Annotated in this window: 46 protein-coding genes, 1 tRNA gene and 1 pseudogene (1 of these 48 running past the window's edge); 33 read left to right on the top strand and 15 right to left on the bottom strand. The window is 47.6% G+C overall.

Annotated features, from left to right (window positions below; all coding sequences use genetic code 11):
- Window positions 1–8754, top strand: the 3' portion of a protein-coding gene (locus SP90_RS12580) for a VCBS domain-containing protein (RefSeq protein ID WP_066856811.1). Its footprint begins 1203 nt before the window's first position; the window shows 8754 of its 9957 coding nt (coding positions 1204–9957); the start codon falls outside the window, past its left edge; it ends in the stop codon at window positions 8752–8754.
- Between the two features lie 62 nt (window positions 8755–8816).
- On the opposite strand, the gene SP90_RS12575 is transcribed toward SP90_RS12580, so the two are convergent.
- On the bottom strand, window positions 8817–9803 hold the full coding sequence (locus SP90_RS12575) for an ABC transporter ATP-binding protein (RefSeq protein WP_066856808.1): 987 nt from the start codon (window positions 9801–9803) through the stop codon (window positions 8817–8819).
- A 434-nt stretch (window positions 9804–10237) separates the two neighbouring features.
- Between SP90_RS12575 and SP90_RS16530 the strand changes: the two genes are divergently transcribed.
- The 5 genes from SP90_RS16530 to SP90_RS12550 all read left to right on the top strand — a co-directional run bounded on the left by SP90_RS16530 (window position 10238) and on the right by SP90_RS12550 (window position 15728).
- On the top strand, window positions 10238–10510 hold the full coding sequence (locus SP90_RS16530; RefSeq protein WP_082936438.1) for a FeoA family protein: 273 nt from the start codon (window positions 10238–10240) through the stop codon (window positions 10508–10510).
- A 113-nt stretch (window positions 10511–10623) separates the two neighbouring features.
- Window positions 10624–10812, top strand: coding sequence for a FeoB-associated Cys-rich membrane protein (locus SP90_RS12565; protein WP_066856802.1), 189 nt, complete (start codon window positions 10624–10626; stop codon window positions 10810–10812).
- 90 nt (window positions 10813–10902) lie between these two features.
- Window positions 10903–11139: a FeoA family protein gene (locus SP90_RS12560; RefSeq protein ID WP_066856799.1), complete on the top strand. Its 237-nt coding sequence runs from the start codon at window positions 10903–10905 to the stop codon at window positions 11137–11139.
- Window positions 11140–11186: 47 nt separating this feature from the next.
- Window positions 11187–13373, top strand: a complete 2187-nt coding sequence (gene feoB / locus SP90_RS12555) for a ferrous iron transport protein B (RefSeq protein WP_066856796.1) — start codon at window positions 11187–11189, stop codon at window positions 13371–13373.
- 264 nt (window positions 13374–13637) lie between these two features.
- Window positions 13638–15728 carry a methyl-accepting chemotaxis protein gene (locus SP90_RS12550; protein WP_082936437.1) on the top strand — a complete coding sequence of 697 codons (2091 nt, stop codon included), beginning with the start codon at window positions 13638–13640 and terminating at the stop codon, window positions 15726–15728.
- Between the two features lie 117 nt (window positions 15729–15845).
- Here SP90_RS12550 and SP90_RS12545 read toward each other — a convergent pair whose 3' ends face one another.
- On the bottom strand, window positions 15846–16271 hold the full coding sequence (locus SP90_RS12545) for an FKBP-type peptidyl-prolyl cis-trans isomerase (RefSeq protein WP_066856789.1): 426 nt from the start codon (window positions 16269–16271) through the stop codon (window positions 15846–15848).
- A gap of 445 nt (window positions 16272–16716) precedes the next feature.
- Between SP90_RS12545 and SP90_RS12540 the strand changes: the two genes are divergently transcribed.
- Both SP90_RS12540 and lysA read left to right on the top strand, forming a co-directional pair.
- Complete coding sequence (locus SP90_RS12540) at window positions 16717–17406, top strand: TrmB family transcriptional regulator (RefSeq protein WP_066856786.1); 690 nt, start codon at window positions 16717–16719, stop codon at window positions 17404–17406.
- Between the two features lie 15 nt (window positions 17407–17421).
- A complete protein-coding gene (gene lysA, locus SP90_RS12535; RefSeq protein ID WP_066856783.1) occupies window positions 17422–18723 on the top strand; it encodes a diaminopimelate decarboxylase in 1302 nt (433 codons plus the stop codon).
- A 119-nt stretch (window positions 18724–18842) separates the two neighbouring features.
- On the opposite strand, the gene bioD is transcribed toward lysA, so the two are convergent.
- The 9 genes from bioD to bioB form a co-directional block, all read right to left on the bottom strand.
- Window positions 18843–19547, bottom strand: a complete 705-nt coding sequence (gene bioD, locus SP90_RS12530; protein ID WP_066856781.1) for a dethiobiotin synthase — start codon at window positions 19545–19547, stop codon at window positions 18843–18845.
- Window positions 19534–20676, bottom strand: a complete 1143-nt coding sequence (locus SP90_RS12525; RefSeq protein WP_066856779.1) for an aminotransferase class I/II-fold pyridoxal phosphate-dependent enzyme — start codon at window positions 20674–20676, stop codon at window positions 19534–19536. Before SP90_RS12525 ends, bioD begins: the two co-directional genes overlap by 14 nt.
- Window positions 20658–21047, bottom strand: coding sequence for a hypothetical protein (locus SP90_RS12520; RefSeq protein ID WP_157471292.1), 390 nt, complete (start codon window positions 21045–21047; stop codon window positions 20658–20660). The genes SP90_RS12525 and SP90_RS12520 overlap by 19 nt, the downstream gene beginning before the upstream one ends.
- A 48-nt stretch (window positions 21048–21095) precedes the next feature.
- Window positions 21096–22316, bottom strand: coding sequence for a beta-ketoacyl-[acyl-carrier-protein] synthase family protein (locus SP90_RS12515; RefSeq protein WP_066856775.1), 1221 nt, complete (start codon window positions 22314–22316; stop codon window positions 21096–21098).
- Between the two features lie 9 nt (window positions 22317–22325).
- Complete coding sequence (locus SP90_RS12510; protein WP_066856774.1) at window positions 22326–22694, bottom strand: hypothetical protein; 369 nt, start codon at window positions 22692–22694, stop codon at window positions 22326–22328.
- An 8-nt stretch (window positions 22695–22702) separates the two neighbouring features.
- Window positions 22703–23452 (bottom strand): SDR family NAD(P)-dependent oxidoreductase, encoded by a 750-nt coding sequence (locus tag SP90_RS12505; RefSeq protein WP_066856772.1) that lies wholly within the window; start codon window positions 23450–23452, stop codon window positions 22703–22705.
- Window positions 23445–23753: a hotdog family protein gene (locus SP90_RS12500; protein WP_066856770.1), complete on the bottom strand. Its 309-nt coding sequence runs from the start codon at window positions 23751–23753 to the stop codon at window positions 23445–23447. Before SP90_RS12500 ends, SP90_RS12505 begins: the two co-directional genes overlap by 8 nt.
- A 225-nt stretch (window positions 23754–23978) precedes the next feature.
- Window positions 23979–25334 (bottom strand): adenosylmethionine--8-amino-7-oxononanoate transaminase, encoded by a 1356-nt coding sequence (gene bioA / locus SP90_RS12495; RefSeq protein ID WP_066856768.1) that lies wholly within the window; start codon window positions 25332–25334, stop codon window positions 23979–23981.
- Window positions 25335–25343: 9 nt separating this feature from the next.
- Window positions 25344–26324 carry a biotin synthase BioB gene (bioB, locus tag SP90_RS12490; protein WP_082936436.1) on the bottom strand — a complete coding sequence of 327 codons (981 nt, stop codon included), beginning with the start codon at window positions 26322–26324 and terminating at the stop codon, window positions 25344–25346.
- A 206-nt stretch (window positions 26325–26530) separates the two neighbouring features.
- On the opposite strand from bioB, the gene SP90_RS12485 reads away from it, so the two are divergent.
- From SP90_RS12485 to SP90_RS12450, 8 genes are all read left to right on the top strand, one after another.
- Window positions 26531–27517 (top strand): biotin--[acetyl-CoA-carboxylase] ligase, encoded by a 987-nt coding sequence (locus SP90_RS12485; RefSeq protein ID WP_066856765.1) that lies wholly within the window; start codon window positions 26531–26533, stop codon window positions 27515–27517.
- Between the two features lie 154 nt (window positions 27518–27671).
- Complete coding sequence (locus SP90_RS12480; RefSeq protein WP_066856762.1) at window positions 27672–29063, top strand: MATE family efflux transporter; 1392 nt, start codon at window positions 27672–27674, stop codon at window positions 29061–29063.
- Between the two features lie 9 nt (window positions 29064–29072).
- Window positions 29073–29978 carry a DUF2156 domain-containing protein gene (locus SP90_RS12475; RefSeq protein ID WP_066856759.1) on the top strand — a complete coding sequence of 302 codons (906 nt, stop codon included), beginning with the start codon at window positions 29073–29075 and terminating at the stop codon, window positions 29976–29978.
- Between the two features lie 203 nt (window positions 29979–30181).
- Window positions 30182–30415 carry a NifU family protein gene (locus tag SP90_RS12470; protein WP_066856756.1) on the top strand — a complete coding sequence of 78 codons (234 nt, stop codon included), beginning with the start codon at window positions 30182–30184 and terminating at the stop codon, window positions 30413–30415.
- Between the two features lie 87 nt (window positions 30416–30502).
- A complete protein-coding gene (gene gltX / locus SP90_RS12465) occupies window positions 30503–31894 on the top strand; it encodes a glutamate--tRNA ligase (RefSeq protein WP_066856753.1) in 1392 nt (463 codons plus the stop codon).
- 465 nt (window positions 31895–32359) lie between these two features.
- Window positions 32360–33316 (top strand): agmatinase, encoded by a 957-nt coding sequence (gene speB / locus SP90_RS12460; protein WP_157471290.1) that lies wholly within the window; start codon window positions 32360–32362, stop codon window positions 33314–33316.
- A 3-nt stretch (window positions 33317–33319) separates the two neighbouring features.
- Entirely contained in the window at window positions 33320–34798 is a 1479-nt protein-coding gene (locus SP90_RS12455) for a sodium:solute symporter (RefSeq protein WP_066856750.1), read from the top strand.
- 217 nt (window positions 34799–35015) lie between these two features.
- The gene (locus tag SP90_RS12450; protein ID WP_082936435.1) at window positions 35016–36431 is read left to right on the top strand and encodes a sigma-54 interaction domain-containing protein; all 1416 of its coding nucleotides are present in this window, start codon (window positions 35016–35018) and stop codon (window positions 36429–36431) included.
- A gap of 212 nt (window positions 36432–36643) precedes the next feature.
- On the opposite strand, the gene SP90_RS12445 is transcribed toward SP90_RS12450, so the two are convergent.
- Window positions 36644–36898 (bottom strand): hypothetical protein, encoded by a 255-nt coding sequence (locus SP90_RS12445; RefSeq protein ID WP_066856747.1) that lies wholly within the window; start codon window positions 36896–36898, stop codon window positions 36644–36646.
- Between the two features lie 221 nt (window positions 36899–37119).
- On the opposite strand from SP90_RS12445, the gene SP90_RS12440 reads away from it, so the two are divergent.
- Both SP90_RS12440 and SP90_RS12435 read left to right on the top strand, forming a co-directional pair.
- Complete coding sequence (locus SP90_RS12440) at window positions 37120–37803, top strand: Crp/Fnr family transcriptional regulator (protein WP_066856744.1); 684 nt, start codon at window positions 37120–37122, stop codon at window positions 37801–37803.
- A gap of 417 nt (window positions 37804–38220) precedes the next feature.
- Complete coding sequence (locus SP90_RS12435) at window positions 38221–38580, top strand: hypothetical protein (protein ID WP_066856741.1); 360 nt, start codon at window positions 38221–38223, stop codon at window positions 38578–38580.
- Between the two features lie 145 nt (window positions 38581–38725).
- On the opposite strand, the gene SP90_RS12430 is transcribed toward SP90_RS12435, so the two are convergent.
- Window positions 38726–39469 carry an ATP-binding protein gene (locus tag SP90_RS12430; RefSeq protein ID WP_066856738.1) on the bottom strand — a complete coding sequence of 248 codons (744 nt, stop codon included), beginning with the start codon at window positions 39467–39469 and terminating at the stop codon, window positions 38726–38728.
- A gap of 269 nt (window positions 39470–39738) precedes the next feature.
- On the opposite strand from SP90_RS12430, the gene SP90_RS12425 reads away from it, so the two are divergent.
- The 5 genes from SP90_RS12425 (at window position 39739) to SP90_RS12405 (ending at window position 45258) form a co-directional block, all read left to right on the top strand.
- A complete protein-coding gene (locus SP90_RS12425; RefSeq protein ID WP_066856735.1) occupies window positions 39739–40407 on the top strand; it encodes a Crp/Fnr family transcriptional regulator in 669 nt (222 codons plus the stop codon).
- A gap of 113 nt (window positions 40408–40520) precedes the next feature.
- Window positions 40521–42410, top strand: coding sequence for an anaerobic carbon-monoxide dehydrogenase catalytic subunit (gene cooS, locus SP90_RS12420; RefSeq protein ID WP_066856732.1), 1890 nt, complete (start codon window positions 40521–40523; stop codon window positions 42408–42410).
- A gap of 90 nt (window positions 42411–42500) precedes the next feature.
- A complete protein-coding gene (locus tag SP90_RS12415) occupies window positions 42501–43289 on the top strand; it encodes an ATP-binding protein (protein WP_066856729.1) in 789 nt (262 codons plus the stop codon).
- Window positions 43290–43646: 357 nt separating this feature from the next.
- The gene (locus tag SP90_RS12410) at window positions 43647–44090 is read left to right on the top strand and encodes a hypothetical protein (protein ID WP_066856725.1); all 444 of its coding nucleotides are present in this window, start codon (window positions 43647–43649) and stop codon (window positions 44088–44090) included.
- Window positions 44091–44343: 253 nt separating this feature from the next.
- Window positions 44344–45258: a DMT family transporter gene (locus SP90_RS12405; RefSeq protein ID WP_197498798.1), complete on the top strand. Its 915-nt coding sequence runs from the start codon at window positions 44344–44346 to the stop codon at window positions 45256–45258.
- 126 nt (window positions 45259–45384) lie between these two features.
- On the opposite strand, the gene SP90_RS12400 is transcribed toward SP90_RS12405, so the two are convergent.
- Together SP90_RS12400 and hcp are read right to left on the bottom strand one after the other, a co-directional pair.
- A complete protein-coding gene (locus SP90_RS12400) occupies window positions 45385–46047 on the bottom strand; it encodes a class I SAM-dependent methyltransferase (RefSeq protein WP_066856721.1) in 663 nt (220 codons plus the stop codon).
- A 598-nt stretch (window positions 46048–46645) separates the two neighbouring features.
- On the bottom strand, window positions 46646–48241 hold the full coding sequence (gene hcp, locus SP90_RS12395; RefSeq protein WP_066856814.1) for a hydroxylamine reductase: 1596 nt from the start codon (window positions 48239–48241) through the stop codon (window positions 46646–46648).
- 455 nt (window positions 48242–48696) lie between these two features.
- On the opposite strand from hcp, the gene SP90_RS12390 reads away from it, so the two are divergent.
- From SP90_RS12390 to SP90_RS12345, 10 genes and pseudogenes are all read left to right on the top strand, one after another.
- Window positions 48697–48771 (top strand) — tRNA-Val (locus SP90_RS12390).
- A 74-nt stretch (window positions 48772–48845) separates the two neighbouring features.
- A complete protein-coding gene (gene thrS, locus SP90_RS12385; protein WP_066856718.1) occupies window positions 48846–50780 on the top strand; it encodes a threonine--tRNA ligase in 1935 nt (644 codons plus the stop codon).
- A gap of 25 nt (window positions 50781–50805) precedes the next feature.
- A complete protein-coding gene (infC, locus tag SP90_RS12380) occupies window positions 50806–51312 on the top strand; it encodes a translation initiation factor IF-3 (RefSeq protein ID WP_066856716.1) in 507 nt (168 codons plus the stop codon).
- A 186-nt stretch (window positions 51313–51498) separates the two neighbouring features.
- Window positions 51499–51696 carry a 50S ribosomal protein L35 gene (gene rpmI / locus SP90_RS12375; RefSeq protein WP_066856713.1) on the top strand — a complete coding sequence of 66 codons (198 nt, stop codon included), beginning with the start codon at window positions 51499–51501 and terminating at the stop codon, window positions 51694–51696.
- Window positions 51697–51784: 88 nt separating this feature from the next.
- A complete protein-coding gene (gene rplT / locus SP90_RS12370) occupies window positions 51785–52138 on the top strand; it encodes a 50S ribosomal protein L20 (RefSeq protein WP_066856710.1) in 354 nt (117 codons plus the stop codon).
- Between the two features lie 18 nt (window positions 52139–52156).
- Window positions 52157–53194, top strand: coding sequence for a phenylalanine--tRNA ligase subunit alpha (pheS, locus tag SP90_RS12365; RefSeq protein WP_066856707.1), 1038 nt, complete (start codon window positions 52157–52159; stop codon window positions 53192–53194).
- Between the two features lie 17 nt (window positions 53195–53211).
- Window positions 53212–55554 (top strand): annotated as a pseudogene (pheT, locus tag SP90_RS12360) (phenylalanine--tRNA ligase subunit beta); the annotation flags it as partial.
- A 92-nt stretch (window positions 55555–55646) separates the two neighbouring features.
- The gene (locus tag SP90_RS16525; protein WP_082936433.1) at window positions 55647–56054 is read left to right on the top strand and encodes a MerR family transcriptional regulator; all 408 of its coding nucleotides are present in this window, start codon (window positions 55647–55649) and stop codon (window positions 56052–56054) included.
- A gap of 88 nt (window positions 56055–56142) precedes the next feature.
- Window positions 56143–56799, top strand: coding sequence for a ribulose-phosphate 3-epimerase (rpe, locus tag SP90_RS12350; protein WP_066856702.1), 657 nt, complete (start codon window positions 56143–56145; stop codon window positions 56797–56799).
- A 113-nt stretch (window positions 56800–56912) separates the two neighbouring features.
- The coding region (locus SP90_RS12345; protein ID WP_269449359.1) for a thiamine pyrophosphate-dependent enzyme at window positions 56913–57671 on the top strand (759 nt) is incomplete at its 3' end.

Below are 57671 nucleotides of genomic sequence, written 5' to 3'. Positions count from 1 at the left end.
GGCGCTATAACCGCAGTTCCGTATAAAATTTCATCTGGTGATCTTGCAGATAACCCCGTCGTGTCCGGTACGTTGACGGATAACGTTACAGATGTGGATGCCTCCGATACGCTGACCTTCACTGAAGGCACGTACAAAGGTGACTACGGAATATTGACCGTCAAAGCTGACGGCACTTGGTCATATGAGTTGGATATGACTAACGTTGAAGTCAAAGCTCTTGGCGATGCCAGCGAGACTTTGAGTGAAAGCTTTACCTACACTGTTAACGACGGCACCGAGAGTGTTTCTTCCGACCTGACCATAAAAGTGCACGGCACTAATGATGCGCCAGAAGTGACGGTAGAGTCCGGCGATGTAACCGCAGTTCCGTATAAAATTTCATCTGGTGATCTTGCAGATAACCCCGTCGTATCCGGTACGTTGACGGATAACGTTACAGATGTTGATGCGTCTGACAAATTGACCTTCACTGAAGGTACGTACAAAGGTGATTACGGTATTTTGACCGTCAAAGCTGACGGGACTTGGTCATACAAGCTTGATATGTCCAAGGAAGCGGTTCGAGAGCTTGACGATACCAGTACTCCTTTGAACGAAACTTTCACGTACACCGTGACTGACGGCACCGAGAGTGTTTCTTCCGACCTGACCATTAAAGTGCACGGCACCAATGATGCCCCTGAAGTGACGGTCGAGTCCGGCGATATCACCGCAGTTCCGTATAAAACTTCATCTGGTGATCTTGCAGATAACCCCGTCGTGTCCGGTACGTTGACGGATAACGTTACAGATGTAGATGCGTCCGATACGCTGACCTTCACTGAAGGTACGTACAAAGGTGATTACGGCATTTTGACCGTCAAAGCTGACGGTACTTGGTCATACGAACTGAACATGTCTAACGCTGCAGTCAAAGCTCTTGGTGATGCCAGCGAGACTTTGAGTGAAAGCTTTACCTACACTGTTAACGACGGCACCGAGAGTGTTTCTTCCGACCTGACCATTAAAGTGCATGGCACTAATGATGCGCCAGAAGTGACGGTCGAGTCCGGCGCTATAACCGCAGTTCCGTATAAAACTTCATCTGGTGATCTTGCAGATAACCCCGTCGTGTCCGGTACGTTGACGGATAACGTTACAGATGTAGATGCGTCCGACAAATTGACCTTCACCGAAGGTACGTACAAAGGTGATTACGGTATTTTGACCGTTGCCGCTGATGGTACTTGGTCATACGAACTGAACATGTCTAACGTTGAAGTCAAAGCTCTTGGTGATGCCAGCGAGACTTTGAGTGAAAGCTTTACCTACACTGTTAACGATGGCACCGAGAGTGTTTCTTCCGACCTGACCATTAAAGTGCACGGTACCAACGATGCCCCAGAAGTGACGGTTGAGTCTGGTGATATCACTGCAGTTCCGTATAAGACTTCATCTGGTGTTCTTGCAGATAACCCCGTCGTGTCTGGTACGTTGACGGATAACGTCAAGGATGTTGATGCGTCCGATACGTTGACCTTCACTGAAGGTAGATACGAAGGCTCATTCGGTATTTTGACCGTTGCCGCTGATGGTACTTGGTCATACGAGCTGAACATGTCTAACGCTGAAGTCAAAGCTCTTGGTGATGCCAGCGAGACTTTGAGTGAAAGCTTTACCTACACTGTTAACGACGGCACCGAGAGTGTTTCCTCCGATCTGACCATTAAAGTGCATGGCACTAATGATGCGCCAGAAGTGACAGTAGAGTCCGGCGCTATAACCGCAGTTCCGTACAAGACTTCATCTGGTGCTCTTGCCGATAATCCCGTCGTATCCGGTACGCTGACGGATAACGTCAAGGATGTAGATGCGTCCGATACGCTGACCTTCACTGAAGGTAGATACGAAGGCTCATACGGCATTTTGACCGTCGCCGCTGATGGTACTTGGTCATACGAACTGAATATGTCTAACGCTAAAGTCAAAGCTCTTGGTGATGCCAGCGAGACTTTGAGTGATAGCTTTACCTACACTGTTAACGATGGCACCGAGAGTGTTTCTTCCGATCTGACCATTAAAGTGCACGGCACCAACGATGCGCCAGAAGTGACGGTCGAGTCCGGCGCTATAACCGCAGTTCCGTATAAAACTTCATCCGGTGATCTTGCAGATAACCCCGTCGTGTTCGGTACGCTGACGGATAACGTCAAGGATGTAGATGCGTCCGATACGCTGACCTTCACTGAAGGTAGATACGAAGGCTCATACGGCATTTTGACCGTCGCCGCTGATGGTACTTGGTCATATGAGTTGAACATGGGCAATGGCGAAGTTGTTGCGCTTGGTGAGGCAAGCAAAGCACTTGAAGATACATTTACATATACAGTGAGTGATGGAACGGAAACTGTTTCGTCAAAGCTTACCATCAATGTACATGGCACAAACGATGTGCCTGAGGTTGAAGTTGCGTCAGTAACAGCAGCAGATGCTGGTGTTGGTGACTATTCGAGCAGTGATGCCATTCAGGCAACGGTAGTTGAGCATGGATTTAAAGCTGATGCTTCGGGCACTGCTGAAGGGCAAAGCGGCACGAAGGCAAATCCGGCAGATCCTGATCTTGTTGATAACTCTCAGGAAGTTGGAACTGGTGCTACTGCTTCCGGCACGCTGACGTTTACAGACGCAGATAGTGCTGATCATGGTAATGCAGAGTCAGGTTCCGATGGTAACGCACTTACGTACTCAGTCTCCGTTGACTCTGTAGGTGCAGAAGATACCGGCAGTGCCAATGTTCTTACAAGTGAAGGTGGGGCAACCCAGCTTTCAGTCGAAGGCAAGTACGGTACGCTTACATACAACACAGAAAGCGGTGAATGGGCATACCAGCTTGATAACAACGACCCTGATACCCAAAATTTATATGCTCCAGTTCTGGGGGCGGACGGAAAGCTTACATATCCAGAAACCACCGGGCAGGAAACATTTACTGTTTCTGCCTCGGATGGACACGGCGGTGTTGTTGAAAAGGACATTGCAATTGATGTCGCGGGCAGTTTTGACCCTGTTGAATATACACTGACCTACGGTAGTGACTCTGGTGCTTCAAACCGTGCTGGCTGGCATAATGCTGTCGGGTACACTGTTACCTATGCAGATGGTACAACGTCATCCCATATTGCATGGAGTGATGTGCATAGAAGCCCGAATAATCCTGATGGGGTGGCCAAGTTTATTATTACCAAACCATTTGTGGATGTTGATTTCTTTGTTGTGCCGCAGGGTGCGAATTTCCTGAACTCTGATACAAAAATTTATGTCGATTCAGACAATGTACTCCATTACTTTGATGCTGCTTCTGGTACTTGGAAGGCATCCGGTGTCAGAGCCGGTAGCAGCACAAAAGGGCAGATCAGTGAGAATGCTGACTATGTAGCAGCAGATGATGCAGATATGCCGGGCGAAGGTGCATACGATTTTGAAGATTATGTAGCCGGAACCAGTAATGCCGCAACAAACTACCATGATGTGAACTTTTCCGTCAGCGCAGAAACTCTTGTTGAGAAAGAGTACACAGAAGGCGGTTTAGTGCGCTTCAAGATTACAGGTAGTGAGCAGCGTGATGAGTTGCATGGCACTGACTATGACGATGTGATTACCGGAAACGGCGGGCACGATGTTATTTCTGGAAACGGTGGTACAAATATTCTCTACGGTGGTGCCGGAAATGACACCTTTATGGGTGGTGAGGGCGCAGACCATTTCTTCGGCGGTTCAGAGAGCGCTGATTCAGGAAAGGATACTGTTTCCTACGAGAATTCCACAAGCGCTGTAACTGTCGATTTGAGCGGAGCTACCTCTAATGCAGGGGATGCTGCCAATGATACATTCAGCGGTATTGAAAATCTTCGTGGTTCCTCTTTTGCCGATACGCTTACAGGCGATGCAAACGCCAACCGGATTGAAGGTGGTGCCGGTGCAGACGTTATTGATGGCGGCGCTGGAAATGACGTTCTTTCCGGCGGAGCTGGTGCTGATAGCATTGACGGCGGAGCCGGAATAGATACCGTAACATACAGTGATAATAACCGTGGTGTTACTGTAACCATGCGCGACGGCAACAGTGAAGGCACTGTGCAAGGTGGACACGCTACGGGCGATACTCTGTCCAACGTAGAAAAGTTTGTCGGTTCCAGACACAATGACAGCATAGCTACGGATGACGGACTGACCTATGTAGACGCAGGCGGTGGATTTGACCGTCTGACCGTAACTGGCTCTGACTCCTACTCTGCGTCTATTCGTCAGAGTAGCGCCAATAAGCATGGTGCTGAATTTACAGCGAATATGGATTTTGACGGTGACGGGGCTGCTGACCTGTCTGCACGGAACGTAAATGACTTCTACTTTACCAATAAAGGCAGCGGTAACGGTCTTGAAGTAGATCTTACTGTCGAAAATGATTTTACCAAGTACGGCAACATTACGGTTCAAAGTGACGGACAGGCTACAACAACTGTAGATGCCGGATCACATGATATCTCAAATTTGGTCATTGGCGGAACACGCGCTGACGGCGGTAATATTATTACAGTTGATAATGCTGGCGGCAGTCTCGACCATATGCAGATTGACGGTAGCGATGCTGCTGATGAAATTATAATTACGACAGACCAAAGTGCGAACAGTACTATTGATGGAGAAGGCGGAGCGGATAGCATAGATCTTTCTGGAGTGGAGTCCGGTTCGATTACAGTTGCTGCCGGTTCCGGTAATGACACAATGTACGCCGGTGGCGCAGCCGAAACCTTCAATGGTGGTAGCGGCACAGATACAGTCAGTTACGAAAAGTCTACAGAGAAAGTGACAGTAGATCTCGTGGGCGGTGCGAGCAACGGTGACGCTGCTGGCGACACGTATACTTCTGTTGAACGACTTGAAGGGTCAGTACATGACGACACTTTCATTGTTAATGCTGGCGATACCCGCACCCTTGATGCTGGTGCCGGAATAGATACCGCGGACTTCAGCCAGTCATCAACCGGTGTACGTTTGAATGCGGACGGAAGTTTCGGTGTAGCTGGTCGTACAACACAGAACGGGCAGCTTGAAGGTTTTGAGAAAGTAATCGGCTCTGACAAGCAGGATACCCTTGAGGTGGATGGCTCCGGTTCCTTCACCGTGACTGTGAAACAAGCAGTTAACGGCATTGAGCACTTTGTGATTACAAATGCCATTGGCGAAGTCGTGCTCGAAGCCTCTGATTTTGAAAATGTGCGATTCACAGAATCCATCAACGTAAAGGTTGTGGGTGAAAAAGGCGCGTCCGGCGTGAATGTGTTTACAGCTGATGACAAGGCTGTTCATGTAACTGTCGAAGCACAGGCAGATAGTGAACTGAACGTCACCACTGGCACTAAGGGAGATACTATCGATCTTTCCGGCGGCTCAGCTGGTTCTGCTGAAGTGACCATTAATTCCGGTGAAGGTAATGATACAATTTACGCCAGTGCTGCTCAGGAAACATTTAATGTTGATGGCGGCAACGATACTGTCAGTTATGAAAAGTCATCAGGTGCTGTCACCGTTGATCTCGTTGGAAACAACGGGAAAGGCGATGCCGCCGGTGACGAGTACAATCGAGTCGAAAGAATCGAAGGAAGCGATCAGGCAGACACTTTTATCGTGGACGCAAACGAACGTACAACGCTTGATGGTGGTGAGGGTGAAGATACCGCGGACTTCAGCCAGTCATCAACCGGTGTACGTTTGAATGCTGATGGAAGCTTTGGTGTGGCTGGTCGCACAACACAGAACGGACAGCTTGAAGGCTTTGAAAAAGTAATCGGCTCTGGTAAGCAGGATACCCTTGAGGTAGATGGCTCCGGTTCCTTCACCGTGACTGTGAAACAAGCAGTTAACGGCATTGAGCACTTTGTGATTACGGACGCCGTGGGGCGCACTGTGCTTGAAGCTTCAGATTTCGAAAACGTACGTTTCACAGAATCCACCAACGTAAAGGTTGTGGGCGAAGAAGGCGCGTCCGGCGTGAATGTGTTTACAGCTGATGACAAGGCTGTCCATGTAACTGTCGAAGCGCAGGCTGATAGTGAACTGAACATCACTACTGGTGCTAAAGCAGATACTATCGATCTTTCCAGCGGCTCAGTTGATTCTGCTGAGGTGACCATCAATTCTGGTGCTGGTGACGATACAATTTACGCCGGAGCAGCTCAGGAAACTATCAACGCTTACGGCGGTACCGATACTGTTAGTTACGAGAAATCCAATAACGCAGTAACTGTTGATATGGTCGGCGATAGTGGAACAGGCGACGCTACTGGTGATTCCTACAACTTTGTTGAGAAAGTTAAAGGTACTAATCAGGCAGATACCTTTATTGTGGACGCAGATGAACGTACAACGCTTGATGGCGGTAACGGGCACGATACTGTTGATTTCAGCCAGTCTTCCACTGGTGTTACTGTTGCTGCTGACGGCAGCTTCGGTATCAATGACGGTACGGTAAAGACAGGCCAGTTCGAGAGCTTTGAGAATTTCGAAGGCTCTTCCCATGACGATTCTTTGAACGTGAATGGCAACTGGAATAGTATTTCAACTGGCGCTGGTGAAGATTCAGTCACTGTTGATTCAACCTTTATTGGTAACACAACCATCTCAACCGGTGCAGATGCCGATATCATTGATCTCAGCACAGCAACAGGTGGCAAAGCTACGGTGAATGCCGGTACCGGCGATGACACTATGCATGCCGGTGTTGCAGCAGAAACCTTCAATGGTGGTAGCGGCACAGATACTGTGAGCTATGCAGACTCTGCTTCAAAAGTACATGTTGATCTGTCTGATTCACAAACTGAGACTGGTGGCGCTGCAGAAGGTGATACCTTGTCAGGTGTCGAGAATCTTATTGGTAGTGCCTATGCTGATACATTAAAGGGCGATGAGCATGCGAATGTCATTAAAGGCGGAGACAGCGCATCAGATGGTGTAGTTGTTTTCAGAGAAGATTTTGAAGATGGCAGAGCTGCTGACTGGTCAGGAACGAAAGAAATTCATGACTACACAGTGTATCATCCGAACGGTAACACTGAACAAGGAAAAGTACTGGAAGTTGATGCCGGTGTTGGTCGGGATTCAATTTTCAGAACTGTGCAGACAGTGGTCGGGCAGGAGTATGAGTTAACGTTCAAGGCGCTTACTCGCGATAATCCATTTGCTTCTCAAAATGAGGTGTTGCTTATCCTCATCGGTGGTACTGAGTATAGTATGGTGCCTGTCAGGGATGATCAGAGTAATGATGTTGATAACCTGTTTGAGACGTATTCAATTAAGTTTACAGCAACAGATGCCAGCACAACCATAACCTTCACTGAAGAGTGGCCGCAGAGCATGTCAACGCATGGTGTGCTGCTGGATGACATAGTATTACGGACTGTCACGGATGATACAATTCATGGCGGTGGTGGTGACGATATCCTGTACGGTCAGGGAGGATATGATGTTCTCTACGGTGATGAGGGTAACGATACTCTCATTGGTGGGACAGGGGCAGATATCCTCTATGGCGGTTCAGTGAAAGACGTAAATGGTAGAACAGTTGTTGTAGACACAGGCAACGACACTGCCAGTTATGAAAAATCTGCCCATGCCGTTAATGTTGATTTGACACTTGCAAGTGCTCAGGTCGATTTTGCTGGAGCTTCAGCCGCTGGTGGTGATGCTGTAGGTGATATCTTGAATGGTATTGAAAACCTGATTGGCAGCGCTCATGATGATACCTTGAAGGGTGATAACAGCGTCAATATTCTTAAAGGAGAAGACGGCGCAGACACACTCTTCGGTGGTGGCGGTAGTGACACATTACACGGCGGTTCCGGCGATGATCAGCTTCATGGTGATGCAGGTGATGACACTCTCCATGGCGGAATCGGAACAGATACTGCGTACTATGATGGTAATTTTGACGAGTACACCATAACAGCCCACGGCACGGATGCTAACCGGTACTACACAGTTGCCAGAGGTTCAGAGACCGATACTTTGTATGATATTGAGTCATTGCACTTTGCTGATAAGACTCTTTCTCCTGCTGAAGCCGCAGCGCATGAACCGGGTGTTGTAAAGCATGGAACGCATGGACAGGATTACCTGTACGGCGGTTCTGGAGATGATAAGCTTTACGGTGGCAACGGACATGACGAGTTGCACGGTAAAGGCGGTGACGACACCTTGAAAGGTGGCAATGGCGAGGATAAGCTTTACGGTGGCTCAGGATCAGATACCCTTGACGGAGGGAATGGTCATGACAGGCTCTATGGCGGCCTCGGTGATGACACCTTAAAAGCTGGCAACGGGGAAGATCATCTGTTCGGTGGTGATGGTGCTGATAAGCTGATTGGAAATAGCGGGCACGACACCTTGAATGGTGGTTACGGTGATAACGATATTCTCAATGGTGGACAAGGTGATGACATCTTCCTGTTTACATCCGAAGACTTTAAAGAATCCGGTCAGACAACATTTATTCAGGATTTCGGAAGAGGGCATGACCATCTGAGATTCTCTGATGTTATCTCTGGCAACGGACACGAAACATATTCTGTTTCAGATGTTCAGTACACCGGGGGCAATACTGTATTTACAGTGACAGCCACACAGGCAGGCTCTTCAGAGGTTGCAGTGCACACCGTTGTACTTGAAGACGATATAGTCAGCAAAGGCTATCTGGAACAGCTCATACGAAATGGATAAACGAAAAAGCCCCGTTCAACCGAGCGGGGCTTTTTATTTCGCAGTAAGGTAAGAGTAAATGGCTATTCGTAAAGCCAGCAGCGGACTTCTCTGTTTGCTTCCGGTCTCAATAAAGGCGGTTCCATTTTTTTGCATTTATCGAAGACGTGCTTACATCGTTCGTGGAATCGGCAACCTTCAGGCAGTGCGTATAGCGGGGCAACAGAACCGGGGATGGTTTCAAGCATTCCTTTCTGAATACGTGTCCCTTTTGCCGGTATAGTAGGGATGGATTGGATAAGTCCTTGCGTATACGGGTGCAGCGGATTGGCAAATAAGTCCTGCGTGCTTGCCTGCTCGATAACTCTACCGCTGTACATCACAACGACATCGTCGGCGTTTTCTGCCACTACTCCAAGGTCATGTGTAATGAGGAGCAGGGCTGTACCTGTGTCTTCAGCAAGCTTGTGCATTAAATCTAAAATTTGTCCCTGAATGGTCACATCAAGCGCAGTTGTGGGCTCATCAGCAATAATGAGGCGTGGAGAGCACGCTAGAGCCATTGCAATAACTACTCGTTGCCGCATACCGCCACTGAGTTGGTGTGGGAACTCTTTTGCGCGTTGAGCAGGGGAAGGGATACCTACTTCATGAAGCAAGTCTATAGCGCGGGCAAGAGCGGCTTTTTTATCGAGCTTTTCATGTAACCGCAGCACTTCTGCAATCTGCTCACCTATTTTGAAAACAGGGTTAAGCGATGTCATCGGCTCCTGAAAGATCATGGAAATGGCGTTTCCACGAACGCGCTGCATTTCTTTTTCCGGTAACGTAAGCAGGTCAGTACCTTCAAAGAGTATTTTACCTGTTGTTATTTTGCCCGGAGGAGACGGGATTAACCGCATGATGGATAGTGATGTCACACTTTTTCCGCAGCCGGATTCTCCAACAATACTTAGTGATTGTCCGGAATTGATAGAGAAACTTACATCGTCAACAGCCGTAAGTCTGCCGTGTGCTGTGGTGTTGAAAACTGTTGTGAGTCCCTCTACTGAGAGAAGCGGTTGTGACATGACGCATCCTATATATAATGTTGTGAAAAAAGCAGCGCACCTTGAGACAGCAGGTGGTAACAGCTGGGTCTGGTGGTGGCGTCGGCTGCTTCTTTGAGTAATATCAAGCTCTATATGAGCAGTAAATACTGGTCGTGAGCCTTGGTATTTTTTTTACCGGAGTGATGATAGTTGGTGATGTTCATCTGTTCTAATTATGTCGTGCTGTGGTAATAAAACAGGTTCCAGAGTGAAAACTAGAATACGGATTGCAGTTGGTGACTGCAAGGAGTCTTTGGCAATGTACATTCATAATCAGCAGGTTGTGATATAAAAATGGCTCTATAATGTTCTGAGTCTGAGTTGAAAATAATTTTCAATTACATTCTCAATGCCCTTGACAATCATTTTCAATTTGACTACTCACTAGGCATACGTTTTGGAGGGGTCACAAAATGCCATGTTGTAAACGCAAGCGTAAATTGAATTCTTTACCTACTGGATGCAAAGCCCGAATCAAAGGTTTGTGTAGCGAACCAAAGCTGCGGGGGAGACTTTGCGCATTGGGACTTACTCCGGGCACAGTTGTGGAAGTATGTTCCCCATGTCGTTTCAAGGTAAAGGACTGCCTGCTCACCTTGGGTGATGACATTGCATGCACGCTTGAATGCGAGCCCCTTGATCACGATCATAATCATGATGATGCGCAACCTTTCCGTTCTCTATAATCTTGCTGTGCGCATTGTTTGTTGCTGAAAGAACCTGAATATTATTGATGCTGCTCAGCAGTAATAACAGGTAATTAACAGATTCTTTTTCGATAAGTAAACCGGAGGTATCCATGTCGGATGCTGTCATTGTCGCAGTGATTATCGCTGTTGCAGCCGGATATCTTGTACGACGCTTTATGAAGAAGGGATCTTCCGGCGGCTGCGGTTGCGGCAGCAGCTGCGGTGGATGTGGCTCTTCTGATACTACAAGCGCCCACAAGGGTTCTGCTGGCTGCGGTTGCTCTTCACACAAAGAGTAATAGTATAGGTTACGATGGTGTGCAAAACAGCGCACTTTTTTTACTGAATTTAATTGATAGAGATTTTCAATTTCACAAAGGGTGGTTAGAATGTCGAACGCAATACCTATGCGGGAATTAAAAGTTGGGGAGAAGGCTAAAGTGGTTGCAATTACTGCAATTGGAGAACTTGGCCGTCGTATTCGTGATATGGGCCTTGTTCCAGGAGCTGAACTGGAAGTTGTAGGCCGTGCACCGCTGCAGGATCCGGTAGCCTTACGTCTTACTGGTTTTACGCTTTCCCTGCGCAATAACGAAGCTGACTACATTGCTGTAGAGCGTGTTTAATCACGCCTGTCTGCCACACAAAATTTTCTGTTTACGAGGAATGTTTCATGTCTAAAGAGATTAAAGTTGCTCTTGCCGGTAACCCTAACTCCGGTAAGACAACAGCGTTTAACGCGATTACAGGAGCCCGCCAGCACGTAGGTAACTATCCTGGTATTACTGTTGATAAGAAAGAAGGTTTCACTAAAGTTGGTGAAAACAGAATTCATCTTATCGACCTTCCGGGAACCTACTCCCTTACAGCGTATACAATGGAAGAAATTGTTGCGCGTAACGTAGTTGCTGACCAGCGTCCTGACGTTGTTATTGATGTTCTCAACGCAGGTGCGCTTGAGCGTAACCTGTACCTTGCAATCCAGTTGATGGAAATGGGCGCTCCAATCGTTCTTGCACTGAACATGATGGATGAAGCCAACAAGCAAGGAATGAAAATTGATATTGATAAGCTTGCTGACCTGCTTAACGTACCAGTGGTTGAAACCGTTGCACGTACAGGTGAGGGTATTCAGGAACTGTTGACTGAAACAGTAAAATGCGCTGCGAAAAACGAAGGCAAAAAGTGGGAGCCTCTCTCCATTTCCTACGGGCCAGACCTTGATCCTGCGCTTAACAAGATGGTTGATCTCATTGAAAAGAACAATCTTCTTACTGACCGTTACCCGTCCCGCTGGACAGCGCTTAAGTACCTCGAAAGCGATGATGAAATCATGCAACTCGGCCGTGAAGCACATCCTGTTTCCGCAGAGCTTGAAGAGGTAGTAAAAAGTGTTTCCAAGCATCTTGAAAGCACTCTTGCAACCTATCCTGAAGCTGTTATTGCTGACTACCGTTACGGATACATCACTTCTATTATCCGTCAGGGCGTAGTGACTCGTCTTGATGCTGCAGCTGACCGTGTAGCACTGTCCGATAAAATTGATACTATCGTGACACACCGTTTCCTCGGCCCGATTATTATGCTGGCTGTTATGTACCTGATTTATCAGGTGACATTTACCTTCAGTGAGACCCCTGTAGGCTGGTTTGAAAGCTTCTTCGGCTGGCTTGGCGAGACTGCTGAAGCAAATATGAATGACGGCTTGCTTAAGTCACTTGTTATTTCAGGTGTTATTGACGGTGTTGGTGGCGTTATGGGCTTTGTTCCGCTCATTATGTTCATGTTCCTTCAGATCGCTATCCTCGAAGACTCCGGCTACATGGCTCGTGTCGCATACATGCTTGACCGCGTATTCCGCTTCTTCGGCCTTCACGGCTGTTCTGTAATGCCATTCATCGTATCTGGTGGTATTGCTGGTGGTTGTGCTGTGCCTGGTGTTATGGCTGCACGTACTCTGCGAAGCCCTAAAGAGAAACTGGCAACGTTGATCACTGCACCGTTCATGGCTTGTGGTGCAAAGCTTCCGGTATTCCTCCTCTTTGTAGGCGTATTCTTTGAAAAGAATCAGGCAATGGTTATGTTCATGATCACAATGGTTGCATGGGCATGTGCTCTGATTGTTTCAAAAATCTTGCGTAACACAGTTATTAAAGGTGAAGCTACTCCGTTTGTAATGGAACTTCCGCCGTACCGTTTCCCTACTCTTCGTGGTCTTTTCATCCACACGTGGGAACGTACATGGCAGTACATTAAGAAAGCTGGTACCGTAATCCTTGCAATTTCCATCCTTATCTGGGCAGCAATGACCTTCCCGAACCTTCCGGAAGATCAGGTTGCAGCATTTGATGCACAGAAAACAGTTGTTCAGGAACAGATTGATGCAGCAACTGCTTCCGGTGCTCCGGTTGCTGAGCTTGAAGAAAAGCTTCTTTCCGTTGAAAACGAAGAGGCAGAAGCAACATTGAAAAACTCTTACGCTGGTTCCATTGGTGTGGCTCTTGAGCCTATCATGAGCCCTGCCGGATTTGACTGGCGCACAAACATTGCTCTTGTTGGTGGCTTTGCAGCGAAAGAGGTAATTGTTTCTACTCTGGGTACTGCATACTCCCTTGGTGAAGTTGATCCTGAAGATGCTTCACCTCTTGCAGAACGCATTGCACAGGATCCTAACTGGACTCCGGCAACTGCAATTGCATTCCTTCTTTTTGTACTTCTCTACGCACCATGTTTTGTTACCGTTGTTGCTATCAAGCAGGAAGCAAACTCATGGAAATGGGCTATTTTCTCCGTGGTGTTTAACACTGCATTGGCCTACACCGTAGCTGTAGCAGTAGTACAAATAGGAAAGCTGCTGTAAGAATATAACAACAATGTTACAAAGCCCCGTTCGATTATGCTCGGACGGGGCTTTTTATGTTTCTGCCAGATGTATTTTGTGTGAAATACAATAAGTAATAGCTATGTTCTTAAGAAAATGCTGTATGACACGATAAGTGCCTGAAGAGAATACGTTCTTGGTTTACCACTTACGCCATAATCAACACCGTCTACATAATAAATTGAATTAGTAATAAAGGAAAATATGTTTGTGTATCAACGGTGGATATAAACTGGGAGGCATATGACATTACGAGCACGATTGGTTTTAGGTTTTGGAATACTACTTTGCTTGCTTATAGGGATGGGGGCAGCAACAATTCAGGAAATTAATGAAGTTTCTTCAGCAACAGAGAAACTGTATCGGCATCCCTACGCTGTCAGCACTGCCATTTTGCGGATAGACGGTAATATTGTCCGTATCCACAGGGCAATGAAGGATATTGCATCCAGTACCTCACAGGCTCAGGTTGAGAGCTCTCTGGCAATAATTCGTGACTTGGAAAAAAGTATCCACGCTGATTTTGATGTATTGCGTGACCGGTTCTTAGGAAATCCGCAAAAAGTGGAAGAGCTGGTGGCGGATTTTGATAAATGGCGCCCCATTCGCGAAGAAGTTATTGCCCTGTTCAAAGCAGGCAATAAGGCAGGAGCATTGGCCATTACAAAGGGTAAAGGTGCACAACATGTTGCTAAGCTGAATGCGGACATGAAGGCCTTTATCGATTTCGCATCCAATAAAGCAACAGCATTCGCTCGACAGGCAGAAGATACAAAAAACAATATTATCACTGTTACATATTGCTTTTTAGCTGCTGCGATTGCCATTTCTCTTTGCATCATATGCTGCATTGTATGCAAGACAGGTAAAATGCTCGGTGCAGATCCTGCGGAACTGGAACGCATTGTCCAGTCACTTGCAGACGGAGATTTTTCTGTTGATTTGTCGAAAGGCAAGAAGGGCGTGTATGCAAACCTTGCCCGTCTGGTTACTGTGTTATCTATATTCCATCAGGATGTAGCCAGCCTTACAGAGGCAGTAGAGAAAGGTGAGCTGGACGCGAGTGCCGATGTCTCAAAATATAGCGGCGAGTTTGCAACCCTTATGGGTGAGATAAACCAGCTGGTGACAATGTTTGCCAATGCCATGAACAAGTTGCCGGTAGCGATGATGATTCGCGACGTTGATTACAATATGGTGTTCTTGAACTCCAAGGCATTGGAGATTGTGGGAATCACAGAATATAAGAATCAAAAATGCTACGATGTCTTGAATACAACTCATTGTAATACAGAACTGTGCGGCAGTGACCGTTGCATCAAAGACTGCCGTCCGTATACACAGGAAACTATTTCTTCATTGTCTTCAGGTGACTATAATATTGAATACTCAGCTGTGCCGCTTATCCTGCGTGATGGAAGCGTTGCCGGTGCCATTGAAGTACTGCTCGATCGAACAGATATGCGGGCAGCAGAAAAAACCATGCAGGAAGTTGCAGCGCAGGCTGACAATTTAGCAGAACATCTTGCTATTTCGTCTGAACGCCTTTCCTCGCAGGTTTCTCAGATCGCAGCAGGTGCTGAGATTCAGCAGGAACGTGTTACGGAAACATCCACAGCCATGGAAGAAATGAACAGCACTGTTCTTGAAGTTGCTAAAAATGCATCCGGTGCTACAGACCAGTCTGTAGGGGCGCAGAAGAAGGCAAACGAAGGTTCAGAGTTAGTGAATGGTGTTGTGGATATTATTGCTCAGGTAAATGCCACGGCGCAAGATCTTGAAAGTAATATGCATAAACTTGGTGCGCAGGCAGATTCCATTGGCAGCGTACTGACCGTGATTAACGATATTGCTGATCAAACTAACCTTCTTGCGCTGAACGCAGCCATTGAAGCCGCACGGGCAGGTGAGGCTGGCAGAGGTTTTGCTGTTGTTGCTGATGAAGTCCGTAAGCTTGCAGAAAAAACCATGACTGCGACGAACGAAGTTGAGAGCAGTATTTCTGCAATGCAGGTTGCCGCAAAAGAGAATATGAAGCACGTTGAAAGCACCGTTTCATTCGTTTCCCGTGCTAATGACCAGTCATCGCTGTCTGGCAAAGCATTACAGGCAATTGTAGACATGTCTGCGGAAGGATCCATCCTGATTAGCAGCATCGCAACGGCAGCCGAGCAGCAATCTGCTACTTCAGAAGAAATTAACAGAGCACTTGAAGAAGTAAATGTGGTGGTTGCGGAAACGACTGCTGGAATACAAGAGTCTTCAGTTGCGGTTAAAGAGCTTTCTTCAGTTGCTTTGCAACTTAAGGGGCTTGTTGCTGAATTAAAACAGTAGGTGAAGATATTTCCATGAGGGTTATTGTCTCCTCACTGAGATATCTCTACATAAATTAAACAGAAAAAAGCCCGCGTTATACAACGCGGGCTTTTTTCTATCCGAATGAAATCAGTGTTACACGATTTCAACGAGTTCAATTTCGAAGGTAAGGTCTTTACCTGCGAGCGGGTGGTTGGCATCAAGAGTAATGCCGTCTTCTTTGACGTCAGTAATGACTACTTCCATTACTCCGCCTTCAGACTCGAGCTGCAAGAGCATGCCTACTTCAGGAGTGATGTGCTCTGGCACCTGATCGTTGGCAACATCAATAACCATTTCGTCATTGCGCTGGCCGTATGCTTCGTCTGCCGGGATAGTAACTTTAGTAGAATCACCTACATTCATACCCTCAACAGCTTTTTCGAAACCAGGAATAAGCATGCCGGAACCAAGAGTAAACTCCAGAGGTTCGCGCTCGCGAGAGGAATCGAAAACCGTGCCGTCTTCAAGAGTACCTGTGTAGTGAACTTTAACTGAATCGCCGTCTTTGACCTGTGCCATGAAGGTCTCCTTATTAAAAATGTGGTATGGTAGGATGACTGTTAGCATCTTTAAAGTCAATTCTTATTTAAACATCGGCAAGATAACAGTGAGTAATGATGTCTTGGGCATGGACATATTCAGTCGCATGGAATACGCAGCCAGAAAGTATTTTGATGGCGATTTTATTTTGACAGTACATTGCCTGTTTGCTTGTGCAAGGTGCGGCATAGAGTTGCAATAGTGTAAAACAAGGTTCTGCATTCACTAATGCACATTGTTTTCATAGCATGTGTTTTGTGTTTTTCGTGTTTTTTCAAAGAAAAACATAGAGAAAACCGTTGCTGACGGACGCCTTTGCATGCAGTTGAACAAGGCTCGGAAAAGTTAAAAAAACACTCTTGAATACTTGACCGGTATTCAAATCTGAAATAGTAGTACTTATAAGAACTACGCAGGAGAATAAATGGAACTCATTCAGGCATTGAAGAAATTTGGTTTCACTCAGCAAGAGTCTCTGATGTACGTTACTCTTTGTAAAATGGGTGCCATGACAGGGTATGAGGCCGCGAAGGTTTCCGGCATTTCCCGATCCAATGCATACGCTGCGTTATCCAGCCTTGTTGAAAAAGGCGGAGCAATCGTTTCTTCGGAAGACTCCAGTAAGTATACTGCGATTCCTCGTGAAGAACTTATTTTGAATTTACGTCGATCCTGTGAATCGACATTGGAATTTCTGGAAGAAAATTTACCTGAGCAGGAAGAGGAAGAAGCACCGTACCTTACCATTTCAGGGTACGGAAACACTCTTGATAAAATGCGGAATATGATTCTGCTTGCAAAAGGGTGGGTATATCTTTCTGTCTCATCCTCAACTGTAAAGCTGCTTACGTCTGATTTAGAGAACTGTATCGAACGTGGACTTAAGGTAGTGATTTTATCAGATGAGGACCCGCATCTTTCCGGCGCAGTCTTTATGCATAATGAAGCTCCGGCGGAGAATGTACGCATCATCGCTGATACCAGCGAAGTTATAGTGGGCACGCTCGAAGTGAATAAAGGGCAGTGTCTCTATTCAAAAAACAAGCATCTCGTATCCTTAATGCGTGAAGCTCTGCTTAATGAAATTGAGCTTATTAAGATACGAGGCATTTAATCAGGAGATTTCGGCATGAGCAATGTTCGCTCCACCTATACTGACAGTGTAAATTTTTACGGTAACAACACTCCTATGGAGCTTGTAAAAACATTCGGCAGTCCGCTGTATGTATATAACGAGAATGTACTGCGTACTCGTTGCCGTGAAGTTCAGGCGCTTTCTGACAATCCATCCTTTACGCCTAACTATTCTGCGAAAGCGAATACGAATATTCACCTCCTTAAGGTAGTACAGGAAGAGGGCATGGTTGTGGACGCCATGTCTCCGGGTGAGATTGTCATGAACCTTGCCGCCGGATTTACGCCGGAGCAGATTCTGTTCATCTCAAACAACGTCTCTGCTGAAGAACTCCAGTTCGCCATTGATCGTGGCGTATATGTGAGCGTCGATTCTCTCTCGCAACTGGATCTGTTCGGGCAGTTGAATCCGGGCGGCAAGGTTGTAATCCGCTTTAATCCGGGTATTGGTGCAGGTCACCATGCCAAGGTGGTAACAGGCGGTAAGCAGACCAAGTTCGGGGTTGATCCTGAATCTGCAGATACTGTGCGTGAGATTCTGGGGCGTCACAACCTTACTCTGTGCGGTGTGAACATGCATATCGGTTCGTTGTTCATGGAGCCGGATGGGTACCTTGAAGCAATGGGTGTACTGCTCTCCATTGCAAAAGAGTGGATGACTGAAGGTAACGCCATTGAAATTATCGATTTCGGTGGTGGCTTTGGTATCCCGTACCGTAAATATGACGGTGAAGAGCGTCTTGATCTCACTGAGCTTGGTAAAGCATTCCATGCTACGATTACACAGTTTGCAGAAGAGACTGGCTACACCGGTCGCTTTATGTGTGAACCGGGGCGCTACATTGCAGCAGAATGCGGTGTTCTGCTCGGCACATGTTTCAGCGTAAAGAACAACGGTGAAAAGCGCTTTGCTGGTACCGACCTTGGCTTTAACCAGCTTATGCGTCCTGCCATGTATGATTCATTCCACGACGTGGAAATTTACCGTGAAGGCGGCAGCGAAGTTACCGAAACAATGGAACAGACCATTGTCGGAAACATCTGCGAATCCGGTGACATCATGGCAAAAGACCGTCAGCTTCCTGAGATTGCAGAAGGTGATGTAATTGCCATGCTCGACGCAGGTGCATACGGATATGTAATGGCATCCCCGTACAACCAGCGTCCTCGTCCGGCAGAAGTGCTTATTCAGGAAAATGGTGAAGCACGCCTCATCCGTCGTCGTGAAACATTGAATGACCTTTTGAATATGTATCCGGAAGCGGATGCTCTCATCAGCGAGTTTGGTGAAAAGTAATTTAGCTCATGAGTTACTCTGCATGTGTGCCTGCATTGTGTCAGGCATTAGGTAAGACACACGCGGAGTGACGAAGGTACGACATTGTTGGCTGGTTTGCTGCTCTCCATTCTGCAAACCTAGCCAGCGATCTTCTCGAAGAGTGTAATTGCCTCTTCGGGAGGACACGTAAAGTCTTCAATATGTGGAATACATCCGCATACAGAATAGTTTGAAAATGTGGAGATTGCCTCCATGTTTTCCTGCAGCATCGCCTGTGGTGTACGGTGTTCCTTGTTATTCACAAACACTATCCCTGCCGGTTGAACGCCCCGGTGATGCAACGCCTCAATGGAAAGAAGCGTATGGTTGATTGTACCGAGTCCGGCTCGTGCAACGAGTATGGGCTTGATCCCGAACCGCTCGACAGCCAGTTGTACCATGTCCGCCAACATGTGTGTGCGGCTGAACGGCACCAGCAGTCCTCCTGCCGCTTCGACCACCAAGGTATTATTTTTACGCAAATATGCCAGTTTGTGTAAAAGGTCTTCCACTTCTATGCTGCTTTGTTCATCACGGGCAGCATAGAATGGAGCCTTGGGAGCGTTAAAGCAGGCTCCGGTAGCATCAGCAGCAGTTTGCTGTACTTCTGGACAATATTTAAGAACGAAGCTGGCGTCCGCGCCTGCCTCGTTCGGGCTGAGACAGCCTGTTTGCACCGGCTTCCAGTAATATGGCGAGTGCCCCGTCTTTATGAGGAAGCGCATAAGCATCAGGGAAGCAACTGTCTTACCCACATCGGTATCTGTACCGACAACGAAATATGATGGATTAGGTTCTGTCATACCACCCCCTGATACTGTTGACGAATGTGTGTACGTCCGCAGTACTGTGCAAGGCTGTCATACTTATCCGTATGACAGCTTTGTTCATTGGTACTGTCGGATATCTGGATGCAAATGCAAGCACACCGTCATCCTGCATTTTTTCCGCAAGTTTTGCGGCTTTCATCTCATCTCCGATTCCAATGGAAATAATATGTGCATCACCTTGCACGGTGAAGCCCGCGTCTTGAAGTTCTGAACGCATGAGTTCAGATATGGCAGCAAGGTGGGCACGTTGCTGTCCCATTTGCGGCAGTTTTTGGAGCAGGGCAGCAGCAGCTGCTGCATGTGCTTCAGGCATGGCTGTGGAGTATATTACCGGTGATGCAAAATTGTGGAAAAATTCTTTGAAGCCTGAGGGCATCAGTATGAATGCCCCGAACATACCCAGCGCCTTGCCGAATGTTCCAACGGCAACCTCAGTAAGGCCACGGCAGATGCCTGTACCGTTATGACCGAGGGCACCGAACGCATGGGCTTCGTCAACAATGCTGAAGAAGCTGTGCAGGTATTTAAGTTGATGGAATGTTTCTGTGTCCAGCTGGTCTCCATCCATGCTGAAAAGGGACTCAGTAAGCACTACGGCAGATTCGCTCTGTGCATCGGAGAGTTTCCTGTCCAGTTGAAAAAGATCACTGTGCGCGAAGCCTTTTAATGTACTCCCTGTCTGGGGAAGAGCCTGTACCATGCTTGCATGGATGCGTTTGTCATAAAAAATAGTCTCTGCAGGACTGCATAATCCGTTGATGGCCGCAAGATTTGCCTGATACCCGCTTGGGAAGAACATGGCCTCGTCATAACCGAAGTATGCGGCAAATTCTTGCTCCACTGCCTCGGTGAAACTGTTGTGGCCGCTCACCAGCCGTGATGAAGTTCCGGATGGAGGATGGTTGGCAAAACATTCGCTGAGTGTTTTTTGCCACTCTGTATCTTGAGCCAGCCCCAGATAGTCATTGGACGCAAAGTTGATAAGCTGCTTCCCGTTAACAAGAGCGCTGCTGCCCATATGTTTTTCAACAGTTATGGGGTCGCGATGCAGTCCGGCAGATTTCCGTATACTTATGGAGCGTTTCAGGCGTTCTGTAACCATTGGAATAACTCGCTGTAATGGGTTGCAAGGGTGCCTTGTGAAAACTGGTCACCAAATTTAGTACTGCCGAAGAGAAATGAGCCGGAAAGCTCAATTTCTCCACAGGTAAACAAAATGTCGTAGGCTGCTGTGGAGTCCGTGAGAGCAGTCTGCACAGCCTTGGTTGTTCCGCAGCCGGAAAATGTTGATACGTTGGGCAACGGCACTTGCTGGACGGAAAGCAGGAATGCATGGCGAGCAAAGCCCATGCATTTTCTAAAGTGCATGCCTCCGGTCTGTGCCATTGCTTCCAGTGCAAGATAGGCAGGTGCCTTCGTAAATTTTTTTTCAGAGGTAAGCGCATGGGAATCGTGTTGTGTAATTGAATCCATAAGGATAAAGCGCTCTACCCCGAAGTGTATGGTTGAATCGTATTGCATTTATGACCAGAGGCGCATAACCAGCGCGCTGTTTTGACCACCGAATCCAAAGTTTTCTAACAAGATATGTGAACCGGAGAATGGTTCCTCGCGTGTGACAAAGGCAATGTTTTCAGAACAGGGAGCAGTTAGGTTACGAACAGGAGGAACAATGCCTTGTGCTAGAAGAGCAAGCAGAACTCCCAACTCAACCGCACCGGATGCCGCAGCACAGTGTCCAATCCATGATTTCAGCGCGGTAACCTGTGGTGTCCGGGAAGTGTCCTCAGTATAGAAAACTCGCTCCAGCATTGCTGCTTCCATCTGGTCGTTAAGCTGTGTGGAAGTACCGTGTGCGGCAACAAGATCAATTGCTTCCGGCAGAAGAACAGCTTCTGCCAATGCAGCTTTTACAGCTTGCTCTGCATAGTGTCCTTCTGGATGTGGCGCTGTCATACTCTGCGCATCCATAGTGGCTCCATATCCACAGATTTCTGCAATAATATGTGCTCCGCGTTGCTGTGCGTGTTCTAAAGATTCCAGAACAAACATGGCACCGCCTTCTCCTGTAATAAATCCGTTCCGTTCAGCATCAAACGGGCGGCAGGCTCCTGTTGGTTCTCCCCAGTTATTCCAGAGCGCCTGAGCTTTGTTGTAGGCAAGCAGTCCGCCGTGGGAGAGTCTGGAGTCACCACCACCGGCAAGCGCCACAGTCAGGTAGCCATCCTTAATTTTTCGGAATGCTTCCCCGATTGCTTGTGTTGAAGCAGAGCATGCCGTGCCTATGGTGGAGTTTTCACCATGAATATGCAGAAACTGGCTGATGGCACTGGCTGCAGTGTTAGGAAGATATTTAAGCATCCACAGAGCAGCTAGACTGTCGTTATCCAGCTTACCGCCTTGAACGTCAGGAAAGTCTGTGCCTATGTCGAAGTTAGGACCTGTGCCGGTGAATAATCCTGCATTCTCAAAATGGCCAGTGTTAAGGCCGCAGTCTTCAACTGCTCGAATGGCAGAAGCCAGCGCAAACTGAGCTCCTCGTGCCAGATACTTTTTGTTTTTCCAGCGTCCGGTGCTTTGCGTCAGGTCAAAATCAGATATCGGGCATTCCATGCAATCGGAGAAGTGTTCAGAAGTTCTGAATGCCGGTGTGTTCTGTTGGACAGAATGCAGTATGGTTTCCGGTAGAGTTCCCAATGAGGTGACATACCCTGTGCCTGTGATAACAACCCGATTGCGCATGTAAAAATCCTAATGTCGTTTAGCATGATCGACATAGGCCACAATATCGCGCACCTGTAAGACAGGGCCTTCGTGTACTGTGCTGATCATTTCAGTAAGTCGTTCTGCGGAAAGGTGAGGGTACTTGGACATAAGGTATGTAACTGGATCAAGTCCCCGGTCTTCAGCTTCTGCCATGTGCAGGCGCAGGGATTTAATGAAGACTGTTTCGTCATGCACAGAAATGCCGCATTCTTTTGCCAACCCTACACCGTATTCCATCAGGTCGATGGATTCTGTAGGTAAGTCCCGCATAATATATGTTTCTGAAGTAACTTCTTCCGGTTCTAGTTCCAGAACCTCGGTAATTACTCGTTGTACTTTTTTAAAACTGAACATGGTGGTTCCTATTTACAGGCGGTTAATCCGCCGTCCATGGTAATGGTTGTGCTGTTTATCATCTGAGCATCATCACTCAGTAAAAAAGCAATTGAACGGGCTGCTTCTTGCGCTGTTACAGCGCGAGCCATAGGGATGCGGCCGGTTGTTTGCGGATTTTTTTCCAGAAAATCTGTACCTCTTCCACTCTGGACATATCCAAGACGCACAGAGCAGCTGGTGACGCCGCGCTTTCCGAGTTCAACCCCGAGACTTCGATACAGTGCTTCTCCTGCAAGTTTGCTTGCGCTGTAGAAACCTTGACCTGCGTTGGGAAGTGCTGCTGCTGTAGAAGAAATAAAAATGCATCGCCCAAATCGTTTGCCCAGCATCATGCGGGAAATATGCCGCAGGCAGGCAGCTCTGCCTGATATGTTTGTTTCCATATAGCTCGTGACATCAGAGGATTCTGCACCAGCAATAAATGCTTCAAAATCAGTTTGCATACAGTCGATAAGGTAGTCTGGAGAATCAATTCCATCGAGCTCGGATGCTCTATCCGTCATGGCATATTGAGCAATCTCTTTCATATCGAGCTTGAGAATGGTTGCGGCGGGAAACGCTAACGTGATGCGATTAATTCCTTGTTCAGAACAGGCTGACAGGGTCAATTCTATTCCAGCGTCAGCAAGGGTGTGCGCAATAGCCATCCCAAGATCTGAAGATGCACCGAGTATGCATGCATGAGTACCTGAAAGGTGGATGGGAATATCAGCCATTGGCGTCTCCTCTTGTCTGTATATCTAGGCGTCCGGTAACAGCTTTTCTTCCTTTGTTGAACAGAGTGCATGAAAAGCCTGATGGTGTTTGCTCAATGCTGTACTGATATGATGCAGGCGTAATAAATTCTTTGAAGCGGAATCTGTTTGCACTCAACATAGCTTCCGGCATTCGGGTGCGCAGCGCGTGTACAAAGCTGTGGATAATGAGTGTGCCCGGAATGACCGGACTGTCAGGAAAATGATCCTGAAGTGCAGCTTCGTCTGCTGGAAATGTGAATGTTCCGGTAAGGTTGAACATGATGGTTTGCCTCCAGAAGGGGACTGCGTTTATATCGCGAGGGAGACCCTTCCTTGACCGCATAAGTGGGTGAGTTGTCCTAGTGTTATTACCTCGGGCAAGGCAGTCGGGTAACTGCCCAAACCTGTCTAAACTACTCGCGGCCAAGGAGGGGCGCCCTTGCGGGGGAGAGGGGCAGTGCCCCGTCCCGAGGAGAGCTGTCGGAGACACTCCTCAGGATAAAACTTATTCAGTGACAGTGCTAATTGCCTTGGCAGTTGCATCGCAAAGAAGGTCTATTTCACTGAGAGAAATACTGAGCGGTGGCATAAGGATGATGACATCACCAAGGTTACGGATAATAACCCCGTACTTGCGTGCTTCCATACAGACCCTGTGACCGATCTTTGCTGCTGCTTCGAACGATGCTTTGCTGCCTTTGTCTTTCACAAGCTCAATGCCTGTCATGATGCCCCGAATGCGTATTTCACCGACGTGTTCAAGTTCTTGCATGGCGTTCAGTCTGTTTTGCAGGTGAGCAATCTTGGGCTGAAGCTTTTCCATGACATTGTTGTTTTCAAAGTAGTCGAGGTTAGCAATGGCGGCAGCACAGGCAAGCGGGTTGCCTGTATATGTATGGCCGTGGAAGAAAGTTTTGAACTCTTCGTGCTTCCCAAGGAACCCGTTGTAGATTTCTTCTGACGCTACTGTTGCTGCAAGCGGCAGGTAGCCTGCGCTGATGCCTTTGGCGAGGCAGATAATATCCGGTGTGATATTTTCCTGCTCGCAGGCGAACATGGTTCCGGTTTTGCCGAAGCCGACTGCAACCTCATCTGCAATAAGAAGTACATTGTGGCGCGTGCATAGCTCGCGAACGTGTGCGAGGTATCCTTCAGGATGCATAATTTGTCCTGCCGCACCCTGTACCAGAGGTTCAATAACAAACGCGGCCGCAGTGCTTCCGTGTTCGCTGAGTACATCTTCTACGTGCTGGAAACATTCATGGTCGCAGGTTGCTTTCTCTTTGCCAAATGGACAACGGTAACAGTAGGGGCTGAGAACCTTTTCACCTTGGAAGAGCATGTGCTTGTATGTGGCGTGGAATAAATCCATGCCGCCAACAGCAACAGAACCGATGGTGTCTCCGTGATAGGAATTTTGCATGGAGATAAATTTGATGCGGTTCGGGTCACCTTTTTCTGCCTGCTGCTGAAACTGGAACGCAATTTTAAGTGCTACTTCCACAGCAGTGGAACCGCTGTCAGAATAGAAAACACGTGTGAGCCCCTGTGGAAGAATATCCACAAGACGTTTTGCAAGTTCGGTTGCAGGCACATTGGCAAGCCCAAGCATGGTTGTGTGTGCAATTTTACCAAGCTGTTCCTGCACGGCGTTGTCTATTTCCGGCACACAGTGTCCGTGTACGTTTGTCCAGAGAGATGAAATTCCGTCCAGATAACGGTTCCCTTCTGTGTCTATGAGCCAGTTATCCTTACCGCTTTCTATGATGAGCTGGTCTTGCTGCACCCACTCTGCCATCTGAGTGAATGGGTGCCATACGTTGGTGCGGTCAATTGTTTGCAAATCTTGAGTTGTGCTCATGTATCTTCCTTATAAAACGCCAAGGCTGGTCAGCATGGCTATATCATCGTTTGTGCTGCGTCCGCTTGTGGTCAGGTAGTTGCCGATCATAAGACCGTTTGCGCCTGCCATAGGGATAAGAGACTGAAGCTCACCTAGTGTGTTTTCACGTCCACCTGCGATTAAAATGTCCTGCGTCGGGAGAATGAACCGGTAGACAGCAATGGCTCGGAGTGCTTCTGAGGCAGGTAAAAGTGGCTGATTTTCCAGCCGTGTTCCTTTAACTGGTGTAAGGAAGTTCATAGGGACGGAAGGAACATTGAGATCGCGCAGGGTACAGGCCAGCTCAACTCGCTGGTTGCGGTTTTCGCCAAGTCCTAATATGCCGCCAGAGCAGACGCGAAAACCGGCATCAAGGGCAATTTGTACGGATGCAATATCTTCATCGTATTCATGTGTGCTGCAAATAGCAGAAAAGTGGGAACGTGCTGTTTCAAGATTGTGATGGTAGCTTGAAAATCCTGCCTGCCGTAAACGGAGCGCCATGTCCGGAGAAAGCTGACCAAGGGAGCCGCATACGTTAAGGCTGGTTTGTGTTGTGATGGCAAGTGCTGCTTCGCATACGGTATCCAACTCTTTGTCGGAAAGAGCCATTCCACTGGTAACTATGCCGTACCGGTTTGCTCCGGCTGCTTCCAGCTCCTTTGCGCGGGTAAGCAGGGTGTGTGGCTCTATAAGCGGATAAATAGGTGCGCCTGTGTCATGATATTTTGACTGTGCACAGAACGAACAGTTTTCGCTGCACTTGCCGGATTTTGCGTTTACAATACCGCAGGTGAACGATGGATTTGTGGTCACTGCGGAACGGATACGGCGTGCACCTGCAAGCAGATCGAGTGTTGCGCTGTCTGGAAGATTGATAAGCATTTCGGCATCAGCACGGCTGATACCTTTTCCAGACTGGACAACCTCTTCACACAGGGCGTACACAGATAAAGCGGTGGTAGTCATACTCTTTCTCGAAAAAACAGACAGCGCCGGAGATATTTTAGTAGAAGAAAACTCTGCCAGTGTGTGACGCTGGTTATATTTTGTTTTTGCCTGCGACGGTAACGGGTCACAGTGCAGAATTTGATTGTTGTTCAGGCTGAATTATCTGAGAGCGGCACTATTGTCAACTTTACGCCTTTCTGAAAGGTTTACAATTAGAGGTAGCGATGGCGTTACGGGGCGATGCGGTTCGGACAAAAATTTTGGAACTGCTGCAAAAAAATACAGATAGATATACTTCTGGCGAAGATGTAAGCCAGTTGTTTTCAATTTCCCGTGCGGCGGTATCAAAGCACGTAAGTGTGTTGCGTGGACAAGGGCATGAGATTGAAGCGGTAACTCGTAAAGGCTACCGGCTGGTGCGTAAAGCAGAAAAAATGACGCAGGATGTGGTGCGGCAGGGGCTTACCACAACAGTGTTCGGGCAGCATGACATTCACTATTTACCGAGTGTCGGGTCTACAAACCTTGAGGCAATGAAGCTTGCTCTTGGTGATGCTCCTGAAGGAACTGTGGTCGTTGCTGATGAGCAGACGGGCGGACGCGGGCGGCAGGGGCGAACATGGCATTCTCCTTCTGGGTGCGGCCTGTACGTTTCCGTTGTGCTGCGACCGGATATTGCTCCTAACGAGGCACCGCTCATCACTCTGCTTACGAATGTTGCGGCGGCAGAAGCTGTTCAGGATCTGACGGATATCATTCCTGTCTGCAAATGGCCTAATGATGTTTTGATAGACGGGTGTAAGGTTGCCGGAAACCTGACTGAGGTTTTTCTTTCGGGAGACAGTGTAGGGCACGTTATTTCAGGCGCGGGAATCAATGTTGCTCCGTTGCCGGAAAAACTGGTGCCGGAACTACGCACGGTTCCGTGCTCGCTTGAAGAGGCAGCGGGGAAACATATTTCCCGTGTTGAACTGCTGCAGGCGTTTTTGACCCGCTATGAGCACTGGTACCTGCTCGTGACAAAGCAAGGCTTTGCACCGTTGCTTTCCCGTTGGAAAGAACTGACAGATGTAGTGGGCAAAGAACTCACTGTGCAAGTTCGGGGAGAAACTTTTTCTGGAACAGTAGTGGATGTATCCACTGACGGTATGCTTGTTTTGCAGGACGAGAACGGCATTGAGCACTCCCTCTTTTCCGGAGATATCCTGTAACCATCAAGAAAGATATAATATTTCAACATACGTTCAGCGGCGCTAACAGCGTCGCTTTCCTGTCTGTGAAGAAGTATTTGTCGCTTCAGGGCTGTACTTTTTTTGCATCCGTATTACTCTTGCTACTTCAACACTTTCATCCTGGTATACTTTCATGAGCAACACAGAACAGATAGCTGACCCTACATCGTACAGAGCCATTTGGAACCTCGCCTGGCCGCAGGTTCTCATGATGATGTTTCACTTTTTAATAGGCTTTGTTGATGTCTGGGTAGCCGGACAGATCGATTCGAATGTTCAGGCTGCTCTTGGGATGATCTCTCAGACCTTCCTGTTTTTTCTGGTTATTGCCATTGCTATTGGTAACGGGTGTGTGGCTGCAATAAGCCAATCCATAGGTGCCGGTCTGCATAAAAGGGCGGCTCGGTATATCGGATTGGTGGTGTTACTGGGGCTTGTCTGCGGGGTCGGTATTTCCGGTCTGGGGCTGAGTTTCAGACATATTTTCTTAGGAATCTTACAGACACCGGACGACATTTACCCGATCGCACAGTACTTTTTGCAAATCTATTTGGTGCTGCTGCCGGTGTACTATGTCTTTGTCATTACCAATGCTGTATTTCGTGCAAAGATGATGGTGTTCATTCCCATGCGCGCCATTGCCATTGTGGCACTTGTAAATACAATAGCAGATTTGGGATTCGGACTTGGCTGGTTCGGATTCCCGGAATTTGGCTACAAAGGGGTGGCATGGGCTACCTTGCTTTCCATCAGTGGTGGGGCCATTTACAATTTTATTGTGCTCACAGGCAGGGGAATCCTTGTTCGCGACTCGTTTGCTCCGTGGCGCTGGGCACGTCGTGCGCTGCCCTACCTCATCAAGGTAGCGGCACCAGCTGGCGGGACTCAGGCGTTATGGCACACCGGATACATTGTGCTGTTTGCCATTGTGGCCTCCTTGCCGTTTGATGCTGTTGATGCGCTGGCAGGGCTTGCTGCGGGCATGCGTATTGAGTCGCTATTATTCCTGCCTGCCTTTGCCTTTAATATGACAGCCAGTATTCTTATCGGGCATTTTCTTGGTGCCGGTAACAAGGTGGAAGCCAAGCGCGTAGGCTTACGTATTCTGGGTACGGCCTGCGGGCTTATGTCTGTAGTGGCCGTCGTGTTTTGGCCGTTTATTGAGCCTATGGCTAAATTTCTTGCACCTGAGCCGGATGTAACGGTTCAGGCTGCCGTGTATTTGAAGTATAATATCATTTCAATTCCGTTTACCGTTGCCAGTATGACCCTTGGGGGGATCATGACTGGTGCGGGAGCAACCATATACAATTTTTGGATTTACAGCAGTGCGTCATGGCTGGTTCGTTTACCCGTGGCATATGTTCTCGGGCATCTTATTTTGAAGGATGCTGAAGGGGTCTATATTGCCATGCTTGTTTCACAGGTGTTCCAGTCTACCATTATGTTTTATATATTCATGTGTCGCGATTGGTATCGCTTCAGCATGATTAAACGCAAAAACTCGACCGCTCCGGCTGCGTAGGAGTCTTTGATGAAAGAACTTGTTTTTGAACCGATTTCGCTAGAACGAAAAGATGAATACATGGAGCGCCTTGCGCTGAGTAAAACAAAGTCATCAGATTTCAGTTTTACCAATATATGGGGGTGGGCTGATGAGTACAGTCTTGAGTGGGCATGGACGCCCAATTTAGTCTGGATTCGCCAGTCATCAACTGCGGGTTCTGAGATTCCTGTTGTCCGTTACTGGGCACCTGTTGGGAATTGGGACAACGTGGACTGGGCAAACTGCCCGTACATGAAACAGGCGCGCACCTTCCACCGTGTTCCTGAACGATTGCTTGAAATTTGGAACGAGAAATTGGAAGGACGTGTTTCTGCCACAGAAGATCGCGGGCAGTGGGATTACATCTATGATGTACAGGAACTGGCTGACCTGAAGGGTAAGAAGTTTCATAAGAAAAAGAATCTCGTTAACCAGTTCAAGAAAAACTACACATACTCCTATGAGCCTATGACTGCCGATTGCGTGGAAGCTGTGCTTGAAATGCAGGAAGAGTGGTGCATGTGGCGCGAGTGTGAGGATTCCCAGTCATTGCTTGCCGAAAACGATGCAATCCGCCGCGTACTTGAGCAGTGGGACGAAATTCCGTCCCTTATCGGCGGTTCCATTCAGGTTGACGGAAAGGTTATTGCCTACACCGTAGCTGAAGCCATTAACGGCGATACTGTGGTTATCCATTTTGAAAAAGGAAAAACTGATTACAAAGGCATCTATCAGGCAATCAACAACTTTTTCCTGAATGATGAAGGTGGTCGTTTCGTCCACGTAAACCGTGAGCAGGATTTGGATGATGAGGGTTTGCGTAAAGCTAAAATGAGCTACAATCCAGTTGATTTTGTAAAGAAATTTGTTGTTGAGCTGGCGGAAGAACAATAAGCTGCGCCTGTGATTGGGCTGACAGTGTGTTCAGAACCGTAGAGTAGAATGAACGTCAAATTCGGGCTGCAGGTGATTGTACGTTCGGGTTTGACGTTTTTTTATGCAAAGGGAAAGTTGCCGGTGGCATTGTCTGTGTTTGACACCGTTTTTTAACGGCGATAGAAGTGCCACACATCATATACAGACCTGTGAGGAATAGAATGACTCTTAAAGAAAAAGTTGAAGCAGCGTTGGATAAAGTGCGCCCGTACCTGCAGAATGACGGCGGCGACGTTGAACTGGTGGATATTTCTGAGCGCGGCATTGTTACTGTACGCCTTACCGGCGCTTGCAAGGGCTGCCCTATGTCCCAGATGACCCTGCGTAATACTGTAGAGCGTTTTGTTCTGAAAGCAGTGCCTGAAGTGAAAGCTGTAGAACCGGCTGAAGATTAAGATAGTTGATCATATACCTGTGATGCATGTGCAGCGTATTTGTCTTCACGTGTGTCCGGTTTTTTATATTTTGTAGGAGATTGTCACATGGCAAAAGTAGTCACTCGTTTTGCTCCGTCCCCGACAGGACATTTACACATCGGCGGTGCGCGTACCGCTATTTTCAGCTGGTTGCTTGCTCGTCATCACGGCGGTGAGTTTGTTCTGCGTATCGAAGATACAGACAGAGAACGTTCTGAACAGCAGTACACCGACGCAATTCTTGCTTCTATGGAATGGCTTGGTCTTAGCTGGGATGCAGAGCCTGTGTACCAGAGCCAGCGTGATGACCTGTACAACAAGTACATTGACCAGCTGCTTGCAGAAGGCAAAGCGTACTACTGTGACTGTACAGCAGAAGAAGTAGAAGCAATGCGCGAAGAAGCCCGTGCGCTGGGAAAAAAGCCTAAGTACAACGGCAAATGTCGTGAAATGGGGCTGAAAAAAGCAGATGGCCGTGTTGTTCGCTTCAAGGCACCGCTGACCGGCCGTACCGTCTGGAAAGACCTTGTGAAAGGCAGCATTGCTTTTGACAATGAAGAACTTGATGACATGATTATCCGTCGCAGCGACGGTTCTCCTACCTACAACCTTGCTGTAGTTGTGGATGACCATTCTCAGGAGATTTCTCACGTTCTGCGCGGTGATGACCACGTTAACAATACTCCTAAGCAGATCATGGTCTACGAAGCCCTTGGCTGGGAAGTGCCTCAGTTCGGTCATGTTCCGATGATTCTCGGTTCTGACCGTAAAAAACTTTCCAAACGTCATGGTGCTAAGTCCGTTATGGAATACGAGAAAATGGGTCTGCTCCCGCAGGCGCTGGTAAACTATCTCGTACGCCTTGGCTGGTCTTACGGTGATCAGGAAATTTTTGCGCTGGACGAACTCATCGAAAAGTTCTCTACAGACAACCTTTCTTCTTCAGCTGCCGGCTTTGATCCTGATAAACTTCTCTGGCTCAACGCACAGTACATGAAAGAAACTCCTGATGCTGAACTTGCTGCACTTGTTGCACCGTTCGCAAAGGAAGCTGGCTTTGAAGTTTCCGCCGAAGAGTTAACCGCTATGGTTCCTCTTGTTAAGGATCGTGCAAAAGATCTTATCGGTCTTGTAGACGCAATGCGCTTCATGCTTCTTGCTGATTCTGAGTATGAATTTGAAGAAAAAGCAGTAGCAAAAGCCCTGACCGAGGAAGGCAAAGAGCATCTTGCTAATCTCCGTGAGCAGTTTGCTGCGCTCGAAGCATTTACCAAAGATACTACCCACGAAGTTATGGGTAACTACGTTTCTGACAACGGCCTTAAGTTTAAAGCTGTAGGCCCTCCACTGCGTGTGGCACTTGTTGGTGCTATGGGTGGTCCTAACCTTCCTGACGTGATGGAAATCATCGGTAAAGAGCGCACTCTTGCTCGTATCGATCGCGCTCTTGAGCAGTAATCGCTTGGTATTTCGTTATACAGAAGCCGCTACATTGGTAGCGGCTTTTTTTTTGCCAAAGTAAAAAACGCACAGTTCGGCTGTTCTGCTATGGGGGCAGAAAACACTTCAGAATAGGTCGTATCATTTTTTATTTTACGCAGTATTCACTTTTGAATGGATGCCTATTCATCTTTGAATAGGCTCGAATGTGCCGTTAAAACAGGATTTCTTTTTGTTGTGTTTTGAAAATTATTCAAAAGTGAATAGGCTGTAAAATAAACTTACACATAATATCAATAAAATTTAAATAGTTATGATTTGGCATGCTGCTTGCCCTTATAGGAGGAATACCCTGCCCTTGTCCGGCAATATATTTTGATACGTTATCGCCATATATTGTGGTGGATGTTGAATGTAGTTTGATTTTTGCCCGTTTGTTTTGCTGAGACTGTCCCATGGGCAGGGCAATCTCAGGAGGAAAGTGTGAGTAAGCCAATTAATTCTTTAGAATCTCCTCGGTTTTGCGGGGTGCGTACGTTTATGCGTTTGCCTAATGTTGCGACCGCAGAAGGTGTGGATTTTGCGATTCTTGGTGTCCCGTTTGATACTGCAACATCGTATAAACCGGGGTGCCGTTTTGGACCGGAATCTATTCGAGCAGCGTCCAGTATTCTGAAAAACTATAATGAAGTGTTAGATGTAGATATTTTTGAAGAGTGTACCGGTGTGGATTGTGGAGATATAGACATTGTTCCCGGATACTTGGAGGAGAGCTTTGAAAAAATAGAAGAGGGGGTTAGTAACGTCATACAGGAAGGCGCTGTTCCTGTGATCATGGGCGGAGACCACTCTATTACACTGCCGGAACTGCGTGCTGTGGCAAAAAAACATGGTCCGGTTGCTCTTATCCATTTTGATGCACATTCTGATACCGGTAATGACTATTTTGGTAAGCCATACAACCATGGAACAACTTTCCACTGGGCTATCAAAGAAGGTCTGTTCAAACCGGAAGAGTCCTCACAGGTGGGCATTCGTGGGCCCCTCTATAGCCGTGATGGATTAAAATTTGCGCGAGAAAGCGGGATGGACGTCATCACAGGATGGGAACTGCATCACATTGGCGTTGAAGCTGCTGTAGAACGCATCCGTAGGCGTATTACTCCGAATACACCAGTTTTTGTTACCTTTGATATTGATTTTCTCGATGCGGCATACGCTCCGGGAACCGGAACGCCAGAGATTGGTGGCTTTACAACACATGAAGCACTCAAGCTGATGCTTGAATCCTGCCAGGGACTAAACCTTGTCGGGATGGATCTTGTGGAAGTTCTGCCGGAATCTGACACTGCAGACATTACATCCTTTGCTGCAGCCGGAATTATGCATGCATTCTTATCATGTCTTGCTTACAACAAACGACACACTGGAACGGAGTAGCATATGTCTATCGATCTGCTGATTATCGTCGCGTATTTTTTCGTAATGATCGGGTGTGGGATTGCAGGAATTTTCTTTGCCAAAAATAATGAAGACTTTCTTGTTGCAGGACGAAACTTGAAATTCTGGATGTATTTCCCGTGTCTTGCCAGTGTTATCTTAGGTGGCGGGGCGACCTTCGGCTCTGTAAAACTCGCGTATCAGTTCGGTTTTTCAGGGGCATGGGTTGTACTTATGTACGGTTTAGGCGTGATGAGCATGGGTGTGCTGCTTTCAAGTAAAATGGCTAACCTGCGTGTTATCAGCCTGAGTGAAATGCTGGAAGTGCGTTACGCCGCCAGTGCCCGTTATATCAGTGCTATTATCTCATGTATCTACACGGCAATGATCGCGGTAGTACAGGTTATCGCCATCGGCACCGTTCTCCATGCCTTTTTCGGCTGGGATATGGTCACATCAATGGTTGCTGGTGGCGCTGTGTCATTGCTGTATACATTACTCGGCGGTATGTGGTCTGTAACCATCACGGATGTTATTCAGTTTGTGCTGATGATGGTCGGTGTATTTGGCTTTCTTGTACCACTTTCCATTGAAAAAGCAGGCGGAATTGATGCGTTGTTTAACGCAGTGCCTCCTTCCTACTTTGATCCTTTTGCTATTGGCTGGGATCAGCTTCTTATGTATTTCCTGCTGATGTATCTTGGCATCATGATTGGTCAAGATATTTGGCAGCGTGTATTTACAGCGAAAAGCGGCAAGGTTGCAACTCGCGGTACTGTGACTGCTGGCTTCTTTTCTGTTCTCTGGGGCTGTGCAATGGCAATCTGCGGTATGGCAGCGTTTGTGCTTCTCCCTGACCTTGATCAGCCGCAGAAAGCACTTGGCCAGCTGGTTGTAACAGTTATGCCTAGCGGCCTGCTTGGTATGGTTGTCGCCGGTCTGCTCTCAACACTGATGTCCACCGTGAGCGGCACTATTCTCGCTTCTTCGACTCTTATTATTAATGATCTTGTCAAGCCGTTCCGCAGCGATATGGATACGAAACAGGAGATGTTTCTTTCCCGTCTGATCACCCTTGTTGTAGGGATTGTCGTTCTCTTCCTCGCAGTTGTTATCGGTGACGTTATGCACGCTCTTGATATCGCGTACGCACTGCTTTCCGGTTGTATCTTTGTCCCGGTTGTTGCCGGATTCTTCTGGCGTAAAGCAACAGCGCAGGGTGCTGTGTACTCCATTCTTGTCAGTGGTGTTATCACGACTGTATGCATCATGACGTATGGAGCTTTTTCTGCGTACACCATTATTTACGGCATCGTAAGCAGCGCGGTAGTTCTGGTGGTGGTAAGCTTGATGACCGGTCCGCCGAATCCTGCCAAGCTTGCCGCATGGGAAGCACGTCTTGCTGCTTCTGAGCAGTATGATGCTGATACCATGACTGATGAGGAGCGTCGTGCACAGACACAGACAGCGACTTTGCACTAGGCGGTTCTGTAATTATTGTTAGTACTACAACAAAAGCTCGGAGAGGTTCTCTTCGGGCTTTTTTAGCGTAGTGCGGTTTGCCTGAGTTTCGTGCTTTTGCTAGGGTCAGGGGCATTATTTTATCCATAAGGAAGTTTGGATAGAACGTTTACGGCAGTGTGTTGTTGTTTGGCAGAATGACTCCCGCTGCACTCAACCTTTTTGCTAGGACTTGTGTATGCGCAACTACACTCCCTATGAAAACCGGTCACAAGATTTTTTTGCAGATTCTGCGCCCGCACATGCTGATTTTCCAGACGTGCATGATCTTTATTCAGTAATTGAATCCATGCACGATAATGTTGTTATCGTGAATAAAATGGGTGTGACTATCTGGGTAAGCAGCTGCTTTGAACGTACCTATGGGATACCTAAAGATTCTATCATTGGACGAACTACCTATGACATGGAGGCGGAGGGTTTCTTCAGTCCTTCTGTTGCCTCTCTTGTTTTACAGAGCAAGCAGACTGTAACAATTGTAGAAGATAACCAGCTTGGTGGTCGTAATATTGTTACTGGTGTGCCTATTTATGACAAAGCGGGCGATGTGGAGTGGGTTATCAGCTACACCGTTGATTCACGGTATTTTTTAAAACTCAATAATGAGTACGAAAAGTTAAATGAAGCACTGGATGGCAGCCAGTTAGTGATAAGCCCCGATCCTTCTTCGTGGGGAGTTGTGGCCATCAGCCCTGCGATGCAGCGGGTGCTGGAGTACGTCTCCAAAGTTACGCTGGTGGATACAAACGTTCTTATTACCGGAGAGTCCGGAGTGGGAAAGAATGTCATATCTCGCCTTATTCATAAGCAGAGTGACCGGTCTGACGGACCGCTTATGGAGATTAACTGCGCTGGAATTCCAGCAAATTTACTTGAATCGGAACTCTTTGGATATGAAGCTGGTGCGTTCACCGGAGCTTGCAGGCAAGGCAAGGTTGGACGCATAGAACTTGCGAATGGTGGAACACTTGTTCTGGATGAAATTGGCGAACTGCCCTTGGAGCTACAAGCAAAATTACTGCAGGTCATTCAAGAGAAAAAGCTGACGAAACTTGGCGGAACCCGTGCTATTAATGTGGACTTTCGATTGATTGCTGCGACTAATCAGAATTTACGGTCACTTGTGGATAAAAAGCGATTTCGTAGCGATCTGTTTTTCCGTCTGAATGTATTGCATCTCAACATCCCTCCATTGCGTGATCGCACAGAAGATATTTTACCTTTGGCAAACAACGTGCTGGAAGAATCCAATGGTAAATATTCCACTAATAAATATTTTTCACCCGAGGTCATAGATGCCTTACAGATGTATTCGTGGCCGGGTAATGTCCGTGAGTTGCGAAATGTAGTGGAACGCCTCGTCATTATTTCTGAACAGTTAATAATAACAGAAGACGATTTGCCGTCACATATTCAGGACGGTGCTTTTTTGGAGCGTGAGAACAAGTTGCCGCTAAAAAATGCACTGTATGAACTGGAAAAGAAACTCGTTGCGCGGGCATACAAGAAACATAAGACAACCGTCGCCACAGCTAAAGCACTCGGAATAAGTCAGCCGAGTGCAGCACGTAAGATTAGTAAATTTTGTAAATAAGCAGGCTTGCGTCTGGAATGGACGGGTTACAAATGCGTTTCATTCCAGCGTCATCTATGTCTAATATATCGAAAAAAAGACGAAAAAAAGGGTGATTCCACGTATCAGTAGAATCACCCTTTGATTTGCTTAAGAGTGCCATAGTGTTGCAACATAGTTTGGAATGGCGGCGGATATCGTGTCCGCGTTACAACCCTTTGTTGCGTGACGTATTACTGTGCTGGCAAATCGTCTTTGGTATACATGCGCCATGTTGTTGAACCGTCGCTGTCGGATTCCGGTTCAATGCGCAGTACAGGCTCACCCTTCCAATAATATATCATGGATTCGTCAGAGAACACATCACATGTCATGTTTTCTGCGATTTCATGCGGTTCTAGCTTGCTTACTTCAATTCCGAGTTCACTTAATTGTTCGCGGAGCAGCTCTTCTACACGTGCTGCAACGCCTTGAGACATCTTACTCATAGAGTTCTCCTCATTATGGTGGAGAGACTATAGCCTTGATTGAAACAGTTCGCAATTGTGTAAAGGGGTTGCAACGCTGATGAGTGCTTTTTGGGCAAAGGGTGACGGTTTGACAGCAAGCTGCTATAAGGTGATCGAACTTGAATAAAAGGAATATACTCACCATGCGCAGGTGTTTTGTATGGGCGCAACGTACTTTATAGATAGGAAAAAGGGTCGACATGCAGCTTACTTCAGTGCTTTCCAGAATGCCATTTTTTAGCGGACTTTCAGAAGAGCAACTTGCTGACTTGGCAGCAATTGCGGTTAAAAAAGATGTGAACCGCGGTCAGATTATTTTTTACGAATCTGCACCGGCTGAGGGGTTCTATATTGTTCTGTCAGGACGGGTGAAAATTTATAAGACCGGACCGGATGGCCGTGAAGCCATTATTCATCTGTACGGTTCCGGCGAAACCTTCGGTGAAGTGGCTGTGTTTCAGAACAGCTCTTTTCCTGCGCACTCTGAAGCTGTTGAAAAATCTACGCTGGCTTTTTTTCCGCGCAAAGGGCTGCTGGACTGCATTGCAAAAGACCCAGCACTGGCGTTGGCAATGCTGGGAGCAATGTCTAAGAAGTTACGTATGTTTACCAAACAGGTGGAAGCATTAACGCTGCATGAAGCACCGCAGCGTCTTGCCTCCTACTTGCTGTACACCAGTGAAGAAAAGGACGGAGCACTGACCTTCAAGCTTGATGTTTCAAAAGGCTTGCTCGCAGGCATGCTGGGAACAGCTCGTGAAACTTTGTCCCGAACGTTGTCTAAGATGGCTGACAGGGGACTTGTTTCCGTTGAAGGCAGACAAATTACCATTGAAGATATTGCTGCCCTAGAGGACTTGGCTGAGGGTGAGATTGTCCTTTAATTCGTATAACATGTACAATCACATATTTTACGTATTTCAATTTAGCATATGATTTCTGATTGTTGCAGTGTGTGTCGTGTTTATGCATCATCATGATTATGATGAGTATGCGCTGCAACGTGTTGTTAGTATTACTAGATTGAATGCAGCGATAATTAGAAAACCGCTTTTGGAAAATTCCGAAAGCGTTTTTTTCTGTAATAAAAGTGTGATGCAGTGTTGTTGCGCAATAGTAAGGAAAAAATACTGTGATTTATCAACAATATTACACTGTAGTAATGTTTGTTTTGCGTTCTTTCTGCTAGCGTGTTGGTAATTGCTTAGGGTGTTACGGTCTGTGTTGCAGCAAGCTGCACTCCTTTATGATGAACGTAACAGGTTCTAATAGATTAAAATTATTATCGATGGAGGCACGTTATGGTAAGAGCAAAAATTATTGCTTGTAATATTGCAGCATTAGTAGTTTTGGTTGCATTGGTGCTGCCTACAGCCGTTAAGGCACAAACCGTTCAAGTAACAGACAACGTAGTTGTAGTTGAAAAGATTGAGGTTCTGGATGAAACACAATGCTCATCCTGCCCGCCATGCCCGGTAATGACCGTGCCATGTAACCAGATCGCAATTAAAAAGGTTCTCCGCGAAGCTGCTGATTGTAAAATCGTAGTTCCTAGAACCAGACCTTGCTACACCGGTATGCCTTGCGGCACCTCCCCATGCGCAGGACGTTTTGTTCCTCCTTGCGGCAGATGGTGGGCTCCTAAAGGGTACATGAAATAACCGTAGCAACGCAGCAACCGTGTAAGGCTTACCCGTCTTGCACACAGAAATAGAAAAGGCCGCAGTGCATATGCACTGCGGCTTTTTCAAGCTTTGCTAGGTAAGGAAAAATAAATCGTTCTATGGAGAATGTCTGGTAGAGCCGTTAACCAAACATAGTTTTTTGTGCTTTAGCACCACCACAGGTCATAATAGTTTCCTGAGCTTCAATACCAACGCCGGAAAGCTTGATAGCGTCAGCCAATGCTCGGGAAAGACCGGTACAGCAAGGTACTTCCATGCGAAGAACGCTGATGGAACGGATACCGCTGTTGCGGATGATGTCTGCCAGTTTGTGTACGTATTCATTGGTGTCGTCAAATTTCGGGCAGCCGATGAGTACTACTTTGCCTCTGGCAAACTCGCTGTGGAAGATAGGAGACGCTGCTGCTGCACAGTCTGCTGCAACTAATACGTCTGCATCTTTGAGGTATGGCGCAGTCGGCGGTACAAGGCGGATTTTAAGAGGCCAGTGACCAGGACCGGAAACTTTGCTGCCCGGAACCTCAATCTCAACAGTCTTCATGCTTTTTACATGAGACCCCATACAACCGCATGGGCTGGACTTTGGTGCTTCCTTGGCTGCTTCTTCTTTAGCATCACGCTCTGCTACCCACGCCATAGCTGCTTCTTCGTCAAATTCAGGAGCTTCACGTTCAATAATGTGCAATGCGTCCTGAGGACACGCACCGAGACAAGCGCCTAACCCGTCACAGTACTCATCTTTAACGATTTTTGCTTTGCCATCGATGATCTGGATAGCACCTTCGGCACAGTCGAGAACGCACAGGCCGCAGCCGTCACAACGTTCTTCATCAATTTCAATAATTTTACGCACTACTGTATTCATAAAAACTCCTTTAAGCGAAGTCGCTTTAATTCCTCATTTGTTGAGTCCACTATACGCGGTTCTTTTATTCATGTTGTGACGTACGGCAAAAAGAGAAATTTTTTTTGTGGTACTTATTTCCCCACGATAACTATCTCCCGACACACTCACAGCACCGATTTTCAGCAAAGACGCTGTAAATTACTGAGGGAGTCCTTGCAACTTTTTCATCTCTTGGGCAGTCTTTATAGTGAAGAGAATCGTAACGCGACTCATATAAGGATTTGTCCATGAAATTTGCTGAGATAAACTTACTGACAGAACTTGAAAAGCCTGAATTCAAAGATTTGCGTGAGGCTATGAACGAGCGCAGATTTGTTGCTACAGAGATGATAGCCGATCCCTCATGCCCTGCGGATGATATAACGAAGCCGGACTTCTTCGCCGCCGGAAGCGTGTTTATTGTAAAAGAGGGGCGCTTGAGAGTGTTTTTATCCGCAGAAGGAAAAGAATTCACACTCTCTATTCTCGAGGTGGGCGATATATACACCTGCCATACCGGAACCTTTGTTCAGGCGATTACCTCCGGTGTATTGCTGACAACAAGCCTTTCTGTGTTCCATACCTACATGCGTGACATTCCGCAGGTCAGCAAGGTTATGGTGCGTATCCTTGGCAATATGTTGAAAAGTTCGTTCGGAATTATTGATGGTCTGGTTTTTGGTGATGCTTCCACCCGCCTTGCCGGTTTTCTTCTCTCCATAGCTAAAGAAGAGGATGGAAAACTTATGGCGCGGCTGGGTATGACAGGCGAGCAACTCGCCCAGCATGTGGGATCAACCCGTCAGACAATTTCAACGTTACTGAACGATATGGTTCGCTCCGGCATCCTTGTACGGATAAAACGGGGTGTCTTTGAGATAGCAGATGTAGCGCGTCTTGAAGAGCTTAATAAATAACCGGATGTTATCTGTGTGTTTTTTTCACGCAACTGTCAGCTTGGCGACAGATGTAGCGCTGTGAGTGTGTAACTGAGGAGTCATAAAGAAAATTTTTATGGAGGAGAGCACGAATGGCAAAAGAACCTAAGAAACCTGAAGAGCTGTCGATTTGGCAGGATGCCCACGCGATGATCCGCAAAGCAAAGGCGGAGAGTATAGAAACTGCATGGGACAGACTGGAGCGCCAGACTCCGCACTGTAAATTCTGTGATCTCGGTACCACATGCCGCAACTGTATCATGGGGCCTTGCCGCATCAGCACAAAACCGGGTGCTAAAATGAACCTCGGTGTATGTGGCGCAGACGCAGATGTTGTTGTTGCACGTAACTTCGGCCGTTTTATTGCCGGCGGTAGCGCCGGACACTCTGACCATGGTCGTGATTTGATTGAAGTGCTTGAAGCAATTGTTGATGGTGACACCAAACACTACACAATTACCGAGCCGGAAAAGCTTATCCGTCTGGCAGCAGAGGTGGGTATTGCCACGGAAGGACGCGAGCTTAACGATGTTGCCAATGATCTTGTAGACGAATGTTATAAAGATTTCGGTTCACGCCGCTCTTCTCTTGCTTTTCTTTCCCGTGCACCTGAGCAGCGTCGTGCTCTGTGGGATCGTGTAGGCATTACTCCTCGAGGCGTTGACCGTGAAATTGCAGAAATGATGCACCGTACTCACATGGGCTGTGATAACGATGCACCGAATACACTGCTTCATTCCGCACGCTGCGCCTTGTCTGACGGTTGGGGCGGTTCCATGATTGGTACCGAGCTTTCTGATGTCATCTTCGGTACACCGACTCCTTCCCGTTCTACAAGTAACCTTGGAGTTATTAAAGAAGACAAGGTGAACATCCTTGTTCACGGTCATAATCCTGTTGTGTCCGAAATGATTCTTGCGGCAGCGAGACGTCCTGAACTGGTTGAAAAAGCAAAAGCAGCCGGAGCAGCAGGTATCAATGTTGCCGGTCTCTGCTGTACTGGTAACGAGCTGCTCATGCGTCAGGGAATCCCGATGGCGGGCAACCATCTCATGACAGAACTTGCAATCGTAACCGGTGCTGTGGAAGCTGTGGTTGTTGACTACCAGTGCATTATGCCTTCGCTGGTAACTGCTGCACATTGTTACCATACCCGTTTTATTACCACTGCAGAAAAAGCCAAGTTCACAGGCGCAATGCACTTTGAAGTCCACCCGCACAATGCGCTGGAGCAGGCAACAGCCATTGTTGAAGAAGCTATCAGAGCATACACAGAACGTGATAAGGGTCGTGTAGAAATTCCAGCAGAGTCAGTTGAAATAATGACCGGCTTCTCCAATGAAGCAATTCTTTCTGCTCTTGGTGGAACCCTTACTCCATTGCTTGATGCGATCAAAGCAGGAAAGATCCGTGGTATCGTGGGGATTGTAGGGTGTAACAACCCGAAGATTAAACAAGACTCCGCTAACGTCGGTCTTGCAAAAGAGCTTCTTAAGCGTGACATTCTTGTGCTCGTAACAGGTTGTGTCACCACTGCTGCCGGTAAAGCCGGTCTGCTTGTGCCGGAAGGCATTGAAATGGCAGGCGAGGGCATTAAAGAGGTGTGCGGTGCTCTTGGAATTCCTCCGGTACTCCACCTTGGCAGCTGTGTAGATAACTCCCGCATCATGCATCTTTGCGGCCTTGTGGCTAAAGAGCTTGGCGTGGATATTTCTGATCTGCCGGTTGGGGCGTCCTCACCTGAATGGTATTCAGAAAAAGCTGCTGCAATCGGCATGTATGCTGTTGCCAGTGGAATTATGACCCACCTTGGTTTGCCGCCGAATATTCTCGGTTCAGAAACCGTGACCAATATTGCTCTTGAAGGGCTTGAGGATATTGTAGGCGCACACTTTGTTGTGGAAGATGATTACGTAAAAGCTGCCGAGCTTCTGGATGCACGTATCCGTATGAAGCGTGTCGGACTCGGGCTTTCTGAGTAATACTTCAACAACGCAATACTCATTTTAGGAACCGGTGCGCAGATGCACCCTGCGCACCGGTTTTGTTTTCGCATTTCGGGAGGGTTGAGGATGAAAATAGCATTTGCAGGTAAAGGCGGCGTAGGGAAAACAACCCTGACCGCATGGATGGCAGATTATCTTGCCAGACAAGGGCAGAATGTATGGCTGGTCGATGCAGATACGGCGCTGTCGTTAGGCGAAGCTTGCGGGATAGATCGAGAAAATTTGCCTGAAGCGCTGATCAATCGCGAAGATTTAATTCGGGAACGCATCCGGCAGGAAAATACCAGCATGTTCACCCTTAATCCTGATGTGAGCGATCTTCCAGAGACCTTGTCAGTGGAACTTCCCGTTGTGGGTGAGGTGAAAGAAGGTGGTACCTCCGGTACAAAACGCTTGCTTGTCATGGGAACCGTGACAGGAGCAGGAGGCGGATGTGCCTGCGCAGCGAACACCTTGTTGAAAGCCATACTTGCCCACCTTGTGCTGGAAAGAAACGACTGGGTGCTCGTTGACCTTGAAGCAGGTGTTGAACATCTGGGACGAGGAACCGTTGCCCATGTGGATGGCCTCGTGGTCGTATCCGAGCCGAGTATGCGCGGGTTGCAAACAGCTGCAGATGTAGGAAGCATGGCAGCAGAACTGGGACTGAATAAGCAGGTGCTGGTATTGAATCGTTCTGAGTCCGCATCGTCCGAGCTTCCAAAACTAGCAGGGCTGCCTCAACAGGTTGTTTCTATGCCGTACCTTTCTTCTCTGGCTGCGCGACAGCTGACAACAGGTAACGTTCTTGGATTACCTGATGCTGAAATAGATGCGGTGATTGAGAACGTACTGGAGTGTGTGCGCAGGGCGTAAGGTGGTATAGTGGTGCCTTCGGCGACTCTCCGAAGGGCAAGGGGACTTCCCCTTGCATCCCCGCGAGAGGGACGCCCTCTCGACTGCGATTTTGAGACTACCGATGCTGCAGCAGATGAAGAATTTTTCGAAGGGGAGTGGGAGACAGTCAGGAATGGCTGTCTTTTTTTATATCGTAAGTAAAGATGCGTATGACAGGGGGAGTTGCCGACGTCTTTAGCTGCCAGATTAAGATAGGTCTACAATACGTTACTATGTATTATCCTTACGATAAATTACATGAGTTTAGTTGTAATCCTCGTTCTACATCCTTGCATGACGTATTCTGCCAAGAATACAAAATGGTATGGGGGCGTTATGAAAAAGTGGATCACAATTCTTTGTTGTATGGCTATGCTGGGGTGCATGGTTTCCGACTCATTTGCAGGAGAGTATGCGGACAAGTTGACATCATGCTTGCTGGACTCAGCAACAAAGAAAGATAAACTGGTGCTGGTGAAATGGGTTGGTTTTGCCATTTCCCGTCATGAAGCTGTAGCGACGACTATGAGTGTTTCTGATCTTGAAATGGTACAGGCCAGTAAAGAGGTTGGGGATTTGCTTATCTATTTGATGGGTGATGTGTGCAGAGAATTTACTGAACAAGCCATACAGCATGAAGGGCCGGCTGCTATTCAGCAAAGTTTTCATGTGCTGGGGCAGGCGGCTTCGTACGAGATGTTTGCAGACCCTGATGTGCAGCAGGGCATGACGCATGTTGGCAAATATCTTCAGGATAATTTCCCAAAAGAATTTCAATAAAAGCCCATCGGTCGCTAAACGGGTCAAGGGGGATTCCCCCTTGCGGGGTGAAGGGGCAGAGCCCTTCCCGTCGGAGACCCGCCGGAGGCAAAATATATTTACCAAAGCCTCAGGACACCATGTCCTGAGGCTTATTTTCTTTTGACCTATACTCTGTAAAGATAAAAAGGTTGACCGCGTGTGCATTTCATAGTTCAAGTGCTCGACCTCATCGCTGTTGTACGAGTGAGAGAATATCCGCGGGAGAGATGCGTTGATAGAAAGAATTTTACAGCGGGTTGCGCCAAACCTGACCGATAATCAAAAAGGTGTGTGCCTTGCACTTGTTTCTACGGCAGTGATTTTGTGTGTTGCCATTCTGGTACGTATTGCCAGTGCCCGATTCCATGTGTTTCAGATTGTATTTTTCAGACAGCTTGTACTTGTAGCGTTATTGCTTCCGGCAATCTGTCGAAACATTGATACGTTGCGGCATACAAAGAATCTGCCTCAACATATATTTCGTGTTGTCGGAGCATTCAGCGGGCTTTGCTTAGGCTTTCTTACAGTAAGCAATTTGCCTTTGGCAGAAGCAACCGCATTAAGCTTTACGAATGTACTGTTTGTGGCAGTGCTTTCAACGATTGTACTTGGTGAGCATGTTGGTTGGAACCGGCGTTTGACCATTGCCATAGGGTTCACCGGAGTTGTGCTTGTTGTGCAGCCTTCATTTGACAACCTGACCCTGACGTACACGTTGACAGGACTTGGCGGAGCCTTTGGTGCCGCTATTGCTGCCATATGTATTAAGTGGATTTCACGTACAGAGCCTGTACTGTCATTAATGGTATATCAGGCCGTGCTTGTGGGATTGTTCGCTTTTATACCGAGCTTGTTTGTATGGCAGTGGCCTACAATGCAAGAACTGCTCTTACTGCTTCTTATTGGCGGGCTGGCGTCCTTTGGGCAATGGATTTCTATGACAGCCTTCAGTCTTGGGGAAGCGAATATTATTACCAACGTGCAGTATATAAAAATTGTATACTCAATGGTGCTGGGCTACCTGATTTTTGCAGAAACACCTAATAGCTTAGCCATGTTGGGTGCTGCAGTTATTCTTTGTAGCGGCATAATTCCTGTTGTGCGCAACAGGATGAAAAAGAAACAGGCACAGGAAGCTGTTTCTTAAGCACACACAGAACATAATTTGTTTTTTACTAGAAAACCCCCGTGAACGTATGGTTCACGGGGGTTTTTTGTCTTTTGCAATAGCAGGCGGGTGATGCGGGAGCGTCGGCTGCTTTTTATTTGAACGTTACCGGTCGCCTTTGCGGGCAGAAAACATTGCTACGCAGCCTTTAACTTCAATTTCAACATTGGTGAATCGTTCCTCAAGTGCTTCACGCAGGCCGGTACGATGATCACGGGTGTTGGAGAAAATGCCTTTGCTGTTGTAAATTGCCATGAGTTTTTGCGCTGCAAAGTTCTGATGTACCCCGTGGCTTAAGATTGTGGAGCCAAAAATTTTACCACCGTCTGAGAGATATTCTGAGAGATAGTCCAGAAGAACAGCCTTATCTTTGATTGCTCCAGGGAGGCAATGGAAGAGGTAGTTAATGCTGATTGAGTCAAACGGCTTGCACGGCAGGTTGAGCGGAGACAGCACGTTTGCCTGATATATTTCTGGCTTGAAACGTTCTACTCGATTTGCAGCAGATTCAAGACTGTTATTGTTCAGATCAAGTAGTGCGAGGCGTCTTTTTTGTTCAAGCAGGCATTTATCCAGAAAATAGCCGGTACCCACTCCAACGTCCATGTGGTTCAGGGTTACGTGTGTGCGAAAATGCTGGCGCAAGTACTTGGTAGGGCAGCGCCAGATGCATGAATTGGAGATACCGAGAACCCAGATATCGTAGAGAGAAAGTACAGGCTTGGTGTAAATAGCCTGTCCTGCGTGAATCGCTTGTGAATTTTTCATTATATAATCTCCTCGTCAGGTTCGCTGGGGGGAACCATTGGGGTATGTATGTATTCTTACTGCAAAGGAATAAAAAAAGTACAACTCGCAATCCCTATCGCATAAACGCTGTTTAGGAAAAGTTAAAAACGTATTGCAGTAGAAAAGTTGGCATGAATGCTCTGTAAGGTGTGTATATGCTTTATAAAAAGCACAGAAAAAGCGCCCTGTAAGTTGCCACAGGGCGCTTTTATCACTGATAGCCAAAACATGATGTACAACATCATTAAGCATAATGAAAGTTGAAATCAAGTTGCAAGGAGGTAATGGCGTTGTACAGACGCTTTACCGGACTGCATTTGGTAAAACGTTGTGGACGAACTTTGTAAAAAACTCCGGCGCGAATGCACTCACAAATACACAACATACGCACCGGAGATTGGGAACATGGGGTTGAGGCGGTTCCCAAAATTGAGAAAGATAGCTGGAACAGTGTGTTCTGGCTGTCTGTTCGTCATGAAGCAGCAACGGGAGGTTGTTGTTTCATGACAGACTGACAGTCGTTTTTACAAGTCCCTCCCGCCGGAGAAGCGGGAGGGATCTGTGTGCTTAGGTAAAGCTATCCGAGAATAGCTTTGAGATCTTCTTCTGGTGTGCTGATCGGCTTGATACCGTAGTTTTCTACCAGAACGTTCAGGATGTTCGGGCTTACAAACGCTGGGAGAGATGGCCCGAGACGGATGTCTTTGATGCCGAGGGAGAGAAGGGTGAGGAGAATAACAACAGCCTTCTGCTCGTACCAGCTGAGCACTAGAGACAGTGGGAGTTCGTTTACATCGCATTCGAATGCGCCTGCGAGAGCAACAGCAATCTGGATTGCAGAGTATGCGTCGTTGCACTGACCTACGTCGAGGAGACGTGGGATGCCGCCGATGTCACCGAGTTTCTTATCAAAGAAGCGGAATTTACCACAAGCGAGGGTAAGAACAACGGTGTCCTGAGGAGTCTGCTCAACAAAGTCGGTGTAGTAGTTACGGCCAGGTTTTGCGCCGTCACAACCGCCAACGAGGAAGAAGTGGCGGATTGCGCCTGCTTTTACGCCGTCGATTACTTTGTCAGCTACGCTCATTACAGTGTTGCGACCGAATCCGCAGAGTACGCTGCCTTTGTCCGCTGTGTCAGTGAAGCCAGGCTGTGCGAGAGCGCGTTCGATAACCGGAGTAAAGTCTTTGGTTGGACCAATGTGGGTGAGTCCAGGCCAGCCAACAAGACCAGTTGTGAATACGTTGTCTTTGTAAACTTCCTGAGGCTTCTGGATGCAGTTTGTAGTAAAGAGGATTGCACCAGGGAACTCAGGGAATTCTTTATGCTGGTTCTGCCAAGCTGTACCGAAGTGGCCGTAGAAGTGATCAAACTTCTTGAGCTCTGGGTATGCGTGACACGGGAGCATTTCACCGTGGGTGTAAATATTGATGCCTTTACCTTCTGTCTGTTTGAGAAGGAGGTAGAGATCCTGAAGGTCGTGACCGGAAACGAGGATTGCTTTACCAGGTACGTGACCGAGAGGAACTTCTGTAGGCTCTGGATGACCGAAAGTACCGGTGTTAGCAGCATCAAGCAGTTCCATTGCACGAAGGTTAACTTCACCGCACTTGAGGCAGAGGCCGAGCCATGCCTGAAGGTCGCGTTCTTCACCGTCGTAACCTGCTGCAAGACCGGTGTATACGAAGTGGTATACTGTGGTGTCCTGCTGGCCGAGAACTGCTGCGTGGTCAGCGTAAGCACAGAGACCTTTCATGCCGTAAAGAAGAAGCTGCTTAGCTGAACGGATATCTTCGTCGGTGTCGAAGTTTTTAATGGAGTGTGCTTCGCCCTGAGCGATCAGGCCTTCGATAGTTTCTGCTGGCTCAAATGCACCTGGACCGCTCTGGAAGTGAACGTCGAGAGCTTTGCGGTGTGCAACAATCTCGTTGATAAATTTCTGGAAATCTTCCGGAGTAAAGTTAACGTTAGTAAGGGTTGTGAAGAGCATCTTGGAAGTAAAGTGACCAAGGTTGTTGCTTTCATCACCTTTTTTCAGTGCTGCAAGAGCAAGGCCGCGCAGTGCGTAAACGGTGAGGTCCTGAAGAGCAGCAACGTCTGCTTTTTTGCCGCATACGCCTATTTTATCACAGCCGGTGCCTTTGGCTGTCTGCTCACACTGGTTACAGAACATAGTTAACTCCTTTGGTGGAACATTAGCTTGAGTAGCTTCATCTGATTTAAAAAGCTTTTTGAAGAAATCTAACATACTGGTACACCTCGTATGGTATGGGAAATTTATATGTACTTCATTTCACGGCAACTCGAAAGCAGTTAAGCAGATTGATCGTTACGCAAAAGAAAGTTCGTTGCCGTTGAATGCAACCTATCCATCCCATAAGTTTTATTCTGTGACACGAGTCAAAAAACAGGATTAGTGCACAAAAAAATTCAAAGTTTCCTTTTGGGCGTTCTTTGACTTCTTGAATTTCGCATGTTCTAACGCGAGCGAACATTATATAGGGGCTGTTTGCGGCGCTGGTACAAGAGTTTTTTCTCTTTGCTTGCAAGAAAAAAGGGAAAAGTGTATTTTTTTCACTTGACGAGCAAGGGGGGAATGCGTAAATACCTTCTTCGCCGTAACGGTGTAGGCGCGTAGCTCAGTGGTAGAGCACTACCTTGACATGGTAGGGGTCAGCAGTTCGATACTGCTCGTGCCTACCAACACTGACGGATTGTAGGGAGGCGATAGCCTCCCTTTTTTTATATATACTCGAAAAGTTTCAGGAGATGCCATCGTGAACGTGTCTATTGAAGGACAAGTTGTAGAGGTAGCAGCGGATGCAAGCTGCCGTGATGCCCTGAGAGAAGTACTCAGCGGTAAAAAATTCAAGACTGTGTTGGCTGCAAAATGCGGTACGACGACGCTTGATCTCACTGCAACGGTTCCGGCAGGTTGTGAAGAACTCACGCCTGTCTACGCAGACACGCCGGAAGGTCTTGATTTGCTCAGACACTCCACTGCTCACATCATGGCTGATGCAGTAAAGCGTCTGTTCCCTTCTGCTAAAGTTACCATTGGTCCTTCTATTCAGCACGGATTTTACTACGATTTTGACGTAGAGCGTCCGTTTACCACTGAAGACCTTGAAGCAATTGAAGCAGAGATGACCAAGATCATCCGTGAGGCTGCTCCGTTTACTTGCGAAGTCGTTTCCAAAGATGAAGCAAAGAAGCTGTTCGCTGATATGGGCGAAACATACAAGCTCGAGCTTATTGATGCTGTAGATGATGATGTAGTATCCATCTACCGTCATGGCGAATTTGCTGATCTTTGCCGCGGACCGCACCTTCCTACTACCGGATACGTTAAAGCGTTCAAACTCATGTCCGTTGCCGGTGCTTACTGGCGTGGTGATGAAAAGAATCCTATGCTTTCCCGTATCTACGGTACCGCTTTTGCAGACCCTAAGGCTCTGAAAAAGTACCTTAACCACCTTGAAGAAGCAAAAAAACGCGATCACCGTAAACTCGGTGCTGCGCTTGACCTTTTCAGCTTCCAGGAAGAAGGCGGCGTGGGTATGGCATACTGGCACCCTAAAGGTGCTCTTATCCGTACCATTCTTGAAGACTTCGAGCGTAAAGAGCATTTAAAGCGCGGATACGATATCGTGCAGGCACCGCAGATTCTCAAGCGTGAGCTTTGGGAACGTTCCGGCCACTACGATAACTACCGTGAGAATATGTACTTCACAGAAATTGATGAAGTACCATACGGTGTAAAGCCGATGAACTGTGTTGCGCACATGCTTATTTACAAGTCACACATGCGCAGCTACCGCGACCTGCCGATGCGTTACTTCGAGCTGGGCGTGGTTCACCGTCACGAAAAGTCCGGTGTGTTACACGGTCTTATGCGTGTACGTCAGTTCACTCAGGATGACGCACACATTATTTGTCGCCCTGATCAGCTTCAGGAAGAAATTATTGGTGTTCTTAACTTTGTTAAAGACATTATGAATGTTTTCGGTTTCGAATACAGTCTTGAGCTTTCCACCCGTCCTGAAAAATCCATTGGTGACGACGCAGACTGGGATTTGGCAACGGATTCCCTTGTTGAAGCGCTGAAAGCCATTGATCTGCCATACGAGATTAACGAAGGTGACGGTGCATTCTACGGACCTAAGATTGATATCAAACTCCGTGACTGCCTTGACAGGGAGTGGCAATGTGCTACCGTTCAGTGTGATTTTACCTTGCCAGAACGCTTTGACTTAGGGTACGTGGGCGAAGATGGTGAACGCCACCGTCCTGTAATGGTTCATCGTGTAATTCTCGGCTCAGTAGAACGCTTTATCGGTATTCTTACTGAACACTATGCAGGTGCTTTCCCAACGTGGCTTGCGCCTGTACAGGCACGTGTGCTGACCGTTACTGACGCGCACAACGAATTTGCAGAAAAAGTCAAAGCGGAACTTCTTAAAGAAGGTATTCGCGTTGAAGCAGATACTCGTAATGAAAAGCTGGGCTTCAAAGTTCGTGAAGCTCAGGTTTCCAAGATCCCGTATATGCTAGTTATCGGGGATAAAGAGGTTGAAGAACAAGGTTTGAACGTACGCATGCGTAAGGGCGAAAACCTTGGTCTTAAATCTGTGTCGGAAGTGGTAGAGCTTATTAAAGCTGATTGTGAAGAACCGTTTAAAAGCGGAGGGTTAAGCTATCGCTTTTCCTAAGTATCGTCGGCAAGAGCCGCAGGATATGACTAAGCGCAACGAACAGATTCGTGCGCGTGAGGTTCGTGTCATCAGCGAAACCGGTGAACAGCTTGGTATTCTTAACAGAAACCAGGCCATCGACATCGCTAAAGAAAAAGGACTCGACCTCGTTGAGGTGGCAGCAAATGCTGAGCCGCCTGTCTGTAAGATCATGGACTATGGTAAGTACAAGTTCGAGCAGAAAAAGAAGAAACAGGAAGCAAAGAAGAATGCTGCTGTAGTGCAGGTTAAAGAAATCAAAGTTCGTCCTAAGACTGACGAGCATGATTACCAGACCAAACTGAAGCACATCCGCCGCTTCCTCGAAGCCGGTGACCGTTGTAAGGTTACTGTGTTCTTCCGTGGACGTGAAATCGTTCATAAAGATCGCGGTCTTGCAATTCTGGAACGGGCTATGGAGGATACCAGAGATATCGCAAAAGTGGACCAGATGCCACGTTCCGAAGGACGTACCCTGCACATGCTGCTGGTACCGACTGCGAAAAAATAAGCATTCTGGCTTGATTTTGTGATTGATTTGGAGCAATATCCCCGTTTCGCGTAGTCATACTTGTTATTCTGCGCTTTGCTCAGAGGAATTTTTCTGAAAACTCCCTGTAATTGCAGGGGGTTTTCTCTCGCGTGCTGTCATTACGCTGTAGAATGACAGTACAGCAATAACGGTAAGGAGATTAACATGCCAAAGATGAAAACCAGACGTGGCGCTGCAAAGCGTTTTTCTGTGACTGGTACCGGCAAGTTCAAACGTCGTAAGCAGAACCTTCGTCACATTCTGACAAAGAAAAATGCTAAGCGTAAAATGAACCTCGGTCAGTCTGCTATTGTTGACAAGACAAACGAAAAAGCTGTTCGTCGTATGCTTCCATACGCATAGCGCGTATCAGCTTAGTCTATAACTTTTTTCCGCGCTCCGTTGGCACAACTCTCGCCTCACGGAGTGACAAAGACCCTGGAGGGTATCCATGCGAGTCAAGAGAGGCTTGGCGGCCCATCGTCGTCATAAAAAATATTTGAAGATGGCTAAAGGCTTCCGTGGCGGTCGTTCTAAACTGTACCGCACAGCACGTGAAGCTGTAGAAAATGCATTAGTATATTCTTACCGTGACCGTAAGACAAAGAAACGTGAATTCCGTCGCCTTTGGATTCTGCGTATCAACGCAGGCGCACGTTTGAACGGTCTTTCCTACAGCAAGTTCATGCACGGCCTGGCCCTGGCTGGCATCGAACTGAACCGTAAGGTCCTCGCTGACCTTGCAGTTCGCGAAAAAGAGCACTTTGCACAGCTTTGCGAAATCGCAAAAGCTAAGCTGAGCTAAGTAGCGTTTTTCAGGTATATGAGCCTGATTCACGAATTAGAAAGCCTGGTTCAGGAGCTTAACAGCGGCCTGGATCAGGCTTTTTCGTTAACAGCAGTGGAAGATTTGCGTGTAGCCTTCTTGGGCCGTAAGGGTAAACTCGCGCAGATCATGCAGCGTCTTCCGGAACTTTCTCCAGAAGAGCGTCCAGAGGTTGGTAAAACTGCAAACATTGTGAAGAACAAACTTACTGGTCTTCTTGATGAGTGCAAAACTAAACTCGAGAGCGCAGCAGAAGCGGACAAACTTGCCAAGTTTGACCCTTCCATGCCGGGACGCATGCCTTGGCAGGGTTCTTTGCACCCTGTTACCAAAGTAATGACTGAAATTTGCGACATCTTCAAAGGTCTCGGCTACGACATCGTAACCGGTCCTGAAGTTGAAAACGATTTTTATAACTTTGAAGCGCTTAACCTGCCTCCAGAGCATCCGGCGCGTGACATGCAGGATACCCTGTACGTAACAGATAATATTCTTCTGCGTACACATACATCTCCTATGCAGGCACGTACCATGCTGAAGCAGGAGCCGCCGCTTGCTATTATCGCACCGGGTAAAGTGTACCGTCGTGACTCTGACCTTACACACACTCCGATGTTCCATCAGATCGAAGGTCTGCTGGTTGGCGAAAAAGTAAGCCTTGCCGAGCTTCGCGGAACGTTGACTGCATTTTTGCAGGAAGTGTTCGGGCCGGAAACCAAAGTTCGTTTCCGTCCAAGCTTCTTCCCGTTTACCGAACCTAGTGTAGAAGTGGATATTTCCTGCTGCATGTGTGGTGGTGACGGTGTTGTGGACTGCCAGCCTTGTCGTGTCTGCAAGCAGACCGGCTGGGTAGAAATCCTCGGTTGCGGCATGGTCGATCCTGAAGTGTTCAAGAAAGTTGGCTACGATCCGGAAAAATACACCGGCTTTGCCTTTGGTCTTGGTGTGGAACGTGTTGCAATGCTCAAATACGGCATCGGCGACCTCCGCATGTTCTTTGAGAACGACGTGCGTTTCCTTAACCAGTTCATCTAGCAGGGGAGAACAGTACCATGCTTTTAAGTATTAACTGGTTGAAAGAATTTGTTCCGTTTACAGGAACAATTCAGGAACTTGATGACGCGCTGACCATGCTCGGTCTTGAAGTGGAAGAAGTAATTCGTCCGTTTGAAGGCATCAAAGAGATGGTTGTGGGCTATGTTGTCGAGTGTGAAAAGCATCCTGAAGCAGAAAAACTTTCTGTGTGTAAGGTTGATGTGGGCGAAGAAGAGCCGTTGAACATTGTCTGCGGTGCACCGAACGTTCGTAAAGGACTGACCGTTGCCGTAGTTAAAGTTGGCTCTGTAATGCCTGACGGCACAAAGATTAAAAAGACTAAACTCCGCGGCATTCCGTCCATGGGTATGATCTGTTCCGAGCGTGAGCTCGGGTTCTCAGAAGAACATGATGGAATCATGGAGCTTGAAGAAGGTCTCGTACCGGGTGCAAACCTTGTTGAGTCCCTCAAACTTGATGACGAAGTGCTGGATATTTCCATCACTCCTAACCGCGCAGACTCTTTGAGTGTTCTCGGTATCGCCCGTGAAGTTGCTCTTGCATTTGATCTGCCGCTCACCGTTCCTGAATATAATTTAGTAGAATCAGGCGACGATTGTTCTGAAGAAGTAACAATCGAAATTGCCGATGCAGATAAATGTTACTGCTACCATGGTCGTATTCTTGAAGGTGCTGCTATCGGGCAGTCTCCTGCATGGATGCGTTACCGTCTTGTAGCTGTTGGCCTGCGTCCGATTTCTAACATCGTAGACGTAACCAACTACATCATGATGGGCTTTGGTCAGCCTCTCCACGCATTTGACCTTGATCGTCTTGAAGGCGGCAAGATCGTTGTGGATACCGCTGCAGAAGGTGAAAAGTTCGTTACTCTTGACGAGCAGGAACGTACCCTGAAAGCAGATGACCTTATGATTAAAGACGGCAGCAGAAGTGTTGCACTTGCCGGTGTAATGGGTGGCGCAAACAGCGAAATCCATGACGGTTCCACACGCATTTTCCTTGAATCTGCTGTGTTCCAGCCAGCATCTGTACGTCGCACCGCTCGTCGTCTTGGTCTGTCCTCTGATGCTTCCTTCCGCTTTGAGCGCGGTGTGGATCAGTTGCAGTGCCCGGAAGCAATGGATCGCGCAGCAGCAATGCTCGCCGATCTGACTGGCGCAACTGTACGCAAAGGTGTGTGCAAGGCTGAGCCTAAACCTTGGGTTGCTCCTGAACTTACCTTCCGTCCGCAGCGTTGTCGTGATCTTCTCGGTGTAGCTATTGAAGATTCTTTCTGCAAAGCTACCCTTGAAAAACTTGGTTGTGTCGTTACCGGTACTGATTCTGAAACATGGACAGTGGTACCGCCAAGCAACCGTCTCGACTACGAGCGTGAAGTAGACTTTATTGAAGAAGTTGCGCGTGTGTACGGCATGGACCGTATCGAGCCGGTTCTTCCACAAGTAAAACGTACTCTCGAAGCACGTAATGACGACTGCAACGAATACGAGTTCTGGTCACTCATTAAAACATGGGGCTGCGGTCTCGGTCTTAATGAAGCTATCAACTACTCCTTCGTAGGTCATACAGATCTTGATCTGTTCAACCTGCCAAAAGACAACCGCATTACCATCATGAACCCGCTCTCTTCTGAGCAGGATGCAATGCGTACGGAGCTTGCTCCGGGTCTTCTGCAGAACCTTCGTCATAACCTCGGTCACGGCAACACTGGTCTGCGTTTGTTTGAACTTGCGCATATCTTTGAAGCTGATGAAACAAGCGATACAACTGTTCGTGAATCAGGCCGCCTGAACATTCTGTTCTACGGTGACCGTTTTGATTCCGCGTACCCGCGTATGGCTTCCGAAGCTGAGTATGCAGATATGAAAGGCTGCGTTGAACATCTGCTTGCGCATCTGCACGTTGGTGAACCTAGCTTCACTCTTGCTGATGAACATGCATGGATGTCTCCGGCTGTTGATGTTGTTGTGGGCGATCAGAAGATCGGTACCATCGGCAGAATCAACCCTGAGATTGCTGATGCCTACAACGCTAAAAAAGATGTCTGGTTTGCTGACCTCGATACAGATGTGCTGCGTAAACTCTACGTATCTGCATGTGTCAAGTTCGCAAGCCTGCCTGTGCACCAGTCTGCATGGAACGACATCACTGTAATCGCTCCGATTACCCTTAATGTTCAGGCTATCTTTGATCAGGTTGCAGCTACCAAGCTCCCGCTTCTTGAGAAGATGGAACTGATTGACGTGTTCGTACCTGAGGCAGCAGAAGATGCTGAACAAACACGCAATTTGACTTTCAGACTTACTTTCCGTCATAGTTCTAAGACATTGAAAGATAAGGATGTGGACAAAGAGCGCAAAAAGGTGGTTTACTCTCTCGAAAACGCATTGCCTGTTCGCATCTAATCAGCGCACAGCTTGCAGGGAGATGTATGAAAGCAAAGACGTATCGCATCGGAGAGGCTGCAACCCTGCTTAACCTGAAGCCGTATGTGTTGCGGTTCTGGGAAACAGAATTTACACAGCTTATCCCCATACGTACCCGTAAAGGGCAGCGTATGTATTCCGAGCAGAATGTACTTCTGCTGCGGGTGATACGGCACTTGCTTTACGAACGCGGATTGACCATTGACGGTGCCCGCAAGGTGCTGGGTCAATATGAAGAAATGTATGGCTCTATCACCGGTCCGGAATTACCCGGGCCGGAGATAGAGGCTTTTTGCACGGGGAGTGGTGTAGAAAACCCGCAGTACATGCAGGGAACAGCCGCTATTGATGTTGAGGAAATCATAACAGAGCTCACATTACTTCGTGATATGCTTTCAACGGGTCGTCGATGATGAACCCGTATTTTTTGTGTGGTTTGCCTGTTGGGGGCGAGCACACCAGCACAGTACCATAACCGGCGTAAGCCACAGAGAAGAAACTATGATCCTTTCACCTTCGTTATTGTCTTCAGATTTCGGCAGACTTGCTGACGAATTGAAGGCACTCGAACAGGCAGGACTTAAATGGGTACATTGGGACGTCATGGATGGCATGTTTGTACCTAACATTACTCTCGGAGCACCAGTAATCAAGCGTCTCCGTAAAGAGAGTAACCTCTTTTTTGATGTTCATTTAATGGTTCAGCAGCCGGAGCGCTACGTAGACGACTTTGTAGATGCCGGTGCTGACATGGTTGTTATTCACGCCGAAGCAACCAACCATCTTGAACGTACCATTGCTGAAATTAAACGTAAGGGCGCTAAAGCAGGTGTGGCACTTAACCCGCATACTCCGCTTTCCGTTCTTGAATACGTTCTGGACGAACTCGACATGGTACTCATTATGAGTGTTAACCCGGGGTTCGGTGGACAAAAGTTTATTCCGTTCAGCATGCGTAAAGTTGCAGAACTTTCCGGCATGATTAAGGAACGCGGTCTCTCAACCCTGATTCAGGTTGATGGCGGGGTTGATCCTGACAACACTGCAGAATTGGTACGCAACGGCGCTGATGTGCTGGTATCCGGTTCTGCATTTTTTGGTTTCCCTCCATACGCGGAACGACTGAAGACATTTGAAGAAGTGGCACGCTCCGCATAGCGGCTTTTTTGAAAAGTGTTATCAATGGTTGTCATGTGGGCAATAACGGTCTATCGACTGCCACAGCAACCAGCTGGAAAAATTTTATTGCATCATTCTTTTAGGAGGAAACGATGCCTTCTCGTAAAGACCTCGCCAATGCAGTCCGCGCTCTGAGCATGGACGCTGTGCAGAAAGCAAACTCTGGCCACCCGGGCGCGCCGATGGGTATGGCAGATATTGCTGAAGTTCTCTGGAACGATTTTCTTAAGCATAACCCTGCTAATCCTGCATGGGCTAACCGTGACCGCTTTGTACTCTCTAACGGTCACGCATCTATGCTTATCTACTCTTTGCTGCACCTCTCCGGTTATGATCTGAGCATCGAAGAGATCAAAAATTTCCGTCAGATGGATTCAAAGACTCCTGGTCATCCGGAATACGGTATGACCCCGGGTATTGAAACCACGACAGGCCCTCTTGGTCAGGGCATTGCAACCGCAGTCGGTATGGCTGTGGCTGAAAAAGTTCTTGCTGCTCACTTCAACCGTGACGGCTTTGATGTTGTAGACCACTACACTTACGTTTTCATGGGCGACGGCTGCCTGATGGAAGGTGTTTCTCACGAAGCATGTTCTTTCGCAGGTACTCTCGGTCTTGGTAAACTTATCGCATTCTGGGATGATAACGGTATCTCTATTGACGGTAAGGTTGGTCACTGGTTCGACGAAGACACAGCAGCACGTTACGAAGCATACGGCTGGCATGTTGTTCGCGATGTAGACGGCCACAACCCGGAAGCGATCAAAAAAGCTGTTGAAGAAGCAAAAGCAGAAACTGAAAAGCCTTCTCTTATCTGCTGCCGCACCATCATTGGTTTCGGTTCTCCTCAC

The sequence above is a fragment of the Halodesulfovibrio spirochaetisodalis genome, from assembly GCF_001672295.1.
Classification (GTDB): domain Bacteria; phylum Desulfobacterota; class Desulfovibrionia; order Desulfovibrionales; family Desulfovibrionaceae; genus Halodesulfovibrio; species Halodesulfovibrio spirochaetisodalis.
Note: the sequence above shows the minus strand (reverse complement) of the source record. Positions and strands in the feature narration are given on the sequence as shown.

Excerpts from the sequence above, each read along its gene's own strand:
- SP90_RS12575 (WP_066856808.1), bottom strand. The coding sequence starts at position 9,803 with ATGTCACAACCGCTTCTCTCAGTAGAGGGACTCACAACAGTTTTCAAC.
- SP90_RS16530 (WP_082936438.1), top strand. The coding sequence starts at position 10,238 with ATGCCATGTTGTAAACGCAAGCGTAAATTGAATTCTTTACCTACTGGA.
- SP90_RS12565 (WP_066856802.1), top strand. The coding sequence starts at position 10,624 with ATGTCGGATGCTGTCATTGTCGCAGTGATTATCGCTGTTGCAGCCGGA.
- SP90_RS12560 (WP_066856799.1), top strand. The coding sequence starts at position 10,903 with ATGTCGAACGCAATACCTATGCGGGAATTAAAAGTTGGGGAGAAGGCT.
- feoB (WP_066856796.1), top strand. The coding sequence starts at position 11,187 with ATGTCTAAAGAGATTAAAGTTGCTCTTGCCGGTAACCCTAACTCCGGT.
- SP90_RS12550 (WP_082936437.1), top strand. The coding sequence starts at position 13,638 with ATGACATTACGAGCACGATTGGTTTTAGGTTTTGGAATACTACTTTGC.
- SP90_RS12545 (WP_066856789.1), bottom strand. The coding sequence starts at position 16,271 with ATGGCACAGGTCAAAGACGGCGATTCAGTTAAAGTTCACTACACAGGT.
- SP90_RS12540 (WP_066856786.1), top strand. The coding sequence starts at position 16,717 with ATGGAACTCATTCAGGCATTGAAGAAATTTGGTTTCACTCAGCAAGAG.
- lysA (WP_066856783.1), top strand. The coding sequence starts at position 17,422 with ATGAGCAATGTTCGCTCCACCTATACTGACAGTGTAAATTTTTACGGT.
- bioD (WP_066856781.1), bottom strand. The coding sequence starts at position 19,547 with ATGACAGAACCTAATCCATCATATTTCGTTGTCGGTACAGATACCGAT.
- SP90_RS12525 (WP_066856779.1), bottom strand. The coding sequence starts at position 20,676 with ATGGTTACAGAACGCCTGAAACGCTCCATAAGTATACGGAAATCTGCC.
- SP90_RS12520 (WP_157471292.1), bottom strand. The coding sequence starts at position 21,047 with ATGGATTCAATTACACAACACGATTCCCATGCGCTTACCTCTGAAAAA.
- SP90_RS12515 (WP_066856775.1), bottom strand. The coding sequence starts at position 22,316 with ATGCGCAATCGGGTTGTTATCACAGGCACAGGGTATGTCACCTCATTG.
- SP90_RS12510 (WP_066856774.1), bottom strand. The coding sequence starts at position 22,694 with ATGTTCAGTTTTAAAAAAGTACAACGAGTAATTACCGAGGTTCTGGAA.
- SP90_RS12505 (WP_066856772.1), bottom strand. The coding sequence starts at position 23,452 with ATGGCTGATATTCCCATCCACCTTTCAGGTACTCATGCATGCATACTC.
- SP90_RS12500 (WP_066856770.1), bottom strand. The coding sequence starts at position 23,753 with ATGTTCAACCTTACCGGAACATTCACATTTCCAGCAGACGAAGCTGCA.
- bioA (WP_066856768.1), bottom strand. The coding sequence starts at position 25,334 with ATGAGCACAACTCAAGATTTGCAAACAATTGACCGCACCAACGTATGG.
- bioB (WP_082936436.1), bottom strand. The coding sequence starts at position 26,324 with ATGACTACCACCGCTTTATCTGTGTACGCCCTGTGTGAAGAGGTTGTC.
- SP90_RS12485 (WP_066856765.1), top strand. The coding sequence starts at position 26,531 with ATGGCGTTACGGGGCGATGCGGTTCGGACAAAAATTTTGGAACTGCTG.
- SP90_RS12480 (WP_066856762.1), top strand. The coding sequence starts at position 27,672 with ATGAGCAACACAGAACAGATAGCTGACCCTACATCGTACAGAGCCATT.
- SP90_RS12475 (WP_066856759.1), top strand. The coding sequence starts at position 29,073 with ATGAAAGAACTTGTTTTTGAACCGATTTCGCTAGAACGAAAAGATGAA.
- SP90_RS12470 (WP_066856756.1), top strand. The coding sequence starts at position 30,182 with ATGACTCTTAAAGAAAAAGTTGAAGCAGCGTTGGATAAAGTGCGCCCG.
- gltX (WP_066856753.1), top strand. The coding sequence starts at position 30,503 with ATGGCAAAAGTAGTCACTCGTTTTGCTCCGTCCCCGACAGGACATTTA.
- SP90_RS12455 (WP_066856750.1), top strand. The coding sequence starts at position 33,320 with ATGTCTATCGATCTGCTGATTATCGTCGCGTATTTTTTCGTAATGATC.
- SP90_RS12450 (WP_082936435.1), top strand. The coding sequence starts at position 35,016 with ATGCGCAACTACACTCCCTATGAAAACCGGTCACAAGATTTTTTTGCA.
- SP90_RS12445 (WP_066856747.1), bottom strand. The coding sequence starts at position 36,898 with ATGAGTAAGATGTCTCAAGGCGTTGCAGCACGTGTAGAAGAGCTGCTC.
- SP90_RS12440 (WP_066856744.1), top strand. The coding sequence starts at position 37,120 with ATGCAGCTTACTTCAGTGCTTTCCAGAATGCCATTTTTTAGCGGACTT.
- SP90_RS12435 (WP_066856741.1), top strand. The coding sequence starts at position 38,221 with ATGGTAAGAGCAAAAATTATTGCTTGTAATATTGCAGCATTAGTAGTT.
- SP90_RS12430 (WP_066856738.1), bottom strand. The coding sequence starts at position 39,469 with ATGAATACAGTAGTGCGTAAAATTATTGAAATTGATGAAGAACGTTGT.
- SP90_RS12425 (WP_066856735.1), top strand. The coding sequence starts at position 39,739 with ATGAAATTTGCTGAGATAAACTTACTGACAGAACTTGAAAAGCCTGAA.
- cooS (WP_066856732.1), top strand. The coding sequence starts at position 40,521 with ATGGCAAAAGAACCTAAGAAACCTGAAGAGCTGTCGATTTGGCAGGAT.
- SP90_RS12415 (WP_066856729.1), top strand. The coding sequence starts at position 42,501 with ATGAAAATAGCATTTGCAGGTAAAGGCGGCGTAGGGAAAACAACCCTG.
- SP90_RS12410 (WP_066856725.1), top strand. The coding sequence starts at position 43,647 with ATGAAAAAGTGGATCACAATTCTTTGTTGTATGGCTATGCTGGGGTGC.
- SP90_RS12400 (WP_066856721.1), bottom strand. The coding sequence starts at position 46,047 with ATGAAAAATTCACAAGCGATTCACGCAGGACAGGCTATTTACACCAAG.
- hcp (WP_066856814.1), bottom strand. The coding sequence starts at position 48,241 with ATGTTCTGTAACCAGTGTGAGCAGACAGCCAAAGGCACCGGCTGTGAT.
- infC (WP_066856716.1), top strand. The coding sequence starts at position 50,806 with ATGACTAAGCGCAACGAACAGATTCGTGCGCGTGAGGTTCGTGTCATC.
- rpmI (WP_066856713.1), top strand. The coding sequence starts at position 51,499 with ATGCCAAAGATGAAAACCAGACGTGGCGCTGCAAAGCGTTTTTCTGTG.
- rplT (WP_066856710.1), top strand. The coding sequence starts at position 51,785 with ATGCGAGTCAAGAGAGGCTTGGCGGCCCATCGTCGTCATAAAAAATAT.
- pheS (WP_066856707.1), top strand. The coding sequence starts at position 52,157 with ATGAGCCTGATTCACGAATTAGAAAGCCTGGTTCAGGAGCTTAACAGC.
- SP90_RS16525 (WP_082936433.1), top strand. The coding sequence starts at position 55,647 with ATGAAAGCAAAGACGTATCGCATCGGAGAGGCTGCAACCCTGCTTAAC.
- rpe (WP_066856702.1), top strand. The coding sequence starts at position 56,143 with ATGATCCTTTCACCTTCGTTATTGTCTTCAGATTTCGGCAGACTTGCT.